The 56,729-nt window shown below is 62.3% G+C and carries 54 protein-coding genes (2 of these 54 running past the window's edge); 11 read left to right on the top strand and 43 right to left on the bottom strand.

Going from position 1 to position 56,729, the window contains the following annotated elements; genetic code table 11:
* A protein-coding gene (locus tag HV823_RS07135; protein WP_176949029.1) for a helix-turn-helix domain-containing protein crosses the window boundary here: on the bottom strand, positions 1-220 show its beginning. 1,196 nt of this gene lie to the left of the window's left edge; the window shows 220 of its 1,416 coding nt (coding positions 1-220); its start codon is at positions 218-220; its stop codon lies off the left edge, out of view.
* Positions 221-460: 240 nt separating this feature from the next.
* Between HV823_RS07135 and aceA the strand changes: the two genes are divergently transcribed.
* From aceA to HV823_RS07120, 3 genes are all read left to right on the top strand, one after another.
* The gene (gene aceA, locus HV823_RS07130) at positions 461-1,750 is read left to right on the top strand and encodes an isocitrate lyase (RefSeq protein WP_176949028.1); all 1,290 of its coding nucleotides are present in this window, start codon (positions 461-463) and stop codon (positions 1,748-1,750) included.
* Between the two features lie 132 nt (positions 1,751-1,882).
* Positions 1,883-2,122 (top strand): SMc00767 family acetate metabolism repressor, encoded by a 240-nt coding sequence (locus tag HV823_RS07125; protein WP_176949027.1) that lies wholly within the window; start codon positions 1,883-1,885, stop codon positions 2,120-2,122.
* A 178-nt stretch (positions 2,123-2,300) separates the two neighbouring features.
* Positions 2,301-3,392: a helix-turn-helix transcriptional regulator gene (locus tag HV823_RS07120; protein ID WP_176949026.1), complete on the top strand. Its 1,092-nt coding sequence runs from the start codon at positions 2,301-2,303 to the stop codon at positions 3,390-3,392.
* A gap of 62 nt (positions 3,393-3,454) precedes the next feature.
* Here HV823_RS07120 and HV823_RS07115 read toward each other — a convergent pair whose 3' ends face one another.
* The 4 genes from HV823_RS07115 to HV823_RS07100 form a co-directional block, all read right to left on the bottom strand.
* On the bottom strand, positions 3,455-5,293 hold the full coding sequence (locus HV823_RS07115; protein WP_176949025.1) for a methyl-accepting chemotaxis protein: 1,839 nt from the start codon (positions 5,291-5,293) through the stop codon (positions 3,455-3,457).
* 181 nt (positions 5,294-5,474) lie between these two features.
* Positions 5,475-8,006, bottom strand: a complete 2,532-nt coding sequence (locus HV823_RS07110; RefSeq protein WP_176949024.1) for a methyl-accepting chemotaxis protein — start codon at positions 8,004-8,006, stop codon at positions 5,475-5,477.
* 272 nt (positions 8,007-8,278) lie between these two features.
* Positions 8,279-8,428: a hypothetical protein gene (locus HV823_RS07105; RefSeq protein ID WP_176949023.1), complete on the bottom strand. Its 150-nt coding sequence runs from the start codon at positions 8,426-8,428 to the stop codon at positions 8,279-8,281.
* A 226-nt stretch (positions 8,429-8,654) separates the two neighbouring features.
* Positions 8,655-9,836, bottom strand: coding sequence for an aminoacetone oxidase family FAD-binding enzyme (locus HV823_RS07100; protein ID WP_176949022.1), 1,182 nt, complete (start codon positions 9,834-9,836; stop codon positions 8,655-8,657).
* Between the two features lie 175 nt (positions 9,837-10,011).
* On the opposite strand from HV823_RS07100, the gene HV823_RS07095 reads away from it, so the two are divergent.
* The 5 genes from HV823_RS07095 (at position 10,012) to edd (ending at position 17,047) form a co-directional block, all read left to right on the top strand.
* Entirely contained in the window at positions 10,012-11,448 is a 1,437-nt protein-coding gene (locus HV823_RS07095) for a glutamine synthetase family protein (RefSeq protein ID WP_176949021.1), read from the top strand.
* Positions 11,449-11,550: 102 nt separating this feature from the next.
* Complete coding sequence (locus HV823_RS07090) at positions 11,551-12,837, top strand: NAD(P)/FAD-dependent oxidoreductase (protein WP_176949020.1); 1,287 nt, start codon at positions 11,551-11,553, stop codon at positions 12,835-12,837.
* A gap of 92 nt (positions 12,838-12,929) precedes the next feature.
* The gene (zwf, locus tag HV823_RS07085) at positions 12,930-14,402 is read left to right on the top strand and encodes a glucose-6-phosphate dehydrogenase (protein ID WP_176949019.1); all 1,473 of its coding nucleotides are present in this window, start codon (positions 12,930-12,932) and stop codon (positions 14,400-14,402) included.
* A 10-nt stretch (positions 14,403-14,412) separates the two neighbouring features.
* Complete coding sequence (gene pgl, locus HV823_RS07080; RefSeq protein ID WP_176949018.1) at positions 14,413-15,111, top strand: 6-phosphogluconolactonase; 699 nt, start codon at positions 14,413-14,415, stop codon at positions 15,109-15,111.
* Positions 15,112-15,226: 115 nt separating this feature from the next.
* The gene (gene edd, locus HV823_RS07075) at positions 15,227-17,047 is read left to right on the top strand and encodes a phosphogluconate dehydratase (protein WP_176949017.1); all 1,821 of its coding nucleotides are present in this window, start codon (positions 15,227-15,229) and stop codon (positions 17,045-17,047) included.
* 44 nt (positions 17,048-17,091) lie between these two features.
* Here edd and HV823_RS07070 read toward each other — a convergent pair whose 3' ends face one another.
* The 6 genes from HV823_RS07070 to HV823_RS07045 all read right to left on the bottom strand — a co-directional run bounded on the left by HV823_RS07070 (position 17,092) and on the right by HV823_RS07045 (position 23,988).
* The gene (locus tag HV823_RS07070) at positions 17,092-17,508 is read right to left on the bottom strand and encodes a hypothetical protein (protein WP_097141975.1); all 417 of its coding nucleotides are present in this window, start codon (positions 17,506-17,508) and stop codon (positions 17,092-17,094) included.
* A gap of 102 nt (positions 17,509-17,610) precedes the next feature.
* Positions 17,611-18,702: an ABC transporter ATP-binding protein gene (locus HV823_RS07065; protein ID WP_176949016.1), complete on the bottom strand. Its 1,092-nt coding sequence runs from the start codon at positions 18,700-18,702 to the stop codon at positions 17,611-17,613.
* Positions 18,703-18,722: 20 nt separating this feature from the next.
* Positions 18,723-20,375, bottom strand: coding sequence for a beta-galactosidase BglA (gene bglA / locus HV823_RS07060; RefSeq protein ID WP_176949015.1), 1,653 nt, complete (start codon positions 20,373-20,375; stop codon positions 18,723-18,725).
* 27 nt (positions 20,376-20,402) lie between these two features.
* The gene (locus HV823_RS07055; RefSeq protein ID WP_176949014.1) at positions 20,403-21,548 is read right to left on the bottom strand and encodes a carbohydrate ABC transporter permease; all 1,146 of its coding nucleotides are present in this window, start codon (positions 21,546-21,548) and stop codon (positions 20,403-20,405) included.
* A gap of 1 nt (position 21,549) precedes the next feature.
* Positions 21,550-22,560 carry a carbohydrate ABC transporter permease gene (locus HV823_RS07050; protein ID WP_176949013.1) on the bottom strand — a complete coding sequence of 337 codons (1,011 nt, stop codon included), beginning with the start codon at positions 22,558-22,560 and terminating at the stop codon, positions 21,550-21,552.
* A gap of 102 nt (positions 22,561-22,662) precedes the next feature.
* Entirely contained in the window at positions 22,663-23,988 is a 1,326-nt protein-coding gene (locus HV823_RS07045; protein ID WP_176949080.1) for an ABC transporter substrate-binding protein, read from the bottom strand.
* Positions 23,989-24,290: 302 nt separating this feature from the next.
* Here HV823_RS07045 and HV823_RS07040 point away from each other — a divergent pair, with 302 nt between their 5' ends.
* A complete protein-coding gene (locus tag HV823_RS07040; protein ID WP_176949012.1) occupies positions 24,291-25,328 on the top strand; it encodes a substrate-binding domain-containing protein in 1,038 nt (345 codons plus the stop codon).
* 122 nt (positions 25,329-25,450) lie between these two features.
* Here the strand turns inward: HV823_RS07040 and folD are convergent, their stop codons facing one another.
* The gene (gene folD, locus HV823_RS07035; protein WP_176949011.1) at positions 25,451-26,350 is read right to left on the bottom strand and encodes a bifunctional methylenetetrahydrofolate dehydrogenase/methenyltetrahydrofolate cyclohydrolase FolD; all 900 of its coding nucleotides are present in this window, start codon (positions 26,348-26,350) and stop codon (positions 25,451-25,453) included.
* 398 nt (positions 26,351-26,748) lie between these two features.
* On the opposite strand from folD, the gene HV823_RS07030 reads away from it, so the two are divergent.
* Entirely contained in the window at positions 26,749-27,543 is a 795-nt protein-coding gene (locus HV823_RS07030; protein ID WP_176949010.1) for a WecB/TagA/CpsF family glycosyltransferase, read from the top strand.
* Between the two features lie 84 nt (positions 27,544-27,627).
* Here the strand turns inward: HV823_RS07030 and HV823_RS07025 are convergent, their stop codons facing one another.
* The 23 genes from HV823_RS07025 to HV823_RS06915 form a co-directional block, all read right to left on the bottom strand.
* Positions 27,628-28,158 (bottom strand): hypothetical protein, encoded by a 531-nt coding sequence (locus HV823_RS07025; protein ID WP_176949009.1) that lies wholly within the window; start codon positions 28,156-28,158, stop codon positions 27,628-27,630.
* Positions 28,155-28,523 carry a hypothetical protein gene (locus tag HV823_RS07020; RefSeq protein ID WP_176949008.1) on the bottom strand — a complete coding sequence of 123 codons (369 nt, stop codon included), beginning with the start codon at positions 28,521-28,523 and terminating at the stop codon, positions 28,155-28,157. Before HV823_RS07020 ends, HV823_RS07025 begins: the two co-directional genes overlap by 4 nt.
* Positions 28,524-28,537: 14 nt before the next feature.
* A complete protein-coding gene (locus HV823_RS07015) occupies positions 28,538-29,107 on the bottom strand; it encodes a rod-binding protein (RefSeq protein WP_176949007.1) in 570 nt (189 codons plus the stop codon).
* A gap of 320 nt (positions 29,108-29,427) precedes the next feature.
* Positions 29,428-29,826: a hypothetical protein gene (locus HV823_RS07010; protein WP_176949006.1), complete on the bottom strand. Its 399-nt coding sequence runs from the start codon at positions 29,824-29,826 to the stop codon at positions 29,428-29,430.
* A gap of 9 nt (positions 29,827-29,835) precedes the next feature.
* On the bottom strand, positions 29,836-30,585 hold the full coding sequence (gene fliR, locus HV823_RS07005; RefSeq protein ID WP_176949005.1) for a flagellar biosynthetic protein FliR: 750 nt from the start codon (positions 30,583-30,585) through the stop codon (positions 29,836-29,838).
* The gene (gene flhA / locus HV823_RS07000) at positions 30,582-32,669 is read right to left on the bottom strand and encodes a flagellar biosynthesis protein FlhA (protein ID WP_176949004.1); all 2,088 of its coding nucleotides are present in this window, start codon (positions 32,667-32,669) and stop codon (positions 30,582-30,584) included. The genes fliR and flhA overlap by 4 nt, the downstream gene beginning before the upstream one ends.
* Before the next feature lie 114 nt (positions 32,670-32,783).
* Positions 32,784-33,050, bottom strand: coding sequence for a flagellar biosynthetic protein FliQ (locus HV823_RS06995; RefSeq protein WP_097141961.1), 267 nt, complete (start codon positions 33,048-33,050; stop codon positions 32,784-32,786).
* A gap of 7 nt (positions 33,051-33,057) precedes the next feature.
* Positions 33,058-33,474, bottom strand: coding sequence for a flagellar hook assembly protein FlgD (gene flgD / locus HV823_RS06990; protein WP_097141960.1), 417 nt, complete (start codon positions 33,472-33,474; stop codon positions 33,058-33,060).
* Positions 33,468-33,914: a flagellar biosynthesis repressor FlbT gene (gene flbT, locus HV823_RS06985; protein ID WP_176949003.1), complete on the bottom strand. Its 447-nt coding sequence runs from the start codon at positions 33,912-33,914 to the stop codon at positions 33,468-33,470. The genes flgD and flbT overlap by 7 nt, the downstream gene beginning before the upstream one ends.
* On the bottom strand, positions 33,911-34,258 hold the full coding sequence (flaF, locus tag HV823_RS06980; protein ID WP_176949002.1) for a flagellar biosynthesis regulator FlaF: 348 nt from the start codon (positions 34,256-34,258) through the stop codon (positions 33,911-33,913). The genes flbT and flaF overlap by 4 nt, the downstream gene beginning before the upstream one ends.
* 38 nt (positions 34,259-34,296) lie before the next feature.
* A complete protein-coding gene (locus HV823_RS06975) occupies positions 34,297-35,358 on the bottom strand; it encodes a flagellar hook-associated family protein (protein ID WP_176949001.1) in 1,062 nt (353 codons plus the stop codon).
* 4 nt (positions 35,359-35,362) lie between these two features.
* Positions 35,363-36,796 carry a flagellar hook-associated protein FlgK gene (gene flgK, locus HV823_RS06970; RefSeq protein WP_176949000.1) on the bottom strand — a complete coding sequence of 478 codons (1,434 nt, stop codon included), beginning with the start codon at positions 36,794-36,796 and terminating at the stop codon, positions 35,363-35,365.
* 39 nt (positions 36,797-36,835) lie between these two features.
* Positions 36,836-38,062, bottom strand: a complete 1,227-nt coding sequence (locus HV823_RS06965; RefSeq protein WP_176948999.1) for a flagellar hook protein FlgE — start codon at positions 38,060-38,062, stop codon at positions 36,836-36,838.
* Between the two features lie 125 nt (positions 38,063-38,187).
* Positions 38,188-38,859 carry a transcriptional activator Rem gene (gene rem / locus HV823_RS06960; protein ID WP_176948998.1) on the bottom strand — a complete coding sequence of 224 codons (672 nt, stop codon included), beginning with the start codon at positions 38,857-38,859 and terminating at the stop codon, positions 38,188-38,190.
* A gap of 270 nt (positions 38,860-39,129) precedes the next feature.
* Complete coding sequence (locus HV823_RS06955) at positions 39,130-39,702, bottom strand: transglycosylase SLT domain-containing protein (RefSeq protein WP_176948997.1); 573 nt, start codon at positions 39,700-39,702, stop codon at positions 39,130-39,132.
* Positions 39,632-41,131 carry a flagellar hook-length control protein FliK gene (gene fliK / locus HV823_RS06950; protein ID WP_176948996.1) on the bottom strand — a complete coding sequence of 500 codons (1,500 nt, stop codon included), beginning with the start codon at positions 41,129-41,131 and terminating at the stop codon, positions 39,632-39,634. The genes HV823_RS06955 and fliK overlap by 71 nt, the downstream gene beginning before the upstream one ends.
* Positions 41,128-42,411, bottom strand: a complete 1,284-nt coding sequence (gene motC, locus HV823_RS06945) for a chemotaxis protein MotC (RefSeq protein WP_246300952.1) — start codon at positions 42,409-42,411, stop codon at positions 41,128-41,130. The genes fliK and motC overlap by 4 nt, the downstream gene beginning before the upstream one ends.
* Positions 42,412-42,448: 37 nt before the next feature.
* Positions 42,449-43,603, bottom strand: coding sequence for a flagellar motor protein MotB (locus HV823_RS06940; RefSeq protein ID WP_176948994.1), 1,155 nt, complete (start codon positions 43,601-43,603; stop codon positions 42,449-42,451).
* Positions 43,600-44,169, bottom strand: a complete 570-nt coding sequence (locus HV823_RS06935; RefSeq protein WP_246300951.1) for a hypothetical protein — start codon at positions 44,167-44,169, stop codon at positions 43,600-43,602. Before HV823_RS06935 ends, HV823_RS06940 begins: the two co-directional genes overlap by 4 nt.
* Before the next feature lie 422 nt (positions 44,170-44,591).
* On the bottom strand, positions 44,592-45,563 hold the full coding sequence (locus HV823_RS06930; RefSeq protein WP_176948992.1) for a flagellin N-terminal helical domain-containing protein: 972 nt from the start codon (positions 45,561-45,563) through the stop codon (positions 44,592-44,594).
* A gap of 345 nt (positions 45,564-45,908) precedes the next feature.
* Complete coding sequence (locus HV823_RS06925; RefSeq protein ID WP_176948991.1) at positions 45,909-46,844, bottom strand: flagellin N-terminal helical domain-containing protein; 936 nt, start codon at positions 46,842-46,844, stop codon at positions 45,909-45,911.
* 246 nt (positions 46,845-47,090) lie between these two features.
* Complete coding sequence (locus tag HV823_RS06920) at positions 47,091-48,065, bottom strand: flagellin N-terminal helical domain-containing protein (RefSeq protein ID WP_176948990.1); 975 nt, start codon at positions 48,063-48,065, stop codon at positions 47,091-47,093.
* A 250-nt stretch (positions 48,066-48,315) separates the two neighbouring features.
* On the bottom strand, positions 48,316-49,182 hold the full coding sequence (locus HV823_RS06915) for a flagellin N-terminal helical domain-containing protein (protein ID WP_176948989.1): 867 nt from the start codon (positions 49,180-49,182) through the stop codon (positions 48,316-48,318).
* A 389-nt stretch (positions 49,183-49,571) separates the two neighbouring features.
* Between HV823_RS06915 and HV823_RS06910 the strand changes: the two genes are divergently transcribed.
* Complete coding sequence (locus HV823_RS06910; protein ID WP_176948988.1) at positions 49,572-51,497, top strand: O-linked N-acetylglucosamine transferase, SPINDLY family protein; 1,926 nt, start codon at positions 49,572-49,574, stop codon at positions 51,495-51,497.
* Between the two features lie 221 nt (positions 51,498-51,718).
* Here HV823_RS06910 and fliP read toward each other — a convergent pair whose 3' ends face one another.
* The 8 genes in view from fliP to fliE are tightly spaced (at most 35 nt apart) and all read right to left on the bottom strand, a layout consistent with a single transcriptional unit that may run on beyond the window.
* The gene (fliP, locus tag HV823_RS06905) at positions 51,719-52,459 is read right to left on the bottom strand and encodes a flagellar type III secretion system pore protein FliP (protein ID WP_176948987.1); all 741 of its coding nucleotides are present in this window, start codon (positions 52,457-52,459) and stop codon (positions 51,719-51,721) included.
* The gene (locus tag HV823_RS06900) at positions 52,456-52,962 is read right to left on the bottom strand and encodes a flagellar basal body-associated FliL family protein (protein WP_176948986.1); all 507 of its coding nucleotides are present in this window, start codon (positions 52,960-52,962) and stop codon (positions 52,456-52,458) included. The genes fliP and HV823_RS06900 overlap by 4 nt, the downstream gene beginning before the upstream one ends.
* Positions 52,963-52,997: 35 nt before the next feature.
* Entirely contained in the window at positions 52,998-53,708 is a 711-nt protein-coding gene (flgH, locus tag HV823_RS06895) for a flagellar basal body L-ring protein FlgH (RefSeq protein WP_176948985.1), read from the bottom strand.
* A complete protein-coding gene (locus tag HV823_RS06890) occupies positions 53,705-54,247 on the bottom strand; it encodes a MotE family protein (protein WP_176948984.1) in 543 nt (180 codons plus the stop codon). The genes flgH and HV823_RS06890 overlap by 4 nt, the downstream gene beginning before the upstream one ends.
* Entirely contained in the window at positions 54,244-55,359 is a 1,116-nt protein-coding gene (locus HV823_RS06885; RefSeq protein ID WP_176948983.1) for a flagellar basal body P-ring protein FlgI, read from the bottom strand. The genes HV823_RS06890 and HV823_RS06885 overlap by 4 nt, the downstream gene beginning before the upstream one ends.
* Complete coding sequence (gene flgA, locus HV823_RS06880) at positions 55,356-55,874, bottom strand: flagellar basal body P-ring formation chaperone FlgA (protein WP_097141938.1); 519 nt, start codon at positions 55,872-55,874, stop codon at positions 55,356-55,358. The genes HV823_RS06885 and flgA overlap by 4 nt, the downstream gene beginning before the upstream one ends.
* Positions 55,875-55,894: 20 nt before the next feature.
* Positions 55,895-56,677: a flagellar basal-body rod protein FlgG gene (gene flgG, locus HV823_RS06875; protein ID WP_176948982.1), complete on the bottom strand. Its 783-nt coding sequence runs from the start codon at positions 56,675-56,677 to the stop codon at positions 55,895-55,897.
* 11 nt (positions 56,678-56,688) lie between these two features.
* A protein-coding gene (fliE, locus tag HV823_RS06870; RefSeq protein WP_176948981.1) for a flagellar hook-basal body complex protein FliE crosses the window boundary here: on the bottom strand, positions 56,689-56,729 show its final stretch. Its footprint extends 310 nt past the window's final position; only the last 41 of its 351 coding nucleotides appear in the window; the start codon falls outside the window, past its right edge; it ends in the stop codon at positions 56,689-56,691.

Genomic DNA, 56,729 nt, shown 5'->3' with positions numbered 1-56,729 from the left:
TGCTGCCGCTCGCCTCGCCCTGGAGATCCTCGATGTCGACCTTGTAGACGGATGCGAGCCGCAACAGCAGCTGCACCGTCAGCGGCCGCTGGTTGCGTTCGATCAGGTTGAGATAGGAGGGCGAGATCGACAGCGCTTCCGCCATGGCCGTCTGCGTCAGCCCGAGCGTGTTGCGGATCCGGCGGACCTTCGGGCCTGCAAAGATCTTGTTCTCGGCCATTGTCAATCCTTTGACACTTCGGAGCATCGTTTGCGTCGCGCGACGCTTTTACATTATTTACAATTTTACAGCGGCAGCTTGTCAAGCCGGACACATGTTAACCCGTTTCTACAGCTCGATTATTCATTTCTCCTCGAAGAATTTTGCGCTGCGATGTAAATAAATTCACATCAGCCTTGCGCAATTCGCAAGTCGGCACTCAGCGCAGGCAACAAAAGTTCGACATGGAGGATGGATTATATGACTGATTTTTACAATCTCGTTCCGAGTGCTCCGAAGGGCCGCTTCGACGGCATCACGCGCCCCTATTCGGCAGAAGACGTGAAGCGCCTGCGCGGCTCGGTCGAAATCCGTCACTCGCTCGCCGAAATGGGTGCAAACCGCCTCTGGCAGCTGATCCACCAAGAGGATTTCGTCAATGCGCTCGGCGCGCTTTCCGGCAACCAGGCCATGCAGATGGTCCGCGCCGGCCTGAAGGCGATCTATCTCTCGGGCTGGCAGGTCGCAGCCGACGCCAACACTGCCTCGGCCATGTATCCCGACCAGTCGCTCTATCCCGCCAATGCGGCGCCGGAACTTGCCAAGCGCATCAACCGGACCCTGCAGCGCGCCGACCAGATCGAGACTTCCGAGGGCAAGGGCCTCTCGGTCGACACCTGGTTCGCGCCGATCGTCGCCGACGCGGAGGCCGGTTTCGGCGGCCCACTCAACGCTTTCGAGATCATGAAGGCCTTCATCGAGGCAGGTGCTGCCGGCGTCCACTACGAAGACCAGCTGGCGTCTGAGAAGAAGTGCGGCCATCTCGGCGGCAAGGTGCTGATCCCGACGGCCGCCCATATCCGCAACCTCAATGCGGCCCGGCTTGCCGCCGACGTCATGGGAACCCCGACGCTAGTGATCGCCCGCACCGATGCGGAAGCAGCAAAACTCCTGACCTCCGATATCGACGAACGCGACCAGCCTTTCGTCGACTACGATGCCGGGCGCACGGTGGAAGGCTTTTATCAGGTCAGGAACGGGCTGGAGCCCTGCATCGCGCGCGCCGTCGCCTATGCGCCGCACTGCGACCTGATCTGGTGCGAAACCTCCAAGCCGGATCTCGAGCAGGCGCGCAAGTTCGCCGAAGGCGTCCACAAGGCGCATCCGGGCAAGCTGCTGGCCTACAACTGCTCGCCTTCGTTCAACTGGAAGAAGAACCTGGACGACGCGACGATCGCCAGGTTCCAGCGCGAGCTGGGCGCGATGGGCTACAAGTTCCAGTTCATCACGCTCGCCGGCTTCCACCAGCTCAACTTCGGCATGTTCGAGCTGGCGCGCGGCTACAAGGATCGGCAGATGGCCGCCTATTCGGAGTTGCAGGAGGCGGAGTTCGCCGCCGAGGTCAACGGCTATACGGCGACCAAGCATCAGCGCGAAGTCGGCACCGGCTATTTCGACGCCGTCTCGATGGCGATCACCGGCGGGCAGTCGTCCACGACGGCGATGAAGGAATCGACGGAGCACGATCAGTTCCGGCCAGCGGCGGAGTAACCGGCATCTCAGGCGGCGAGATTGCGCCCTTGCCACGATCCTCTCCCCGCTTTCGGGGAGAGGCAGACAGACACATAAAGCACACCCCCAGGACCAGACTTCAAGAACCCCGATCATAAGAGGAGAAATGCCATGACCGTCCAGACCCGTGTGAAGGAAAGAGCAGAGGAACAATCCTCGACCATGACACCGGACCAGCAGGTCCTGATCCGCATGGTCGCGAACGACCTTCACCGCCTGAACCATGCCGTGATGAAGGCCGTCGAGGCCGGGGTCTCGGTCGAGCTGGTGCGTTCGGCTCGCCACCACGGCGGCGACGGCAATTGGGGCGACCTTCTCATCCCCGTGATCGTCACCCAGGGCCGGGCGTGACAACTGCCGACGGATGATCTCAAACTGCGCGGCGGGCCGGCATCTTTGCCGGCCCGCCTTCACAAGCATCGCCGTCCACGGTCCCCGCGGATCGCGCGCCCGTCTTTTCGATTGCACAACCGGCCGGATACCCCTTAAATCTACCTCCGTATCAAGGCGGAGGAAGCTCGGGTCGCGGATGGCGGTGACGAATTCGGCGGAACTGACGGATCTGATCTACGGCAGTGTGTTCGGCGAATGCAGCTGGCAGGACTTTCTTGATCGGCTTGCGGCGACCCTGCCAAACGGCAAGTCCGCCTTCCACTACCAGGACATCGGTTCGCCGGTCGCCCATGTCGGCTATGTATCCGGCTTCAGCAGCCACGAGCTCGACCTGTTCCACCGGCATTTCGCCGCCATCAATCCCTGGGTGCCCAGAACGCTTTCGGTGCCGGTCGGCCAGGGGTTGACCGGCGAGAGCATCGTCCCGCGCGCGGAGCTGGCCAAGACGGAGTTCTACAACGACTGGCTGAAGAACCAGACCGGCTGCGAAACAAGCATCGGCGTCACCATCGTTCGGGATTCGACCCGCACCTTCATCCTCTCCACCTGCACCTCCTCCGTCGACAGCGATTTCAATCACGAAGCAGCCGGGCTCTACACCGAGCTTGCCCCGCATCTCAGGCGCGCGGTCGATTTCGCCCGGCGGGGCGATCTGACTTCGGGAGAACGGCACGCCGGGCACGCGCTTTTCGAAGCGATCGGCGCGGGCCTCATTTACGTCTCCGAAACGGGAAGTATCCGTTCGCTGAACGACCGGGCGCAGAGCATGATCGCAGACGGGGAGACAGCGACGGTAACGGCAGGCGGCAAGCTTGCGCTGAAAAGCGAGCGAGCCGCGGAGACATTGAGATTTCTGCTGTCCCGGCAGGGATTGCAGCTCAAGCCCTATGTGGCGGTCGAAAAATCCGCCACCGGAACGCGCTACAAGCTGACGCTCTTACGTCTGAAGTCCGATCCCTTCACCGAACTCCTCAACGGCCCGACGGTCGCCGTCATCATCGAGCCGAGCGCTGCCGCGCACCAGAAAAGCGAGCACATCCAGGTCCGCTACCGGCTGACGCCGAAGGAGGCCGAGATTTCCTCGGCGATCGCCGCAGGCCTGTCACTGAGAGAGATCGCCCTTGGGGGCGGCCTCAGCTACGAGACCGTGCGCTCGCATGTGAAGAACATCTTCAAGAAGCTCGAGGTCAATTCCCAGGCCTCGCTCGTGGCGCGGCTGCTGGAGTAGCGCCGCCGGAGCGGTCAGTTCCTGCTGCACGCCTGTATTCAGACTATCGGCTGCCCCTCACCTCAGGCGGCGTATTGCCGCGCCGGGCTGCCTTGTTCCGCCAGGCGGAACTGCGCGACCAGCGCCATCAGCGCGTCGGCTTCATCCGCCAGCTTGCGGCTGGAGGCACTCGTGGTCTCCACCATGGAGGCGTTCTGCTGGGTCATCTGGTCCATCTGGTTGACGGACGTATTGACTTCCTGCAGCGCTGCGGACTGATCACGGCTGGCCGTGGCAATGGTCTCGACGTGCTGGCTGACGGCAGCCACCTGCGTACTGATCGTGGAAAGCACGGCACCGGTATCCTGAACGAGACGGGAGCCGGCCTCCACCTCCTGCGTCGATCTCTCGATCAGGGACTTGATCTCGCGCGCCGCCTCGGCCGAGCGCTGGGCGAGTTCGCGCACCTCCTGGGCAACGACCGCAAAACCCTTGCCGGCATCGCCGGCGCGCGCCGCCTCTATGCCTGCGTTCAATGCCAGAAGGTTGGTCTGGAAGGCGATATCGTCGATCACCTCGATGATCTGCTCGATCTTTCGCGAAGCCTCTTCGATGCGGCCCATCGCGGCGATCGCGCTGGAGACGACTAGGCCGGATTCGTCCGCGGTCCGGCGCGTCTCCGTAACCCGGATGTTTGCTTCCTGCGCCCGCTCGGCGGAAGCGCGAACGGTTACGGTGATCTCCTCGACTGCGGCAGCGGTCTCCTCCAGCGAGGCGGCCTGGGATTCCGTCCGCCGCGAGAGGGCGTCGGCGGACTGCCGCATCTCGCCACCGCTATGCTGGATCGACGCCGCATTGGCGCGGATCTGCAACAGCGTGTCCTGAAGCCGTACGAGCGAAGCATTGAAATCGCGGCGCAGATCGTCGAGCCGCCCGGCAAACGGGCTGTCGATGCGACGGGAGACGTCTCCCTGTGCCAACCGGCCAAGGCCGGCAGCAAGCTCGTCGACCGCAAAGGAGATCTGGCGATCGGTCTCCTGCTTTTCGCCATCCGCACGCGTCCGCTCGCTAGCCGCTTCCTCCTGCCGGGCAGCGGCCTCGCGCTCGGCCGAGATCTTGCGCGCGGCATTGTCGCGGAAGACCTCGAGGGCGCGTGCGATCTGACCGAACTCGTTGGCCTTATCAAGACAGGGGACTTCGGCCTCAAGCCGTCCATCGGCAATGTCGCGGACGGCGGCGATGAGCGAGCGCAACGGCCGCACCGAACGCCTTACCGCGGCGTAGGCGAGTGCGCCGAAGACGAACAATGCGAACAGCCCGGCAGCCACCGCCATGACCTGCAGCGTGTGGATCTTGGCAAAATAGACTTCCATAGGGATGCCGATGAACATCATCCCGACGTTGGCGCCGCCTTGCGCCTTGATCGGGAAATACCCGGTCATGAACTGCCTGCCGAAAAGCTCGGCGGGACCATAATAGGCCTCGCCTCTGGCAAGTGCTGCCTGGGCGGGATGATCGGCTGCGAGCCTGGTGCCGACCGCGCGGCTGCCGTCTTCCTTTTTCACGTTGGTCGAGACGCGAAGGTAGTCCGTGCCATCCCTGCGGAAGATGGTGGCAACGCCGGCGATCGATTGCGCCGTCCGGTCGACGAGACTGTGGTCGGCAAAGTCCGGTACCGATTCGGCCGTCACCGAGGCCAGCGTTCCGTTCTCGATGTCGATCTTCGCACCATCGATATCGCCCGCCAGCAGCACCGCCATGTTGCGGCTCGCATCCCGCGCATCGGTGGCCGCCTCCTGCAGGACGTATTGGCGCAGGTTGTAGTGCATGACGCCGACGATGACCGCACCGGTGAGAAAGATGAGACCGATCGTCATGGCAACATACTGAGCAGCGATCGAGGTCTTGACCATTCGAAACATACGACACTCCTGAATATCGAGCGTGTAGCTTAGGCTGCACTTGATAAGAAAAACTGAAGGTTGCGCCTTAAGTCTGACAATTGACAATTTTGCTTCTCTGACGATCGACGGCAAGCAACAACGCAAAACGCCGTCCCACATGGCTGCGGGACGGCGTTTCCAGAAACCGGAGGCGCGACGATCAGGCCGCTTCGTAGGTCGTGTAAGTGCGCGCTTCGGCAGCTTCCAACCGGAACTGCTCGACGAGCATCATCAAGGTGTCGGCCTCGCTCGAAAGCTGGCGGCAGGCGACCGTGGTCGTCTCCACCATGGCTGCGTTCTGCTGGGTCATCTGGTCCATCTGGTTGACCGAACCGTTGACCTCGTTCAGCGCCACGGCCTGGTCGCGGCTGGCGGTCGCCATCATGTCGACGTGCTGGCTGACGGAAACGATCTGCTGGCTGATCGAAGCCAGAACGGAGCCCGTCTCCTGCACCAGCCGTGCGCCGGCGTTGACCTCTTGCGTGGACTTTTCGATCAAGACCTTGATCTCGCGGGCGGCTTCCGCCGAACGCTGCGCCAGTTCCCGGACCTCCTGTGCGACGACGGCGAAGCCCTTGCCGGCCTCGCCCGCACGCGCCGCCTCGATCCCGGCATTCAGCGCCAGAAGGTTGGTCTGGAAGGCGATGTCGTCGATCACCTCGATGATCTGCTCGATCTTGCGCGACGCGTCCTCGATGCGGCCCATGGCCGAGATCGCGTTGCCGACGACGGCGGCCGAGCTGTCGGCATTGCGCTTGGTCTCGACGACGACGGTGTTGGCCTCGTGCGCCCGCTCTGCCGAAGCCCTGACCGTCACCGTGATCTGGTCGACGGCTGCGGCCGTTTCCTCAAGCGAGGCGGCCTGCGCTTCCGTGCGCTTGGAGAGCTGGTCGGAAGAGCCGCGCAGTTCGGCGCCGCTCTGCTGGATCGACAGCGCGTTATTGCGGATCTGGCCGAGCGTATCCTGCAGGCGGGTCAGCGACACGTTGAAGTCCTGACGAAGCTGTTCCAGGCGACCGGTGAACGGCGTATCGATCTGGCGGGAAAGATCTCCCTGCGCCAGCCTGCCGAGCCCCGCGGCAAGCGCGTTCACGGCAAAGTCGATCTGGTGATCCAGTTCGCGCTTCTCCGCATCGTTCCGCGCCCGTTCCGCATCGGCCGCCGTACGCTGCTCCTCGCTCTCGGCCTCGATGCGGATCTTCGACAGGGCGTTTTCCTTGAACACACCGAGTGCACGGGCCATGTCGCCGATTTCATCGCGGCGCGCGCCGCCGTCGATGGCGGTATCGAGCACGCCGTCGGCCAGCCGGCGCATCGCCGCCGTGATCTGGCCGATCGGCCCCTTCAGCGTCAACACCAGGGCGCCGCCGGCGAGCAGGGCGATCACGATGCCCGAAACCGTGGCCAACACCGACACCTGGTTTGCCTTCTCGCTCTCGACGGAGGCATTGTTCTTCTGGCCTTCCGCGAAGGCAGTCATCTGCCCCCAGATCCGGTCGATGTCGCCAGCCGCGGCTGTGAACTCGGCCTCGCGCTTGTAGCTGATCTCGACCAGGGCGGCGCTGTCCTCGTTCATCTGCCGGATCATCGGCGCCAGCGAGCCGATCAGCTTCTCGAAGAAGGGAAGCTCGGCTGCGGTGTTGGACAGGCTCTGGATATCGGCCTCCATCACCTTGAACTCGCGCACGAGCCTGTCGCGTCCCGCCTGGTCGGGCCGCTGCAGGAAGCCCGCGGCGGCGATGCGGATCGAGTAGGCCGAATTCACGAGCTTGCGCGTGACGGCCAGCAGCGCGCCAGCCTTGACCAGCGGCGCATCAAGCTTTGAAAAGGTGATCGTCGCGTCGCGCATCTTCAGGGCGGCAGCACTCTGCAGCTGGATCCCTGTCTGGCGGAAGCGTGCGATGAGGCGGCCGATCGCTGCTGCATTTTCCTCGCTCTTGTCGCCGCTGGTGGAAAGCTTGCCGATCTCGTCCACCGTCTTCTCGAACGTCTCGTGGACAGCCTTCTGGTTGGCAGGAAGGCCGGTGCGGACACGGCGCGTCAGCTTGACCAGCTCTGCCTGCGCGTCGGCGGCAACCTTGATCTTCTGTTCGGCGTCGGGTGCCCGGGAAAAGCTTGCCGAAAACGCGTTCAGCGCGTCGCTTGCGGATTTCAGACGCTCCGCCTCACGCAGCAGGGTCTTTGCCGCCTCTTCGTCCTTGCGTACGCCCCGCTCGATGCGGGTCGCCTCCTCCAGCACCTTCATCTGTTCGCCGAGCAGGCTGGCGAGGCTCATTTCCATCGACCGGCGCAAGGCGAGTTCGTTTTCGTACAGCGTCCAAAGCTGGCCGACGCGCTGCCCGATCATGGTGCTGCCGTCGACGGCCTCCTGCAGTTGCCGCCGTCCGGCCTCGTCCTCGACCTGGGCAAATGTATCCGCCAGCAACTCCTGCTGCGCGTCGATCGTCCTGGTTACGGCGTCGCGCGTCTCCTCAGACGTCTGCTGCAGGAACGCGTTCATTCCCGCATAGACGTCCTTGAAGCCGCTCAGCGACTGCAGCACGCTGTTTGAGATTTCCATGCGTCCCTGCAGCATGCCCGAAGCATAGAGGCCGGTGAGGCCGACGGCGCTGATGCTGACGACGAAAGGAAGAATGAAGAGAACGACCTTGGTCTGAATCTTGAAGCGGGCAAGCACCCTGTCGATGAACATCGGGCATCACTCCCTGCGGCCGACCGCCTCCCCCCACCCGCATCGTCACGGGTCTCCCAGGGGTCGGTCATGCGAAATTGATCTGATAAAAATACGGATTTTCGCCGTTTGACCCGGGCGCAATCATTGCAGGACCGCTGCGCAGTCGGCGCGGTTCGGGTCAGTTTCCGGCAATCATGGGGGTGAAGTTTTAAGAAACTTCAAACGATTAAAGCGATTGATCATACTTTTGCCGCCAACCGACCGGCCTGGACGACCCATTTGCAGACCGGTCAGTGGAACCAGGCGATCGATGCGGCAACGAGCGCCAGAAGCAGCGCAGCCACGGTGCAATTGAAGGCGATGCCCAACGCGGCACGGCGCTTTTCTTCGGCGGCGATGGCGAGAGCGCGGGCGACGGGACGGCGGTGTGCTGCGGTCATGGCAAGACTCCGGTTACGAGCTACGGGCATCCCGGTTGATCCGGCCAGCCGGCCCACGTCATGTCATTTCGGCCGCTCTTCCGTTTCCCCGGATATCCTGAAAAACGGGCGGCGAAACGCCGGCTTTCGGCAGGATCGGCCCGCACCTCTTAATGAACCGTAAATCGGCCCTCGCCTGTTTGCGACCCCTACTTTCGCAGGGGCATGCACGCGCCTGTGCAGGCCTTCAAACCTCCTGCCCGGCGGCATGACCGGAGGCCCAGGCCCACTGGAAATTGTAGCCGCCGAGCCAGCCGGTGACGTCCACCGCCTCGCCGATGAAATGCAGTCCCGGGACCAATTTCGCCGCCATCGTACGCGAGTCCAGTTCGTCGGTGTCCACGCCGCCCAGCGTCACCTCGGCGGTGCGGTAGCCTTCCGATCCCGCCGGGCGGATCCGCCAGCGGCGGACATGCTCCGCAAGCATTTCGATCTTTCGCCCCGCGACTTCCGCCAGCGGCCCGTCGACGCCCGACTGGCCGACAAGGAGCTGCGCGAGCTTTCGGGGCATGTGCTCCGACAAAACCGTCTGGACCGCCTGCTTGCCGTTTTCCTTTCGCGCCGCCGCGAGAAGGACTGCAAGATCGACGTCCGGCTGCAGGTGCAGCGTGATTTCGTCGCCTTCACGCCAGAAGGAAGATATCTGCAGGATGGCCGGGCCACTCAAGCCGCGATGGGTAAAGAGCATCGCCTCGCGAAACTCGGTCTTTCCGTGACGGGCGACCACCTCCACTGCGACACCCGGCATGCCCTCGTGCGCGGCGAGTGACTGGGGATCAAGCGTCAGCGGCACCAGACCGGGGCGGGTCTCCACCACGCGCAGGCCGAAGAGCTCGGCGATCCGATAGGCAAAGCCCGTCGCGCCCATCTTCGGGATCGATTTTCCCCCGGTTGCGATGACGAGCGAGGCGGTGTCGACCGTGCCGCCGCTCGTGGAAACACGGAAGCCGGTTGCTGTCTTCTCGACGGACGAGACGTCCGTCATCAGGCGCAGTTCGGCACCGGCGTCGCGCATCTCCTTGAGGAGCATGGCGATGATGTCCTTGGCGGAATGGTCGCAGAAGAGCTGCCCCAGCGTCTTTTCATGCCAGGCAATACCGTGCTTCTCGACGAGGCCGAGAAAATTGCGCGGCGTGTAGCGTGCGAGGGCGGATTTGCAGAAATGCGGGTTCTGCGACAGGAAGTTCCTGGGCTCCGCATGGATGTTGGTGAAGTTGCAGCGGCCGCCGCCGGAGATGCGGATCTTCTCGCCAGGCGCACGGGCATGGTCGATCACGAGCACGCGCCGTCCGCGCTTGCCCGCCTCGATCGCACACATCATGCCGGCTGCCCCGGCACCGATGATGACTACGTCCGTCTTTTCCGCCACGCCGCATCGTCCCCGTTTCGGCCTCTCCCTTTTCCTTTCGCTTGCCGAAAGTCAACCTGTGCCGGTGCCACCTGCCGCATCCGCCCGGGAAAGCTCGCCTTTCGCCATTCTGCCCCCCTAGCCAATGCCCAAACTCGGGATATGATGGCCTATCCGAAACCAACCCCGGTGTGTCATGCCCTCAAAAAAGACCGTTGCCTCCACCGTCCAGAAAGCCAGCCGCTCCTCCAAGATCCCTCCCGCCCTGAACTCGCTTCGCGGCGTCAGCAACTGGAAAGAGGCGTCCGACTGGCTCAAGCTACGAGGCATCGAAGACGTGGAGTGCATCACCCCGGACCTTGCGGGCGTGCCGCGCGGCAAGATGATGCCGTCGTCCAAATTCACCTCCAACACCTCGCTGGCGCTTCCCTCAGCACTCTATCGCCACACGATTTCCGGCGAGTACCCGGAAGAGACCGGCAACTTCCGCTATGAGCCGCGCGACAGCGACCTCAAGCTCGTTCCCGACCTTTCGACGCTCTCGATCGTGCCCTGGGAGAGCGACCCGACCGCGCAGGTGATCTGCGACATCGTCGGCTCGAATGGCAACGATGTCGCCTATACGCCGCGCAACGTGCTCAAGAATGTCGTGCGGCTCTATCACGAGCGCGGCTGGCGGCCGGTCGTCGCACCGGAAATCGAATTCTATCTCGTCGCCCTCAATGACGACCCGGACTATCCGCTGCACCCGCCCAAGGGGCGCTCGGGACGCTCGATCCTGGGCGGACAGGGCTATTCCATCGCCGGCATCAACGAGTTCGACGAGCTGATCGACGACATCTACCATTTCTCCGAAAAGCAAGGCCTGGAGATCGACACCCTCATTCACGAGGAGGGGCCGGCGCAGCTGGAAATCAACCTTCGCCACGGCGATCCGATCGAGCTTGCCGACCAGGTCTTCATGTTCAAGCGCACGATCCGCGAAGCGGCGCTGAAGCACGGCATCTACGCGACCTTCATGGCCAAGCCGATGCAGGGCCAGCCGGGCTCGGCCATGCACATCCACCAGTCGGTGGTCGACATCAAGACCGGCAAGAACGTCTTTTCCAATCCCGACGGCTCAGCATCGAAAGAGTTCTTCCACTTCATCGGCGGCATGCAGCGCTATGTGCCGGGCACGCTGGCGATGATGGCACCCTATGTGAATTCCTATCGCCGGCTGACGCCCGACATGTCGGCACCGGTGAACGTCGCCTGGGGATACGACAACCGGACAACCGCATTCCGCATTCCGGTGTCGGACGCCGCCGCACGCCGCGTCGAAAACCGCCTGCCCGGTTCCGACGCCAACCCCTATCTGGCGCTTGCCGCCTCGCTCGGCTGCGGCCTGCTCGGCATCATGAACGAGGTGGAGCCGTCGGCGCCGACGGAGGACACTGCCAACGAAGGCTCGATCGACCTGCCGCGCAGCCTTCTGGAAGCGGTTTCGCTGCTGGAATCCGATCCGGCGCTCAACGACGCCTTCAGCCCGGAGTTCATCGGGCTCTATGCCGGCGTCAAGCGCGGCGAGTTCGAGACGTTCATGCAGGTGATCAGCCCCTGGGAACGCGAATTCCTGCTGCTCAACGTCTGAGCCTGTGCCGAGCCGTCCGGCGGTCGCCCAAATGTTACAGGGCGCCGTCGGCGTCGGCTGATGCGCCCCCCTTGAACAACGATTCTGACCGAAAGCATTCCCATGTCCTGGCAAAGCCCGATCTCCCCCGGCATCTCCTGGTACGAAAAGACGGTCGGCGATCGCCCGGAATATCCGCAGATGTCCGGCTCATGCGAAGCCGACGTCGCCATCGTCGGCGGCGGCTTCACCGGCCTGCAGGCGGCCTACAATCTCGCGCGCAAAGGCGTGCGCGTCGTCCTGATCGACGCCAACCGCTTCGGCGACGGCGCGTCCGGGCGCAATGGCGGCCAGCTCGGCACCGGCCAGCGCTCCTGGCCGGAGGAGCTGGAGGAGGAACTTGGCTACGAGCGTTCCAAGGGTCTCTTCGACCTTGCCGAGCACGCCAAGCAGCACCTTCTTGACTTCGCTGCAGCGCAGGATCTCGATATCGAGTTCATGCCCGGGCAGCTGAACGTCTCGCACAAGAAGGCGCTCGAGGCGGACTACCGCGCCAATCCGGAAATCGCGGCCAGCCGCTACGGCTATACGCAGTCCACCTTCATGGACAGGGAAGAGACCCAGGAGCGGCTCGGCTCGAAATTCTATCTCTTCGGCGTGCGCGACACCGGCACCGGCCATATTCACCCGATGAAGCTTCTCGTCGGCATCGCAAAGGCGGCGAAGGCGGCTGGCGCGATCCTGCACGAGCAGACGCCGGCGCTCAAGATCGAGCGGGCAGGCGGCAAGGCCGTCATTTCGACCGCGAGGGGCACGATTACCGCCGACAAGGCCCTGGTCGCCTGCAACGCCTATATCGGCAAGCTGGAGCCGACGACGGCCGCCCATGTCATGCCGATCCGCTCCTTCATCGGCGCCACGCCGGTGCTCGACGCCTTCCCGAAGATCATTCCCGGAGGGGAGTCCATCGCCGATTCGCGCTTCGTCGTGCGCTACTTCCGCAAGAGCCGCGACGGGCGGCTGCTGTTCGGCGGGCGGGAAGCTTACACGGCAGACAATCCCAGCGACATGTCGGTGCATATCCGCCGGCAGATCGCAGAAATCTATCCCGATCTCGCCGACATCGCCATCGAGCATGCCTGGGGCGGATCGGTCGGCATCACCATGCCGCGCAAACCCTATGTGCGCGAAGTCATGCCCGGGATTACCTCGATCGGCGGCTATTCCGGCCATGGGGTTATGCTGTCCAACTATTGCGGCAAGCTCTATGCGGACGCGCTGACCGGCGGAAGCGCCGAACTCGACATGCTCGGTTCGTTGAAGATTCCGGCATTTCCCGGCGGCACCAGCCTGAGAACGCCGCTCCTCTTCCTGGCCATGACGTGGTATGCCATGCGCGACAGGCTCTGACGCATTCCCGGCTATTTTGTCGCGCTGCACTCTGGCCTTTTTAAATCGATTAGATTATAACGCCACCAACGCGAACCAGATAGAGAATTGCAATGAGCAGCCAAATCATCCCCGTGGAGCCGTTCGACTACGTCGTCTTCGGCGGCACCGGTGACCTCGCCGAACGCAAGCTCCTGCCGGCGCTGTATCACCGGCAGATTGCGGGCCAGTTCACCGATCCGACGCGCATCATCGGCGCGTCGCGCGCGGCCATGACGCACGAAGCCTATCGCGAGTTCGCCACCAAGGCATTGAAGGAATTCCTCAAACCCGGCGAATTCGACGACAAGGAAGTGAAGACCTTCACCGACCGGCTGTTCTACGTCTCGGTCGACGCCAAGTCCGAGCAGGGCTGGGACGAACTGAAGAAGATCCTCGACGATGGCAAGGAGCGCGTGCGCGCGTTCTATCTGGCCGTCGCACCCGCAATCTTCGGCGAGATCGCCGAGAAGATCCGCGACCACAAGCTGATCACCAAGCAGACCCGCATCGTCGTCGAGAAGCCGATCGGCCGCGACCTGGCATCGGCCACCGAGCTGAACAATACGATCGGCAGGGTCTTCCGCGAAGACCAGATCTATCGAATCGACCACTATCTCGGCAAGGAGACGGTGCAGAACCTGATGGCGCTGCGGTTTGCCAACGCCCTCTACGAGCCGCTCTGGAACTCCGCCCATATCGACCACGTGCAGATCACCGTGGCGGAATCGGTCGGGCTGGAAAGCCGCGCGGGCTACTACGACAAGGCCGGCGCGCTGCGCGACATGGTGCAGAACCACATTCTCCAGCTTCTCTGCCTCGTGGCCATGGAAGTGCCGTCGTCGATGGACGCCGAAGCCGTGCGCGACGAGAAGCTGAAGGTGCTGCGCGCGCTGAAGCCGATCGACGAATACAATGTCGAGCGGCTGACGGTTCGCGGACAGTACCGCGCCGGCGCCTCTGCCGGCGGACCGGTCAAGGGCTATCTCGAAGAGCTCGAGGGCGGCGTCTCCAACACCGAGACGTTCGTTGCCATCAAGGCCGAGATCGGCAACTGGCGCTGGGCGGGCGTGCCCTTCTACATCCGTACCGGCAAGCGCATGGCCAACCGCGTCTCCGAGATCGTGATCACCTTCAAGCCGATCCCGCATTCGATCTTCGAACCGGCCGCAGGGCGTATCGAGGCCAACCAGCTGATCATCCGGCTCCAGCCGGACGAGGGCGTCAAGCAATGGCTGATGATCAAGGATCCGGGCCCGGGCGGCATGCGGCTGCGCAACGTCTCGCTCGACATGACCTTCGCCGAGGCCTTCGAAACGCGCAACGCGGATGCCTATGAGCGCCTGCTGCTCGACGTCGTCCGTTCGAATCAGACGCTGTTCATGCGCCGCGACGAGGTGGAGGCGGCCTGGCGCTGGGTCGATCCGATCCTCAAGGCGTGGGACGCCACCGGACAGACGCCGCAGGGCTACACCGCCGGCACCTGGGGCCCGAGCCAGGCCATCGCGCTGATCGAACGCGACGGCCGCACGTGGCACGAAAGCTGAGGCGAACGGCATGGCTACGAAAACCCACGAATTCGCCGATGCCGCCTCGCTGGCGCAAAATCTGGCCGACGCCGTCGCCTCGGTGCTGAAGGTCGCGATCGCCGAACGCGGCACCGCGACCATCGCCGTTTCCGGCGGCTCGACGCCGAAACGGTTCTTCCAGTCGCTGTCGGCTCACAAGCTCGACTGGTCGAAGGTCACCGTGACGCTGGTCGACGAGCGGTTCGTGCCGGCGGACAATCCGCGCTCGAACCACCTGCTGGTCGCCGAGAACCTGCTGCAGGGCGAGGCGGCCATCGCTCGGTTCCTGCCGCTCTACCACAAGGCCGCCAACGCGGACGAGGCGGCAAAGCTTGCAAGCCACGGCATCGCAAGCCTGCCCGCCCCTTTCGACGTGGTCATCCTCGGCATGGGCAATGACGGCCACACAGCATCCTTCTTCCCCGGCGGCGACCGCCTGGAAGAGGCGCTTTCGAGCGACACGCCGCGCGGCGTGATCACCATGGAAGCCGAAGGTGCCGGCGAGACCCGGCTGACGCTGACCTTCTCCAGCCTGCAGGACGCCCATTTCCTCGTGCTGCATATCGAGGGCCAGGCGAAGAAGGACACGCTGGAAAACGCACTTGCCGATGGCGACGAGAAAGACATGCCGGTGCGGGCGGTCCTGCGCCGGGCTGCCACGCCCGTCGACATCTACTGGGCGCCATAGCGCCCACCACTGCCTTCCGGGCCGCTTGCGCCCGCAGGCCTTACGCATCGGACCGCCCAAATGGGCGCTTCGATGGCGCGTGACCATTGCAAACGAGCGAAATCAGGATAATCCCATGTCCGCCGATGCCCGTATTGAAGCCATTACCGCCAGAATCGTCGAGCGCTCGAAGCCTTTTCGTGAGCCTTATCTGGATCGTGTTCGCGCCGCCGTTTCCAAGGGCGTACACCGCTCCGTCCTCGGTTGCGGCAACCTCGCGCACGGCTTTGCGGTCTGTTCCCCCGCCGAGAAGACGGCGCTGGCAGGCGACCGCGTCCCCAATCTCGGCATCATCACCTCCTACAACGACATGCTTTCCGCGCATCAGCCGTTCGAAACCTATCCGGCTCTGATCCGACAGGCGGCTCACGAGGCCGGCGGCGTGGCCCAGGTCGCAGGCGGCGTGCCGGCCATGTGCGACGGCGTCACCCAGGGCCAGCCCGGCATGGAGCTGTCGCTTTTCTCGCGCGACCTGATCGCAATGGCGGCCGGCGTCGGGCTGTCGCACAACATGTTCGACGCGATCGTCTACCTCGGCGTCTGCGACAAGATCGTTCCGGGCCTGACGATCGCCGCACTGACGTTCGGGCACCTGCCCGCCGTGTTCATTCCCGCCGGCCCCATGACCTCCGGCCTGCCCAACGACGAGAAGGCGCGGGTACGCCAGTTGTTCGCCGAGGGCAAGGTCGGTCGCGACGAACTTCTGGATGCCGAGTCCAAGTCCTATCATGGGCCTGGTACCTGTACGTTCTACGGCACGGCGAATTCGAACCAGATGCTGATGGAAATCATGGGCTTCCATATGCCCGGCGCCTCCTTCGTCAATCCGGGCACGCCGCTACGCGACGCGCTGACCAAGGAAGCGTCCAAGCGCGCGCTCGCGATCACCGCACAGGGCAACGAGTTCACGCCGGCGGGGGAAATGATCGACGAGCGTTCGATCGTCAACGGCGTCGTCGGACTGCACGCGACCGGCGGCTCGACCAACCACACCATGCACCTGATCGCGATGGCGCGCGCGGCGGGCATTGTTCTGACCTGGCAGGATATTTCCGAGCTCTCCGACATCGTGCCGCTGCTGGCCCGCGTCTATCCGAACGGGCTTGCCGACGTGAACCATTTCCACGCGGCTGGCGGCATGGGCTTCCTCATCAAGGAACTGCTCAAGGCGGGCTACCTGCATGACGACGTGCGCACCGTCTACGGCCAGGGCCTCCATGCCTACACGATCGAGCCACGGCTTGGCGGGGACGGCAACGTGCACCGAGAGCCGGCGCCGCATGTCAGCCACGATCCGAAGGTACTCGCCAGCATCGAGCACCCGTTCCAGCATACCGGAGGGTTGAAGATGCTGTCCGGCAATCTTGGCAAGGCGGTCATCAAGACCTCGGCAGTCAAGCCGGAACGCCACGTCATCGAGGCGCCGGCCAAGGTCTTCCACGACCAGGCGGAGCTGAACGCGGCCTTCAAGGCCGGCGAGCTGGAGGGCGACTTCATCGCCGTCGTCCGCTTCCAGGGTCCGAAAGCGAACGGCATGCCGGAACTGCACAAGCTGACGACCGTTCTCGGCATCCTGCAGGACCGCGGTCAGACGGTGGCGCTTCTGACCGACGGGCGCATGTCCGGCGCATCCGGCAAGGTGCCGGCGGCGATCCACGTCACGCCCGAGGCGATCGACGGCGGCCCGATCGCCCGCATCCGCGACGGAGACCTGATCCGGCTGGATGCCGTCGGAGGGACGATCGATGTTCTGGTGGAGGCGGCAGCCTTCGCGGCCCGGACACCGGCGACGGCGGATCTTTCGGCTAACGAATTCGGAATGGGGCGTGAGCTGTTTGCCTCGTTCCGTGCCATTGCCGGCCCGGCGGACCAGGGCGCGAGCGTCCTGTTCGCCTGACGGCGCGCCTGGCTCATTCCAGCATGTAAATGCGGGACTGCGCGTCAGCCGCCGTAGATGTCCAGCGTGCGGTTGCGATGGTTCGGATGGGTCGAATAGACGAAGGCACGGTTCAGGTCCTTATCGGCCAGCAGCCGAAGGAACCGCGCCTCGACGATATCGTTGGCGTGAACGCGCTGTGCGAGGCAGCCGATCATCGGGATGCGGGCACTGACAATGTCGAGATAGAAGTTTTTCGGCAAGTTGAACTTGGTCGTCATCTTCAGGATCGCACCGCTGCGCGAGAGCTTGATGATCTGGCAGCGCCGGGAAACAAGATTGACGATGCCGCCATTTTCCGTGAACTCGAGGCGAGCCTCGTTACAGGTATCCTCCATCGGGAAAGTCTTTTCCCGGTCGTACATGAAGGATTCTTCCTTGTTCAGGTAGTTCGTACGCTGCTGCAAGAACTGCATGCTCATTTCGGTATTCCCAAGCCTTCCCTGTGCCTCGGAAGCTAGGAGAAAAACCCTTAAGATGGGGTTGAATGCGGATCACCAGAATCCACCCCCTGTTTCGGATCGCTACAGCGCACGATAGCTGCGCCCTTCCTTGTCGAAGAGGTGAAGCTTGCTGCGCTCGGCGGAAAAGCGCACCCTGTCGCCACGCTTAACGTCACGGATACCGGGGATCTTCGCGATGATCGGTTCGCCTTCGACCAGACCCTCGATGTAGAGCAGCGTCACCTCGCCCAAGGCCTCGACGATCGCCACCGTTCCCTCGAACAGGAAGTCATCGCCGGTGGTGATCTGCAGGTCTTCCGGACGGACGCCGAAGCTCGCATCCCTGCCCCGCTCGATATCTTGCGTGCGGACGTCCAGCGTCGTCTTCATGCCACCCTTCAGCTCCACGCTCGTCGCCTCGCCGGTCGCGACGATCTTCGCCGGAATGACGTTCATCGCCGGCGAGCCGATGAAGCGGGCGACGAAGAGGTTGGCGGGGCGCTCGTAGAGTTCCAGCGGCGCGCCCACCTGTTCGATATGCCCCGCCGAGAGCACGACGATCCGGTCCGCCAGCGTCATCGCCTCGACCTGATCGTGCGTGACGTAGATCATCGTCGTGCCGGCCATGCGTTCGGACAGCTTTGCGATCTCGATACGGGTGGCGACGCGCAGCGCCGCGTCGAGATTGGACAACGGCTCGTCGAACAGGAACACCTTCGGGTTGCGGCAGATGGCGCGACCGATCGCCACGCGCTGGCGCTGTCCGCCGGAAAGCGCCTTCGGCAGCCGGTCGAGATACTTGGTCAGTTGCAGGGTCTCAGCTGCGGACCGGACGCGGCGGTCGATCTCTTCCTTGCTTTCCTTGGCGATCCGCATGCCGAACGCCATGTTGTCGTAAACGGTCATGTGCGGGTAGAGCGCATAGGACTGAAACACCATGGCGATGCCGCGCTTGGAGGGCGGCACGTCGTTCACCCGCTCCCCATCGATCATCATGTCGCCGCCGGTGATGTCCTCCAGACCGGCGATCATCCGCAGAAGCGTCGATTTCCCGCAGCCGGACGGGCCGACGAAAACGATGAACTCGCCCTCCTTGATGTCGAGGTCGATCCCGTGGATCACGTCGACCGCGCCATAGGACTTGCGGATGTCCTTGAGTACCAGTCCGGTCATGCTGCTCCCCTTTCTTCTGATTATGCGAACCGGGCGAAGAACGCGCCCCATGCGTCCAGCGCGATCGCGGTGTCCTTCAGTCTGCCGTCAAAGCCGTGGCCTTCCAAGATCTCGATGGGTGCGGCCGGACGGTCCACTTCGCACGCTTCGCCGCCCATGTTGAACAGGCAGAGGATGCGCTCGTTGCCGTGACTGCGGACAAAGGAAACCACGGAGCCTTTTGCGGGTGCGAACTCGATCTCGCCCTTGGAAAGGGCGGGGTGCAGCCTGCGGAAGGCGAGGAAGCGGCGGTAGTGGTTGAGCACAGAAGCCGGGTCCTTCTCCTGTTCGGAAACCGCTGCACTCAGATGCGCCGAAGGGACCGGAAGCCAGGGCTTCCCGGTGGTGAAGCCGCCATTGATGGCGGCGCCGTCCCAGGGCATCGGCGTGCGGCAGCCATCACGCCCCTTGAAGTCCGGCCAGAACTGGATGCCATAGGGATCCTGCAGATCCTCATAGGCGAGCTCCGCCTCCGGCAACGCCAGTTCCTCGCCCTGGTAGATGCAGACCGAGCCGCGCAGCGACATCAGCAGCGACGCCAGGTGCTTGGCGTGCGCCGCGTGATCGGCCACGCCTGTGCCCCAGCGGCTAACATGGCGCACGACGTCGTGGTTGGAGAAGGCCCAGCAGACCCAGCCGTCGGGAGCCGACCGTTCCAGCGCATGCTGCACGTCGGCAATCGTCTCGGGCGTGGGGGCATCCGGCGCCAGGAACTCGAAGGCGTAGCACATCTGCATCTTGTCGCCGCCGGAGGTATATTCGCCGGCGATCTCTAGGCCGCGCTGGCTGTCGCCCACCTCGCCGACGGCGGCGATCGCCGGAAACTCGTCCATCAGCGCGCGGAAACGCTTCAGGAATTCAAGATTCTCCGGCCGGTTCTTGTCGTAGAGATGTTCCTGGTAATTGTAGGGGTTCACCGCGGGCGCCGTCTGGGCGTTGCGCCGTTCGGGCGCAAGCGAAGGATTGTCGCGCAATTCCCTGTCGTGGAAGTAGAAGTTGATCGTATCCAGCCGGAAGCCGTCGACCCCGCGCGTCAGCCAGAAGCGGGCGACAGACAGCAATGCGTCCTGCACTTCCGGATTGTGCAGGTTCAGATCCGGCTGCGACGTCAGGAAATTGTGCATGTAGTACTGCAGCCGGGTCGGGTCCCATTGCCAGGCCGAACCGCCGAAGATCGACAGCCAGTTGTTCGGCGGCGTGCCGTCCGGCCTGGAATCGGCCCACACGTACCACTCCGCCTTCGCGTTCGTCCGGCTCGACCGGCTTTCCGCAAACCAAGGGTGCTTGTCGGAGGTGTGCGACAGGACGAGATCGATCATCACGCGGATGCCGAGCCGGTGTGCCTCGGCAACCACGGCATCGAAATCCTCGAGCGTTCCGAAGATCGGATCGACGTCCTCGTAGTTGGAGACGTCGTAGCCGAAATCCTTCATCGGCGAGGTGAAGAACGGCGAAATCCAGATCGCGTCCACACCCAGCGACGCAATGTGAGGCAAGCGCTCGGCAATGCCCTTCATGTCGCCGATGCCGTCGCCGTTGGTGTCCTGGTAGGATCGCGGATAGATCTGGTAGATCACCGCGCCGCGCCACCAGTCCTTGTCGACCGCGGGCAGGGATGTATTCGTCGTCGTCATCTGTAGGTCCTGTGTTTGCATTGTGCGTCAGCCACCCTTGACCGACCCGGCCAGCAGGCCGCGCACGAGGTAGCGCTGCAGGGCGAAGAAGACGATCAGGGGAACGATGATGGTGATGAAGGCCGAAGCCGTCAGGATTTCCCAATTGCCGCCGCGCGAGCCGAGCAGGTTGACGAGGCGGCCGGTGAGTACCAGTTCCTCGTTGCCGGTACCGAGGAAGACGATCGCGACCAGAAGGTCGTTCCAGGTCCAGAGGAACTGGAAGATGGCGAAGGACGCCAAGGCCGGGAAGGAGAGCGGTAGGATGATCTTGACGAAGATATCGAAATCGCTGGCCCCGTCGACCCTTGCGGATTCCATGATCTCCTTGGGCAGGCCGGCCATGTAGTTTCTCAGCAGATAGATGGCGAGCGGCAGGCCGAAGCCCATATGCGCCAGCCAGATGCCGACGTAGGTCTTTGCCGGGACGCCGAGGAAGGCGCCGACGCCGTTGTAGAGTTTCAGAAGCGGGATCAGCGACATCTGCAGCGGCACGACGAGCAGCCCCACGACGACCGCGATCAGGATCGCGCGCCCGGGAAACCGCATCCAGGCCAGCGCGTAGGCGCAGAAGGCCGCAACCAGGATAGGAATGATCGTCGCCGGGATCGCGACCGTCAGCGAATTGATGAAGGACTGGCCGATCCCCTCCGCGCTTAGCACCTCGCGATAGTTGTCGAGCGTGAACCGTGGCGGTACGGCGGCCGTGAAGAAGATGCGTTGGCCGCGCGTGCCTTCCATGCGGGTGTCCGAGACGATCTCGAAAGCACCGTCCGCCTGCACGGTCAGCCGCTCGCCGTCGTTCAATTCCGCGGTCTCTCCAGGCTGGAAGGCGGCAGGCTCGCGGCTGTTGAAGCCGAAGGCGGACACCTCGGCCTGCTGCCCCTCCATCAGATTGCCGGCCACGACGAACTTGCCGTCGCGTTCGACCTGGGTCTCCGGCGACGGGGCGCGGTAGACGAGGTTCTGGGTCGACGTGGAAAGGGCGGTCCACCACCCGGAGACGGCGAGTTGGTCCTTGTCGCGAAGGGAGGAGATCAACAGGCCCGCGGTCGGCAGCGTCCAGAGCGCGACAAGCAGCAGGACAGACAGGTGAACGACGATGGTGAGCGGTGATCTGGTGGTTCCGGACATCTCAGTGACCTCCCGTCTCGCGCATGGCGTTGCGGATGTTCCAGATCATGATCGGCACGACGAGGACCATGATGACGACCGCGATTGCCGCCCCCCGGCCGAAATCGCCGCCGCCGCGGAACATCCAGTCGAACATGAGGTTGGCGAGCACCTGCGTCTGCCACTGACCGTTGGTCATGGCGAGTACGATGTCGAAGACCTTGAGCACGAGAATGGTGATCGTCGTCCAGACGACGGCGATCGTGCCCCAGATCTGCGGGATCATGATCTTGAAGAAGATCTGCAGCCCGTTGGCACCATCGATGACGGCCGCCTCCAGCGTTTCCTCCGGAATCCCGCGCAGGGCCGCCGAGAGGATCACCATCGCAAAGCCGGTCTGGATCCAGATCAGGATGACCATGAGAAAGAAGTTGTTCCAGAAGGGCAGCGTGATCCAGGCCTCCGGGGAGCCGCCGAAATAGGTGACGATCGCGTTTAGGATGCCGATCTGCTCGCTGCCTTCGGCACGATAGTCGTAGACGAACTTCCAGATGACGGCGGCGCCGACAAACGAGATTGCCATGGGCATGAAAATCAACGTCTTGGCGATATTGCCCCACCAGATCCGGTCCGTCAGCGCGGCGATGACCAGGCCGAAGAAGGTCGAAAGCGCCGGCACCACCAGCAGCCAGAGGAAATTGTTGAAGATCGACTGGCGGAACTCGCCGTCACCGAGCATCCAGAAGAAATTCGAAAGGCCGACGACGTTCTCCCCCGAACGGTCATGGAAGCTGAGACGGACGGACTCGAAGACCGGATAGACCAGGTAGATCGCCAGCGCCAGCAGCGCCGGCAGCATGAACAGCCACGGGCGGATCGCGTTGGTGGTTCTCAGGTTCTGCGAGGCCTTCGCACCGGACAGGCCCTTGGACGGGAAGATGGCGTCCAGGATCCAGTTGGTCGCGAAGAAGTAGAAGGCGCAGGCAAGCACGCCCGCAAGCATCGTGACGATGGCAAATACCAGCTGATTCAAGTTCCCCTCCTCCGGAGCGCAAGGCCTGTCTCGGGTGATCGGGCCCGACCGCAACGCCGGGCCACGACTGCGGCCGGCGCCTTGCGGCGCCGGCGGCCTCGACTACTTGATGGCGTCCCACGCCTTCTGGATGCCGTCGGCGACATCCGCGGACGACTTGCCACCGACGAAATCGACCATGCCGGTCCAGAATGCGCCGGCACCGATCTTTCCGGGCATCAGGTCGGAACCGTCGAAGCGGAAGGTCGTCGAGTTCAGGAGGATCTCGCCCTGCTTCTTCATCGGCGCGTTGGCGTAGGCTTCCTGGTTGGCGCTCTTGAAGGGCGTCAGGAAGCTGGACTGCGCCATCCAGACCTCATGGGCGATCGGAGTCTTGAGGAAGTCGAGGAAGGCGCGCGCGGCAGGCGTGTCCTTGGTGATCATCGCCAGCGTTCCGGCGCCCAGCACCGGATTGCCGAGATCCGACTTGGAGGCATAGGGGGGCATGTAGAAGAAGTCCGCATCCTGCCCGACGACCGTTCCTTCCGGGAAGAAAGAGGGAACGAACGAAGCCTGGTGGTGCAGGTAGCACTTGGGCGGAGAGGAGAAGAGGCCCTTGGGGCTGTCGCGGAAGTCGGTCGAGGCGACGGCGGCGGCACCGCCGGCCACGAACTTGTCGTTCTTGGCAAACCAGCCGAATTCGTCGATCGCGCCGGTGACAGCCGGATCCGAGAAGGGAATCGCATTGGTCACCCACTTGTCGTAGGTCTCCGGCGTCTGGGTGCGCAGCATAAGGTCCTCCACCCAGTCGGTCGCCGGCCAGCCGGTCGCCCCGCCCGAGCCGAGACCGATGCACCACGGCGTGCCGCCATCGGCGACGATCTGTTCCGTCAGCGCCTTCAGCTCCTCCATGGTCTTGGGAACCTCGTAGCCGGCGTCCTCAAAATTCTCGGGGACATACCAGACGAGCGACTTCACATCGATCTTGTAGGGGAAGGCGAAGAGATGGGCGTTGCCGTCCTTGTCCTGGTAGGTCGACAGGTCGACCCAGGACTGGCCGGCGGCATAGTTTTCCATCAGCCACGCCTTGGTATCGTCGCCCAGCGGGGTCAGATAGCCCTTGGAGGCGAGGTCGGCGATCAGGCCGGGCTGCGGAAGGATGGCGACATCCGGCGGGCTGCCGGCCTGGGTGTCGATGACGATCTGCTGCTCGTAGTTCTCGGAGGAGGAATACTTCACCTCGACGCCTGTGGCTTCGGTGAAGTAGGCAAAGACGCTGCGAAACAGCGCCTCGTCCTCGCCGCGCCAGGGACCGAATATGGTGAGCGTCTGGCCCTTCAGGTCGTGGCCGGCCTTGAACTCCTCGAAGCTCGACCAGTTGAACCTGGAATCCTCGCCCGGCTTGAACTTCAGATCGGCCGAACCGGCACTCCCTGCAAATAGCGCCATCAGCGCTGCCGTTGTCAGCAGTGTCTTTCTCACGTGATTTCCTCCCTTGTTGGCCCGCCCGCGTCTGCGAGCTCCTCCGGTTCGCAAACTTCCGCGCTCTCAAAGCGCTTTGGACGGCAAGAATTCCCTATCGGCGGCTTTTCGTCAAGCCACTTCCGTCAGAGTTGGGCGCGCGTCGCCGCTTTACGCGTTGCAGCAAGGCTTTTGCGACGCAAACACTCAATTTCCCTTTCACAGAAAGAACGGCTGATGCTAGATGGTTTCCGCGCTTGGAACGGGAGGCTTCCAAAGCGCTTGGAATCATGAAGGCTAGGGATGTGAACCTCAAGCAATTGTCGGAGTTGCTCGGCCTGTCGCAGACGACGGTGAGCAGGGCTCTCAACGGTTATCCGGAGGTGAACGCCGAGACACGCCAGCGTGTCCTCGATGCGGTGCGCAAGACCGGATACAGACCGAACCGCGCAGCACAGCGGCTGGCGACGGGCCGTGCCGGTTCGATCGGGCTGGTGATGCCGACCGCGGACGGCCATGATTCCGACGTCCACTTCGGCGAGTTTCTCGCCGGCCTTGGAGACGAGGCCGTCCGGCACGACTTCCATTTCGTCATCAATCCGAGCCATCCCGACGACGAGGAAGCCACCTGCAAGCGGCTTGTGGCGAGCGGCAACGTCGATGCGCTCTTCATCGCCTACATGCGCGTGAACGATCCGCGCATCGCCCTTCTCAAATCGTTGTCGATTCCATTTCTCGTGCACGGGCGCTCGATCGGCACGCCGCTGGACTATCCGTTCCTCGACATCGACAATACCGGCGCCTTCCACGACGCGACGAAGCTGCTGGTGCAACTGGGGCACCGGCGCATTGCGCTTCTGAACGGCCCGGAACACCTGGCCTTCGCGATCCGCCGGAAGAAGGGCGTGGAACGCGCGCTGGCAGAGGCCGACCTGGCATTGAGCGAGACCTGCGTGCAGCACTCGGCGATGGCGGACGAGCACGGCTATCGCGGCATGCAGCGCTTCCTCGCCCTTGCCGATCGGCCTACCGCGGTCCTGTGCTCGAGTACCGTGCTCGCGCTCGGCGCCGTGCGGGCGCTCAATCAGGCCGGGCTGAAGATCGGCTCGGACGTCTCCCTCATCGCCCATGACGACGTCCTGCCGATGCTGAAACCGGAGAATTTCAGCGTACCGCTGACGACGACGCGCTCGTCGCTGCGGACCGCGGGTTCGCGGATCGCCAAGCGACTGATATCACGCATCCTCAATCTGGAAACCCTGCCCGAACAGGAATTGTGGAAGGCGGAACTGATCGTTCGCGCTTCGACGGGACCTGCCCCGCGGTAGCGGGCGACCGCAGGAGCGCCAGCGTTGCACGCCGACCGCCAAAGCCGGAAAAAATGGGTGCGGCGCCTTCCGGTCCTGCATCCGACGCGGGGCGGCCCCCTCCCCGCACGCCCCTGCTTGGCTTAGAACCGCGGTGCCTTCAGCCCGGCCTTGCGGTAGGCGGCGATCACCGTATTGGCCATCAGCATCGCGATCGTCATCGGGCCAACGCCGCCGGGCACCGGCGTGATCGCGCCGGCGACCTTCGCGCATTCGTCGAAGGCGACGTCGCCGACGAGCCGGGACTTGCCCTCGCCCTTTTCCGGTGCCGGAATGCGGTTGATGCCGACGTCGATCACAGTCGCACCGGGCTTCACCCAATCCGCCTTCACCATCTGCGGCCGTCCGACGGCGGCGACCAGAATGTCGGCATTGCGGCAGGTGGCAGCAAGGTCCTTCGTCCGCGAATGGGCCGAGGTCACGGTGGCGTTGGCATTCAGGAGAAGGGCAGCCATCGGTTTGCCGAACAGGTTCGAGCGGCCGATGACCACCGCGTTCAGGCCGGACAGGTCATCGCCGCGGATGCCGCGAACCAGCACCATGGCACCGGCCGGCGTGCAGGAAATGAGACCGCCTTCGAGATCGCCGGTCGCGACCTTGCCGGCGTTGACCACGTGCAGCCCGTCGACGTCCTTCTCGGGCAGGATCGACTGGATGATCGGTTCGGAATTCAGATGCTTCGGTAGCGGCAACTGCACGAGGATACCGTGGATCGTTTCGTCGGCGTTCAGTTTTTCGACGAGCGCCGCCAACTCCTCCTGCGTCGTCTCCTCCGGCAGCGTGTGCTGGATGGAGGTGAAACCGCATTCCTTGGCCATGCGGCTCTTGGATGAGACGTAGGCATGACTTGCCGGATCGTCGCCGACGATTACGACCGCCAGACCCGTTTTGACGCCGGCCTCCTGCTCGAGCTTCCCGGCGGCGGCCTTCACCGCGTCAATCACGGAAGCGGCAACCTGCTTCCCATCGATAATGGTGGTCACGTTCTTCTCCTCGCGGGCTTCGCGAAAAACTAATGTCCAGACGGCGCCAGCATTGGCCTCAAAGCGTCCTATGCTGTCCCGAATCGAACTTTGCAAGCACGAGTGCAGCCGGTCGGCGCTGACCGCGGCACAAAGCCGCTCCCTCTTATACCAAGTCTCGATGATAGTGACCCTTTGCGAAGGCGTTCAGGTCCGTGTCGCAGAGGTTGCAGATTAACGAAGCGTGAAAGTGTGCGTTCGATCTTTAGCGATCAACTTAAAGCACCCTTCAGCCGGAGTTGATACACGCATTGCGATGCATGAAGGATCATCGCCGCAATGCCTGAATTCCTCGTCTCCGGTCGGAAAACACGCCTCGCAATAGCTTTCGCAGGACAAGCCTGGCGGAGGGACGTGCGATGAACGTCCAGTCCCGTTCCACCGTCATCAAGGCTTCGCAGCGCGACATCCTGGGTCTTCCGGTCTGCGATCTCGACTGGGCCGGCGCGTTCGATTTCGTTTCCGGCCTCGCCGAGATGCCGATCGGACAGACGACGATCGCGTTCCTGAACGCCAACAATGCCAACCTGATGCTGCGCGACGACGAATATCGAAGCGCACTCGAGCGTCAGATCGTTCTGCCCGACGGGCATGGGGTCGACATCGCCTCGCAGGTCTTTCACGGTAGCTCCTTTCCGGCCAATCTCAACGGCACCGATTTCGTACCGGCGCTGCTCACCTACATAGCCAAACCGAAGCGCGTCGCGCTGATCGGTGCCGAACAGGAAGTGCTGCAGCTCGCTGCACAGAAATTCCGCGAACACACGCCCTGGCACGAATTCCACGCCATTTCCGACGGATTCTTCGACAAGAAGGATTCCGATGCCGTGGTCGAGAGAGTCCGGCGGCTTGCGCCCGATATCCTGCTCGTGGCGATGGGCACGCCCGTCCAGGAAAAATGGATCGACCGCCATGTCTCTCCCGGCCATGCGCGGCTGGTGATCAGCGTGGGCGCCCTGTTCGATTTCGTCGCCGGCCGCGTGCCGCGGGCACCCAACCGAATGCGCCAGCTGCGCCTGGAATGGCTTTTCCGACTGGCACAGGAGCCGAAGCGGCTGTGGTACCGCTATGTCGTGGGCAATCCCGTCTTCCTCTATCACGTCGCGCGCTACAAATTCGGCACGCTACTGGGCCGCAACGACAACCGCGCCTGACGGCTTTTCCTGATAGAAAAGAAGAAGACGCCGCGTGGCCCCTGTTCACGCGGCGTCTTTTTGTCCGGCAGAGGGCCTTAGGCGTCAATGCCCGGGTGTTTCGGAGGACGCCGCCTCGCCGGCAGCTTCGTTTCGAACGATGGCCGTTCCTTGGCGCGTCGGTTTCACGCCGACCTCGACCTTGGCGATGTAGTCGATCTGCTCCACCAGTACCTCGTCGATCACCTCGTCGCCGAAGCGTTTGTTCAGCCCTTCCCTGACACGGGTCCGGAAGGCATCGACGTCGAAACGGTCGAGCTTGCTGACGTCGATCAGGCGCTCGCCGACCAGCAGCGAATAGAGCTCGTCGGTGAGCGCTTCGTTGATCGGCAGCACCTGCTTGGCGGCCAGTTCCTTGTTCGCGGTATAGGACAGCCGCGTCAGGAAATACCCCTTCACCGCACCGTCCGATATGACCGGAATCGTCGCCTGCCCGCCCTTGAGGAGCTCCATCGCCGCCGCGCGGGCGGCGGCCTCATCATCGACCCTCGGCGCGGCCGCCATCTGCATGGAGAAGTACACCGAACCCAGCGTAAGAACGCAGATCCAGACGCCGGTGAGGATCAATTTGATCACGGCTGGTACCCCAGGCGGAACTGTTCCTGCGAATAGGTGCCGTCGGCTTCCTGCTCACGCACCGCGTCCTTGAGGAGCTGGACGACCGCGCGGGCGGCTTCGAGATGTGCGGCGATCCGCTGCGCGTTCACAGTGAGCTTCTCACGCAGGTTCTGCATCTGCGGCCCGAACGAGCGCGGCATCATTTCCGCCGCGACGTCGCGCGAAAGCATCGACAGCTCATAGAGGCAGCGGCTCTTGTGCGCGTTGGAAGTCTGCAGATCGAACTTGGGATCGACGCCAATGCCGGCGTTCTCCGCGTCAACGATGTTCTCAAGCCGGTTCAGTACCGTGCGGATGCGGAGATCGTTCGTTGCCATGTCCATTTTATATCCTCCGATCAAGCTGTCTTGTTGTCGTTGTTGTTGTCGCCGCGCTCAACGCCGGCGAATGTGTTGCGCTGAAGCTCCTGCACCATTGCGGTCGAGACGCGCTGCGCGTTCGGGTCGATCACTGCAATGTCGGCGCCGGAAGCGCTTTTCTTCTGGTTGTCCTTGGTCAGGCTGGCGGCAATGCCGATGCCGCCGCTTTTCGAGATGACGTCGCCGATCTGCTCGGCCATCATGCCCCGCCAGATCTCACCTGCTGTTCCCTTGCCGTAGACATCTTCGCTGTCGGCGGGCAGCATCGACTTCACGAAGTTCTGCAGAACCATCGCCTCGAACTTGCGATAGGTCTCCGGGATCGCCTTGTTGGCGGAAACGCCGCTCGCGCCCGTCGCTGCCGACGCCGTCGAATCGCGGTTCAGGATGCTGACGGCCGCGCCGAATCCGGCGCCTGCGTCGGCAAGGCTGTTCGCCTCGAAGCTCGCGCGGTTGGATTTGAGCTTGGCCTGCGCCTCCTGCACGGATGCAGGATCGGCCGCCCGCACGACATCAAGCACCAGATCACTGGGGGGTGAAATTGCCACGGTTCTTTGCCTCTCGGGTATCTCGGAGACTGCCCGCCATCATGGCAGACCGCCTACAGTTCATCGCGAAGATCCCGAACCGCCGGCTCGATAGGCGTTGGCACGCCGACCGGAGCACGGCCCAGATGGTGGGCTTTCATCCTTCGTCTCGGCTGCGACTATCGCTTCTCAACCTTACGGGAGGCTGATCTCGTGAAATGCATCCCCAGGATCGGCGCCAGGCGGGACGCTGGCCGACACAAATCCGCCCGAAGGCACGCGTCAGCACCTCCGGGTGGCCTGTACTGCTTGAAGCGATCGGGAATTTTTTCGAAACGGAATCAGCGATCGGGGCCGTCGCCATGGGCGATGAACTGGTCGATGAGGTCGTAGACGGCATTGTCGGCCGCTTCGCGATCCTCGGCGCTACGCGCGTCGCGCATCTGCTCTTCAAGGCGATCGCCCTTCGTGCGTTCGCGCATGATTCGCATTTCGTGCATCTGCTGGACACCGGCCAGCATCACGTCCTTGTGGCGCAGCTTGCCGATCTGGGCGGCGTAGATGCCGGAAAAATTGCGGTGAACGGGGTTGAGCGAGCTGATGGCGCCAGCGACGGCGTCCATGGTCTCCGTTACCTCCTGGCGCTGCTGGGTGGTCGCCGCCAGGTCCATCTCCGCCATCTGCTCGAGGTGGCGCTGGACAGACACCAGACGCTTGAGCTTGTCGGATCGCTTGGTCATGGTCGTTTCTCAGCGTCCTTCGAAGACCGGCACGAAGCCGTTGACGAAAATCTCCAGCAGCGAGGAAATACCGAAATAGACGAGGAACAGGCCGCCGAAGATGATGTAGGGCAGCGAGATGAAATAGATCGGCATCTGCGGCGCCAGCTTGTTGATCAAGCCCACGGAAACATTGAACAGCAAGCCGTAGATGATGAAGGGGCTCGCCAAGCGCAGCATGATGATGAAGGTCTCGACCAGGGTATCGGTCAGCGTTATCAGCGCGCTCTGCGGATTGAAGCCGCCCATCGGGATCGCCGTATAGGAATCGACCAACGCCCGGAAGACGATGTGATGGAAATTCAGCATGAACAGCGCCATCAGACCGGCAAAGCTGATCAGGTTCGTCAGCTGGTTTTCCTGGGCGTCCTCGAGCACGTCTTGCGAGGGCGGCGCGTTGAAGCCGATCATCATCGTCAGCACCGTGCCGGCGAACTGCAGACCCAGCACGTAGTAGCGGGTGATCAGGCCGATGACGGCACCGGTCAGCGTCTCGAAGCCGATCAGCTGGATGTAGCCCATCGTGGTGCCCTGCGTCTTGGGATAGATCGTGTCCCAGAGGATCGGCAGGATGCCCATCGACACCGCGACGGCAACGAACAGACGGATCTGCATGGGCAGGCGCGCGGAGGCGAAGCCCGGCAGCAGCATGAAGCATCCGCCGACACGGCAGAAGGCGGCGAACAAGGCCAGTACCGTGCCCTGCGGATCGGTGATCATGAGATCGAGCCGAGGATCTTTATCTCGATGCCCTTGGCGAGTTCGACGTGAGAGAGGACCGGCAGGGTGGCGAAGAGGCGTTCGATGATCATGCGCACATAAGTACGGGATTCGGGCGACGTGACCAGCACGAAAGGCGTTCCCCGGTCGAGGAATTCACGGATAACTTTCGTTGCCTGCTCGCTGAACTCCTCAAGCTGCCGCGGATCGATGTCGAATTCGACGACTTCGCCCTTGGCATCGCGCTTGAGCGCCTGGTGGAAGACCATGTCCCAGCGGTTGCCGAGGCGCAGCACGGGCAGCACGCCGTTCTCTGCAAGGTCGCCGCAGATCTGCTGCGCCATGCGGATGCGGACGTGCTCGACGATCTGCTCGGTCTTGCGAACATGCGGGGCGAGTTCGGCGACCGCTTCGAGGATGAGGTGCAGGTTGCGGATCGAGACGCGCTCGGCCAGAAGCAGCTTCAGCACCGCCTGCAGCCCGGAATAGGACATGTGCGAGGAGCAGATCTCGTCGGCAAGCTTGCGGTACTCGGGATCCAGCCGCTCGATGAGGATCTTCACGTCCTTGTAGGACAGAAGCTGCGGCAGGTTGTTGCGGATGACCTCCGACAGGTGCGTCAGCACGACGGAAACGTTGTCGATCGGATGGAAACCTTCACGACGGACGTCTTCGGCGAAGGTTTCGAGGATCGACACGGCCGGCATGCCGAATGCGGGCTCCCGGATTTCGTCGCCGGGAGCGCTCGGCTTGCGGCCGCCGCCTGTGACCACGAGAACCTCGCCGACGCGCACGACATTCGAAGCCACCGTCGTGCCGTGAATGCGAATGTGGTAGGCCTTGTCGGCGACCGAGATATCGTCGGAGACCTTGATCTCCGGAACGACGAAGCCGTACTGGGTGGCGAACTTCTTGCGCATCTTGCCGACCCGGAAGGCGAGTTCCTGATGGGCGCCGAGAAGACGTGTCGAGACCTGCTTGCCGAGCAGAAGTTCGATCTCGGCCGTCCTGAGCGCCGATTTGACCGAATCCTTGTCGGCCTCCTTCGTCTGCATCGCGTTCTTGGCTTCCTGCTCGCGGCGCAGTTTGTTTTCTTCCTCCAGGCGGCGCGGGATGGCCCAGGCGCCAAAGCCCATGATGCCGCCCAGGACGATGAAGGGCAGGAACGGCAGGCCGGGCATGACCGCCAAAAGTACCATCAGGCCCGCGGCGACCATAAGGGCGCGCGGATAGCCGCTCAGCTGGTTGACGACCGCCTGGTCGGTGGAGCCGGGGGCGCTGCCGCGCGATACGAGGAGACCTGCCGCCAAAGAGACGATGAGTGCCGGGATCTGAGAGACGACGCCGTCGCCGACCGACAGCTTGACGAAGACGTCGGCCGCCTCGCCGATCTCCATGCCATGGCGGAAATAACCGATGATGATGCCGCCGAAGACATTGATCGCGGTAATGATCAGGCCTGCGATGGCGTCACCGCGGACGAATTTCGATGCACCGTCCATCGAACCGAAGAAAGAGCTTTCGTCCTCCAGTTCGCGCCGGCGGCGCTGGGCTTCCTTCTCGTCGATCAAGCCGGCGGACAGGTCCGCGTCGATCGACATCTGCTTGCCGGGGATGGCGTCGAGGGTGAAGCGGGCGCCGACTTCGGCGATACGCGTCGCACCCTTGGTGATGACGATGAAGTTCACCGTGATCAGGATGAGGAAGACGATCAGACCGATGACGAAATCGCCGGACATGACGAGGTTGGCAAAGCCTGCGATGACGCTGCCGGCCGCATCATGCCCCTGGTGGCCGTGCGACAGGATCACGCGCGTGGTGGCAATGTTCAGCGCCAGCCGGATCATCGTCGCGATCAGGAGGATCGTCGGAAAGGACGAGAAATCGAGCGGCCGCTGGATCCACAGCGACACCATCAGGATCAGCACGGAGAAGGCGATGGAAAACGCCAGCCCCATGTCGATCAGGAACGGCGGGATCGGCAGGAACAGGATCGAGAGAATGGCGATGATGCCCATCGCAAAGGCGATGTCACGTCCGCTCGGATTGACCTTGGGGATGGAGAGTGAAGGTACCTGTGCCATTATCGTCCCGTCTCGTCATGAGAGGAGCGGTCCGCAAGGACCGCGATGCTGCCCCGACCTCTATCCCGCGAAACTTGCGCGAGGGTGGCAGCGTCGACGAAAGACTGACGGACTCTAGAAGCCGGTCTCGATGCGCGAGAAGATAATGCCGCTGAAAATAGAAATCTGCGCCCCGATGAAAGGCGCAGAAATGGCGACGGTAACCAGAACCGCCAGGATCTTCGGAACGAAAGTGAGCGTGACTTCCTGGACCTGGGTCAACGCCTGGATGAAGGCTATGACGACGCCGACGATCATCGCCGCAAGGACGGCCGGTCCTGCCGCAACGATCACGGTCCAGATCGCCGCCTGCGCGATATCGAGGGCGTCAGCCTCATTCATAGTGGATTTACTTCACCTTTACGCCCGGACCGACGACCAGCTTTTCGCCCGAATCAAGCGTTGCCACGATGCCATCCGTATACAACGTGACTTCCTTGACGACACCTGAAATCTTGCCATCCTCGCTCGTTATCGTCCGGCCGATCACGGAATTGGCTTCCTGGAGCGACGTGCGCTGCAGGAGGCTTTCCAGGTTCGTGTTGGTCTTGATGGTCTGCTCCACCTGCGAGAAGGTCGCAAGCTGCGCCATCTGCTGGGTTGGGTCCATTGGCTCCGTGGGATCCTGGTTCTTCAACTGCGCCACGAGCAGCTTGAGAAAGCTCTCGTAGTTCAAGGTCGCGGTCTTGGCGTCGCTGCCAGATTCCGTCGCCGAAGCGCCCGGGGTATATCCGGAGTATGTGGTCGCGCCGACTGCGTCTACCATATCGCGATCTCCTTGCGGATGTGCTCCACCGTCGCCGGTGTGATCTCATGATTGTTGAGGATCCGGTCCTCGATCGGATACAGCCCGCGGATCGCCTTGAGCGCTTCGAAGGCGCGTCCCTGCGTGACGAGGCCGTCGATGCGCTTCAGCTCGGCCAGCACCTGATCGTCGCGGAAGCAGTTGAGGAGCATGATGACCGACTTGCGGAAGATCGCCGTCGATTGCTCCGCGCCGTCCGGATTGATCAGGATCATCTGTGCGATGAAATAGAGCTGGCGCAGCGGCGTCGTCGCCTGTTCGGGCTGAAGGACGTGGTTCTCCAGCAGGAAGGTGACATCGTTCAGGAATTCCAGCGCGACCTTCCGATCGACCCGCAGGACCGCCCCGTTGACGAAAATGCGCTCACCCGACTTCAGTGAGATACGCAGAGTGCTCTTCATTTTATTCCATCCCTGATGATGGTGGTTATATCGATGATGCCCTGGATATTCGTCGACTCGCGCTTGCGGATGCGGTCGAGTTCCCCCAAGATCCAGATAGCAATTGAAATGAGATTGGCGCGCAACTCCTGGTCGAGCATGTTCTCCGGATTGCCGAGATCCTCGACGAAGCGGATCCAGACGCGCCGCGTGAAGTAGACGGCTTCGATCGTGTCCCTGCCGTAACCGTCCGCCTGCGCGGCCTTCCGGAGAAGGTCGAGGGAACGGTCGAGAACCTGACGCTCCCGGCTTCGGGCGGTTTCGACACCGTCCTCCATGATCTCGACATACGAGAACTGGTACATTTAGACACCCTTCATGTTTGTCATCGCATCTCTGATCATCAGAGATAGTTGACCAGGCTCATGTTCTGCAGGCGGCCCGTCAGCGTGTAGGCGAGTTCGAGCTGCGTCTCGAGGGTCGTGATCCGCGTCGCGGTCTCGTTGGTATCGACCTTTTCGAGATTGTTGATGCTGTTGCTCAGGATAGAGGACTGCGCCTCGAGCGAGGTCGTCGCCTGCTTTACCCGGGCCTGCGACACGCCGAGCGTGGAGCGCTCGCCGTCAATTCCCGTGATGGCCGAACCGATGTAGGCGAGCGACGTGTCGCTCACAGCCTTGCGGGTATCGGCGCTGAGGCCAAGGTTCAGAAGTTCGTAGCCGATGACCGTGCCGAGTGCGAACATGCGCATGCCGTCGGTATTGGCATTGGTCGAGCTCTGGATGACTTCAGAGTTGCTGATCCGGCTCGTCATGTTCTGGTCGGATGCGTTGGACCAGTCGGTGGCCCAGGTTCCGGTCGGGCTGGTATCCATGAACATCGTTTCGAGTTCCGACATGAAGTCGTTCATGTCGTCGGCGGAAATCGATGCCACCTGGGCGTCGGACTGGTCGAAGCCGAAGAAATCGAAGAAGGCCTGATCGAAGGTCGCCTTCGCCGTCGAGCCCGAATCCAGGTAGTTGTTCACCGGCATGACGTCGGTGTTGATGCCCGACAGGAGATACTCGCCGCTGAAGGAGGTATTCGCCGCATTGGTGAACAGCGAAATCGCGCTGGCAAACGTCTCCTTGGTGCGATCCAGCTGATCCTGGGCTTCGGTGCCGGAGAAGCCGACCAGATTCTCCATCACCGAGTTTGCGGCTTCCGAAATCTGCCCCAACGCTTCCTGCGAGGCTGCGAGGCGCTGCGTGGTCAGCGAGTTGGTGCTGAGCAGCGATTCGAGGCGCTGCAGATCGCGATGCATATTGAGCGTACGCGCCGTCTTCGCGCCGAGCACCGCACCGATATCGGCGTGGCGGCCGGTGACGGTCTCCTTCTGCTTCGCCATGAGCTCCTTCTGCGCTTCGGCGATTGTCCGAAGCATGGTGCTCTGCATGGTCATATTGGATACGAAAGACGTCTTCATGAAATCAGCCTGCTGCCTGGAGGAGAGCGGTCATCATCTCGTCAACCGCAGCCACGAGTTTCGCCGAAGCCTTGTAGGATTGTTCGAGGTCGAGAAGCAGCGCCAGTTCCTCGTCGAGACTGACCGCCGTCACGTTCTGCAAAGCCGATTGCGTCCGCGACAGGAGAGCGCTCTTGTCGTCACCGGCGGTCACGGCGGCGCTGCGCAACTGCTCCACCCAGCCGATCGAGGACGTGGCAAAATTGAGCAGGTTCGCCGAGGTATCGACCCCGGCGGCGACGTCGAAGGACATCGTTGTCGTGAAGGCGGCCGCATACTTGTCGAGGAGCGTCGAGTAGCTGGCGTCGTTGCCCGTATTCTGATCGAGATTGACGCCATCGCGCAGCTTCATCGGATCGCCGCCGCTGGCAGTAATGAGCGCCGGATTGACGACAAGCGAACCAGCGAGCCCCGACGTCAGCGTTCCGGGAACAACCGTCGACTGGGTAGAGCCGTCGATCCAGGTGAAGAGACCGGGCTGACCGTTGTCCTGGAACATCGAGATGACGGCGCGCGCCATTTCGTCGAGCTGCGTCTGGAAGGTGGGCGCGATGTCGTCGCGCACCTGCAGCAGCGCCGAAAGCGTGCCCTGGCCGCTGGTATTGCCGCCAGTGCCCGGATTGAGTGCAACACCATCGACGTAGATCTTGTTGCCCGTCGTCGTGGCCGAGTAGGTGGCCGTCGGCGTGAAGGTGACGGTTCGCGGGACGGTTTCGAACAAGGTGGTGCCGTCGCTCGTATAGAGCACCATGTCGTTGTTGCTGCGAACGTTGGCGGTAACACCAACGATTTCCGATATCTGGCTCAGCAGCTTGTCGCGCTGGTCGAGCGCATCGTTGACATCCTGCCCTGCCGCCGTTCCCGCCTTGATCTTGTCGTTGGCGGTCTTGAACTCGGAGAGCAGACGGTTGAGCTCGGTGACCGCAGTGGCGATGTCGGCATCGGCTTCCGCGCGCAGCTGCTGCACGGCTGTGGTGGCCGAATTCAGCGAATTCGCCACGTCGACGGCGTTGGCGACGACCGTCTCGGCGAGTGACTGCTCGCTCGGCTTGTCGGCAAAGGTCTGGAGATTGTCGCGCAAGGTCGCGAGGTAGCTGGCCGTCGACAGCTCATAGTCGTCGCCGCCCAGGATTCCCTTCAGGCGCTCCAGCCCCGCCAGGGTCGTATCCTGGGCGTAGGATTTGGAAATGCTGAGCAGGTTCTGCTTCTGCAGGGCGTCGTTCTGGGCGCGGATGGTGTGGACGACAGTGGCGCCATTGCCCGAGGAGGCCAGAACCGCGGAACGGCGGCTGTATGCGGTGTTGCTTGCGTTGGCAATGTTGTTCGAGGCCACGGCGGTTTGAAGCGCCGTGTTCGAAAAGCTGGACTGGGCAATCTTGATTGCCGTAGAAAGCGACATCGTATTCAACCTACCGTTCTATTGAAATTGCGGTTCCCGTCAGCGTACCAGGTTGACGAGAACTTCCATCAGTTCGGAACCGGTCTGGAAGACCTTCGAGTTGGCCGTGTAGTTGCGCTGCGATTCGATCATGCTGGTGAGCTCCTCGGCGATATCGACGTTGGAGTCTTCCAGTGCGCCCGAAAGGATCGAGCCGTAACCGCTGTTGCCGGCGTACCCCATGACGATGACGCCCGAGTCGTTGCTCTGCGAATAGACGTTGCCTGCGAGCGGCGTCAGGTTGTCCGGGCTCTGGACGTTGGCCATCGCAATACGGAACTTCGGAATCAGGTCGCCGTTGTCGTACTTCAGGGAGACGATGCCGTCGGAGCTGATCTCGTATCCGGAAATCTCGCTCGGACCACTGCCGTCGATGTCGCCGTCGGCGGAGAAGTCCGCCGCGAGCTGCGTGGTGGCGCCGATCGAGATGTCCAGCCCGCTCAGCACGGAAGCGCCGGTGCCGGTGCCGAAGGTGAGGCTGCTCGTCGAGATAACGCCACTTGCCGGCGTCACAAGTTCGCCCGCCGAGTTGAAGTTCAGCGTCTGTGCCGCAAGCGTCTGAGGCGTTCCGGTGTCCGGGTCGGTATAGGTGACCGTGAGGTTCCACTCGCCGGCAGTAGCGGTGGTCGAATATGTGAAGTCCAGCTTACGAGAGTTTCCAAGGCTGTCATAGGCGACCAGCGAGGTGGCCTTGGTGTAGGGATGCTCCTCGTTGGAGGGCAGGTTGACGTCCAGCGAGCCGGAGGTGGAGGGCGTCGCGGTCAGCGAACCCGATTTCAGGTTGATCTCGGAAAGACCGTCATAGCCGTTGATGACGATCGTCGGATCGGCCGTGGACGAGTATTCGTAGCCCATCAGTGTGTAGCCTGCGGTGTTTCGCAGAGTACCGTCATCCATGGGAGTGAATGCGCCGGCGCGCGTCAGGTATTCGGCACCGTCGGAGCCCTTCACGATGAAGAAGCCGCTGCCGTTGATCGCGAGATCGGTGGCCGAGGTCGTGTAGGTGAAGGTGCCCTGCGCGGAGATCGAGTAGCGCACGTCGGTGGTGACGCCACCGGAATTGTACGCACCGCCCGTGGTCGGCAGGATGAGCGAGGAAAACTGGGTTGAGGCTTTCTTGTAGCCGGTCGTGTTGGCGTTGGCGATGTTGTCGGCAACCGTGCTCAGGCGATTTGCCTGGGCGTTCATGCCGGAGACGCCGGTTCTCATAGTACCGTAGAGGCTCATGCTGATTCCTCGCTATTCGAATTTCGGGCTGAGAGTAGGAGGCGGGCCTTGCGTGAGGCTGTCTGCGGCTTGTTTCACCGCCGATCCCGCCGGTTGCTGCGGGCCGCGAGCGGCCCGCGCTGAATTCAGTTCCAATCGATGCAGTAGCCGAGGAAACGCTTCGAATCGATCGGATCGAAACCGAGCTTCTTGCGCAGCTTCTTGCGCAATTTGCTGATGTGGCTCTCGACGACGTTCTCTTCGACGTCCTCGTCGAAAATGCCGTAGATGGCGTTGAAGATCTGGGTCTTGGACAGACGCCGGCCGCGATTAGCGACCAAATATTCCAGGATGCGGCGCTCGCGACGCGGCAGGGGAAACACACTCCCCTCGATCTCGGGATCGCGACCGTCGGAGAAGACACGTATCGGACCGATGTCGGTGTGATTGGCAAGAGCCTTCAGGCGTCGCCGGATGGCGGCAGCCCGTGCCAGGATTTCCCGCGGGTGGACCGGCTTGCGGACGACATCATCGACGCCGCAATCGAAAAAGGCCAGCGTGGTTTCCAGTGAAGGGCTGTCGCTCACGGCGATAACCGGTGCCTGGGACCGGTCGCGGATCGCCCGTGGCAGTTCCAGCGACTGCTGTCCCTGCCCGATCAGGAACGCCTCGACGGCCTCCAGATCGCTGTCGGCCGCCGAGTTGACCCATTCTCCGAATTCCTTCGGATCAAAGCCCGTCGAGGGTACGCCCTCGCGTCCAAAAAGTGATGTGTAACCGTCCTTAACGAGCTCGCGCTCATCAACCACTACGATCATTCGTCCGCCTCCGAATCAGTGTGGTGCTTCGTTAATAAAGTGGTACGAATCGTGGGATTCAGCGGCAATTACATAAAATCATCCGGATTATTTAATAATTGATTAACCATAGGGGGGCGATTTGCACTAGATGTAGTAGGCACTCGCGAGGATTCGACTATTTTCTGGTGGAAAAGTTAACGCGCGACCGCGATCCGGACTTGCCAGCCACAAAGCGCGCGCATTGCCGCCACATTTGTTAAACGACACCATTATCAATCAACGATTGTATTATCGGCAGAAGGCGCGAGCGTTATTCGTCCAGCTTCCGTAGCCGGTCGCGACGAGGTTCGCGATCACCCGGCAGACGTAACGCTTCTGTGCCGGATCATTGTTCGGACCAGCGTGATAGCGTGCCACCGCCATCGTCCAAGTCTCGTGACGGTCCCTCAGCTCCGACAGAAAGCGTGCAGCATACTCGACGTTGCGGCGGGGATTGAGCATCTCCGTGGGCGAGGAAAACTCGGCCCCATGGAAATGATAATTGATCTGCATGCAGCCGAGGTCGATCAGCTTGGCACCGCTCGCGCGCGCCTGCTGGAAGCGCTGCAAGGCCTCGCGCTCGCTGCTTGCGAAATAGGCCTTGCCCTCGATGTTCAGTGCGTAAGGCTGCAGCGACCCTTTACGGCCGGTCTCCGTGAGACCGACCGAATAGAGGATGCCGGCGGGAATGTCGTATTTCGAAGCTGCCGCGAGGATCTCTTTTTCACAGCTACCGACCGCCGCCTGAGCGCTACAGATAGACGCCGCCAGAGCCGCGAGACTGGTTAGCGCCAGAAGAGCCGTCCGTCTGGCCGTAATCATGCGACGTTCCCTCGTTGAATGCCTTGGTATCCGCCTGACGGGCATTGCCGCCCTGCTGCTGGCTGCCGCCCTCGCGCGCCTGCTGTTGGCCGGAGAACTGTGCCTGCGGATCGCCCTGCCCCGTGCTGCCGCTGCGATCGGAGGAAGAGGTCATCTGGACGCTGATTTGGTCCACCGCAAAGCCATGGCCGCGCAGCGCCTTGATGATGGCATCCTGATCGTCGCTGAGATTGCGGTAGGCCTTGCCGGTCTCGACCTTCAGGTCGACCGTCAGCGCCTCGCCCTGAAGCCGCAGCGTCGCGGTGACCGTACCGAGGTCGATCGGGCTCAACTGGATCTTCAGCGTATTGACGACCTTGCCGGTCTTGTCGTCCTGCGCCGCCGTCAGAGCGGAGGCCAGCGTCGGATCGTGCGCGATGGCCGACGTTACCGCAGACGCATTGCCGCTCGGCGCGAGTCCGAGATAACGGCGCGACTCGAGGACCGTGACGGCCTCGATCTTAGCAGCCGGCGTACCCTGCTCCTTCACCGCCACGTCCCCGTTTCCGCCGATGGCGATCTCGACCGGCCGAGCCCTTCCATCGGAACGAACCAGCCGAAAGACTTGATCTGCATCGGAGCCTGCAGCATCGTCGACCGCCATGGCAGCGTCGGCGCTTGCGACATCATCGGCCGCCATGGCTGACGCTGTCGCAGCCTGCGGCGCGCCGGCGAGATGGGTCGATTGCGCGCGGGCGCGGCTGGAAGCTGCATCGCCAGTTTCGCCGCCCTTGATCGCTCTGGCCGGTAGATTGGCAAGCATCAGCTCTGTGACGCCGGCCTCAACGGAATTCACTGTTGCTGCGCTATTGTCGCCAACCTGCTGCTGTGCGCCCTGGACAACGACTGAAGCGGCAGCCTGCGCGAGTTCCGCACTCTGTGCCTGTTCGGCTATCGCCGGGGTGCCGGCCAGAATATCCAGAAGACCGTCATAACCGCCATCGATATCGGACCTGACGGGCTCATCCGAGGGCGTCTTGCGGTCGTCTGCGGGGCGGGAGACCGTTCCTTTGGTCTCCGCCGCCAATGCAAGGATATCGGCATCAGGAAGATTGCTTGCCGCTGCCTGGGCTGGAACCGTATCGACGATGTCGGAGGCGTCGGAGACGGTGCCGGGCAACTGCGCCTGCACCTCCTCCTTGCCGGCATCTGCCGCAAAGCGGCCCTGGATCGGGGTCGACGCGAGCGAAGGCAGCACGTCCCCGCCTGCCTTCGCGACGCCTTCCAGAATAGCCTCGCGCGTGATGGAGTTCTTGGCTCCGCCTTTGCCGGCGAGATTGTCGAAGGCTTCGGAAAATTTGCCGTCACCGCCGTCCGACCTGGATTTGGCTGCTCCATAGGAGCGCTTGCCATCGAGCTGGCTCACTAAATTGGTGTCGATGCTGCTCAACTGCCCTCTCCCTTCAGGAGTTTGTCGATCTCGTCCAGTTTCGACCGGCTCGTCGATACGAAGCTGTCGATTGCGGAATCGCCCTTCTGTTCCTGACCCTGTGTTTCACCGCCGACTGCAGCCGACTGCAGCCCTGCCGCGGGCGCTGCGGGCTCCGCCGCGACCGCCGTCGGGCTCATTCGTTCGTCTTCGCTTACGCTGTCAGTGCCGACGCTCGCCACGCCGCTTTCGGCAGGTGCCACCACCGGCACCTCATCGATCAGCACGGGCGGGCGCAAGACTTCCTCGGCCACCCTGCGGGCGGCTTCCTTCAGGGCACGGTCCTTGGCCGACAGGTCATCGTCAGGGATGGCGACAAGCTTCTCCATTACCGCGCCCACATCGGAGGAGGAGACGGAGACAAGCCCGGAATAAAGGTCTGCCAGCGTTCGCGGCACCTCTTCGCCTTCCGCAGTCAGATCCTGGGCGCGCTCCGACGCCATCGCGGCGAGCCGATCCTTGCCGGATATGGCCGACAGGCGCGCCATGCGCAGGTAAACCTCGCGCTGTCGCGGCGCGTCCATGAAGGACAGGATTTCCTGGATCTTATCCTCGCCGATCTCTTCGAAGTGCTCGGTGGCGAGCTTCACGAACAGATCCGCAAACTGGCTCGCATAGGGCGAACGCAGGAAGCGTCGCGCGTAGCGGCTGGAATAGAGAACGCCCTTCTCCACCATGCCGTTCTGCTCAGCCACGTAAATCGAACGGCGCAGTGCGGCTTCCTCGACAAGTGTACCCGGTGCAATCAGGCGCGCCCAGTCGAAATAGCTGAGCGCCAGCGTCGGATCCTTGCGCAGGACGGAATTGGCCGAAACCAGCGCCAGATAGGGGGCGATCTCGAGGTTCTTGTACTCGGGAAAGATCTCCGCCAGCGACTTCGTATTGGTGGCGCCGCGGCCGGTCACGTAGTTGCGCACCGCGGCGGTGATGCGCGGATCGAAGTGGCCGGAAACGTCCTTCTTCACGAGAAGTTCGAGCGTTTGCGGATTGCCCCCGCTCATCGCATAGACAAGCGCCGCGTCGACGTTGCGCGGATCGGCAAAGATCTTGGTGTCGGCCGTGCGCAGCCGCTCGTCGATCGTCGAAAGCAGGAAGCGCTGCATTTCCATCGCCGAGTGATCGCCGAGAACAACGGTGTCCTGCACATATTGCAGCGAACGGATCATCTTGTAGGGGGCAAGGTCATCCGGGGTCTGCGCATGTGCCGAAGCTGCGAGGCCAAGCCCCGCAGCAACTGTCATTCCATATATCTGGAGCCTTCGCCTCCACCGCATCGCGCTAACTCTCATTCGCCTGGACAAGGATCTCAATGCGGCGATTGGCATCGGCCATGGGATCTTCTGGAACCTTCAGCCGGCGATCGGCAAAACCGCTGACCTGGCTGACCCGCTTCTCGTCAAGACCGCCACGCACCAGCATGTAGTAGGCGCTTTGCGCTCGCGCGGCGGAAAGCTGCCAGTTGTCGCCATTGCCGCGGAAGGGCCGCGCGTCGGTATGGCCGCGAATGGCGATCGCACCGCCGCGTTCAGCAAGGATCTTGCCGATCTTCTCCATCGCGACGACCATTTCCTTCTTCGGCAACGCCGAACCAACGTTGAACATGGCCGAGTTCATCTGATCGGTCAGGCTGACCAGTAGACCGCCTTCGGCCGGCGTCACCGTCAGGCCCTCGGCGAGCTTGCCGAGCGTTCCGATGTTCTGGACGATTTCCTGCTGCAGTTTCTCGGCGTCGTCCGATGCCTTGCGCTCGGCCTCGCTCTGTTCCTTCGCAGCGTCCTCCGGATTTGCTTCCGCGGTCTCGGCAGCCTTGTCCTGATCAGGCTTGGAGATGCCTTCGCTGCCGGCGCTGGTTGCCTGGCTGATCTCCACCTGCTGGGTCCAGAAATCCGGATCGAAGGGGTCGCGATAGGCCTCGCCGCCGGCAGCACCCGTGGCCGGACCTGAATCGGCTGCGCCGCCATCGCCCTTGGCGCTGACATTGGCCTGCTGCCCGACTTCCTGCGCGATCTCCGAGAGAACGGAATACGGGTTCTCGAAGAAATCGGCCTGCGAATACTGCACTTCTTCGCCTGCGGTGGTGCTCTGGTCCTTGCCCTTCTCCGCACCCTCCGACTGCGCCTCCTTCTGGCCGTCGCTGTTGGATTTCTCCTGGGTGTCCTCGCCCTGCGCCTGCTTGCCGGGCTTCTTGAGCGACTTGTCGGCCGGCTTGTCGTCGGTGAGCTTGATGGGATTGAAGTAGGAGGCGACCGAGGCCTTCGTTTCCTCGTTCGCGGCATTGACGAGCCACATGACGAGGAAGAAGGCCATCATCGCCGTCATGAAGTCGGCATAGGCGATCTTCCAGGCGGAGGCGTGGTGTTCGCCCTCGTGGTCGCCATGGCGCTTGACGATGATGATCTCGTTCTTGCCGTTGTGGTGATTTTCTTCGCTCATGCCAGTACCCTGCGGACCGTGTCAGCCCAGGCCGCCATGCGCGTGACCAGGACCGTATCCCCGAATTCTGCCGAAAGATCGAGATCTGCCGCTTCCAGGTGGCGAAACAGCGGGGCATGCCCCTCGAAGTGCGACAGCAACATTTCATAGAGGTACGACGGTCCCTTCACCGTCACCACCAGACCTTCACCTTCCTGGCAGCCGCTGCGGATCATGGTGGCCAGATCGGCAACCGCTTTGCGGGTCAGGACCTCGTCCAGAACCGGCGCCAGCACGTTGGCCGCCTGGCTTGCCAGAAGGTCGGCCATCGTGTCCGACATCGCCGAAAATCGCTCGGCGATCATCGCTGCGGCCTGCTTTTCGTAGCTGTCGCGGAGTTGGGCGAGGCTCGCTGCATGCGCGGCCTGCATCGCCTCCATCTCCTCGCGGTGCGTGCGAGAGAGATCAGCTTCCGCCTCCGCCCTGCCCTCGGCGAACGCTTTGGCGCGCTCCGCCTCGACATCCACCTGCGGTTCCGGATCGGACAGATCGAACAGCGCTTCCGGTGCTGCGGCAGGTCTTCCCAAGGCTCCATCTCGCAAGAAAGGTGATTGCGTCTGACGCGGCGGGCTGAAATCCTTCAGATATCTTGCAAGCTGCAGGCTCATCGAACGCCTCCGCGATGCGCGTCTGCGACCGATGTGTACTGAACGCGAACAAACCGCCCGCGTCCCTGCCCTGTTTGCTGCCTCGACACTTTCATACTCTTCCACACCGCTGTCATGTCTCCTGGGACTTCGCGCCGATGGCGTCCCGTCGGCGCACAATCTTCCTGACTGCAGGTTGCGAAGCTAGAAGGTCAAACTTGTGCGAGGATGAATGTCTTGGGCCGCGCCAGGGCAAATCGCGCGGCCCAAGCGTCCGGAGTGCCGATGACCATGGCACACCGGGAGCTGATGCGGCCGATCGAAGGCAATGCGCCTTCGCTGCGACCGCGCGGATTGCAGCCTTACTGCCTGAAGAGCTGCAGGATGTTTTCGGAATTGGTGTTGGCAATCGAAAGCGACTGGATGCCGAGTTGTTGCTGGGTCTGCAACGCCTTCAGACGGGTCGATTCCTCGTTCATGTCTGCATCGACCAGACGCCCGACACCCTGTTTGATCGTATCGATCAAGGTGGCGACGAAGTTCTCCTGCATCTCGATTCGCTTCTGGATAGAACCAAGGCTGGAAGCGGCACTCGTCATTGCCTCCAACTGGCCGTCGATGAACTTGATCATCGCGTCCAGGGCATCTTCCTCGGTGGCGCCGGCGCCGAGCGCTGTCTGCACGCTGGCAAGATCGGTGATGTCGAGCGTTGAGACAGAGAAACCGAGAGCGGTGGTTCCGTCCATCGCTTCCTTGTCGAGAATGCCGAGATTGCCGCCGCCGAGGTCGAAGAGCACCGTCGAATCGTTCAGCGGGTAGTCGACCGTCGTCACGGCGACGGTGCCCGAGGAGTTGCGGATGAAGGATGCGACCACCTGCTTGGTAACGGTCGTCGCGACGGTGGCCGAGGCGCTGGTGCTGATCTTTTCCTGCAGCCAGTTCTCGCCGGAGAAGGAGGCCGATTCGGCAACGCTCTTGAGCTGCGCCTGCAACTGTTCGATCTCTTCCTGGATCTTTTCGCGGTCGTTACCGACGCCATAGGCGGCGACCAGCTTCGCCTTGATCTCCTGCACCGTCTCGATGGCGCTTTCCATCGCCGCATAGGCGGTATCGACTTTCGCAGCACCCAGTCCCAATGCGTCCTGAACGGTGGATAGTGCGCGGTTGTCGGACCGCATGGTGGTGGCAATCGACCAGTAGGCCGCGTTATCCGCCGCCGTTTCGACGCGCTGGCCGGAAGAAACGCGCGCCTGGGTTGTCTCGAGGCTTCTGTCAATCGTACGCAGGGTCTGCAGCGCTGCCATGGCGGCGGCGTTGGTCAAAATGCTGGCCATCGTCAATACCTTGTATGGGGGATGTTTTGCAGGCCGGAGTGAAAAACCGGCAACGGAGGAACCGCGTCATGCGCGCTGTCACCAACCGTTTTGCCCTGGGCGACAGTCCATCATTCTTAACAAAGGGTTAATCGGCAAATAGTTAACAAATGGTTAACGCCGTTAGGGATTTCTTAAGATCCTGCGAGCCGCGGATCCAAATCGCAAAATGCGCAAGCTTCACGCAAGCCGTCAGCAGGGCGCTCCACTGCCCGGCGACGGGAAACGAAAAATCCGCGGCTCCTTGCGGAACCGCGGATTTTTCCAGTCAGAGCGGGACGAAGTCGCCCCTAGCCAGGGCGCCGCTTACTGACGGAAGAGCTGGAGAATGTTCTCGGAATTGGTGTTGGCGATCGACAGCGACTGGATGCCGAGCTGTTGCTGCGTCTGCAGCGCCTTCAACCTGGTCGATTCCTCGTTCATGTCCGCATCGACAAGTCTGCCGATACCGGAATCGATCGAGTCGCTAAGCTTCGAGGCGAAGTCGGCCTGTAGACCGATGCGCATGGAAATGGAGCCGAGTTCGGCTGCAGCACTGGTGATCGCCTGGAAGGAGTCCTCGACCAGTTTTAGCGCTTCGGCCATGTTGACGGCAACGTAGGTGCCGGTGAATGCGGTGATGTCCAGCGTGTAGACGGAAAAGGTCGAACCGCCGGAGAAGGCCGTGGTCGTCCCGACGATGCCACTCGTCGCATCGATGCCACCGCTGCCATCGCCACCAAATAGCAGATTGCCGGTCGCCGCATCGTTGAGTGTGTAGCCGGTCGTCGTGACGGAGACGGTGCCCCCCGACGAACGAACGAAGCCCGAAACCACGCTCTTGTCGGCGGCGTCGCCGGCGATCCAGTTCTCGCCGCTGAAGGATGCCGATTCAGCAATCGACATCAACTGCTTCTGCAACTGGCCAATTTCTTCCTGAACCTTGGCCTTGTCGACGCCCTGCTCAGTGGCCGCGACGACCTTGGCCTTGATTTCCTCGACCACGTCCTTGGCGCTTTCCATCGCCGCATAGGCAGTGTCCACCTTGGCGGCGCCGAGACCGAGAGCATCCTCGACTGCCGAGAGCGCCTTGTTGTCCGAGCGCATCGTCGTCGCGATCGACCAGTAGGCGGCGTTGTCGGCTGCGGAGCCGACGCGCAGACCGGAAGAGACACGCGCCTGCGTTTCTTCCATGCTGTCGTTGATGGTGCGCAGCGTCTGCAGAGCAGCCATTGCGGCATTGTTGGTCAGAATACTGGTCATTGGAAAGGGCCCCTTCAACGGCTAGGTCTTTAAAAAGGGACATCCCGGTATCGCCGGGAACGATGGAGCGGCCTGATGCCTGTTAACCGAATCTTCGCCTTGGTTAACCCATCGTTTCGATGGCTCCAGATAATGCAATCATGGTTAACAAACCTTAAACGGAATTCTTCAGCAGGAAAAATAGCGAAGGCCGCGCTCCTTGCGGGGCGCGGCCTGCCAGTTCGAAATACCTGATGCTGTTTCCGATTAACGGAAGAGCGAGAGGATGTTTTCCGGGTTGGAGTTGGCGATCGACAGCGACTGGATGCCGAGCTGTTGCTGGGTCTGCAGCGCCTTCAGCCTTGTCGATTCCTCGTTCATGTCTGCGTCGACCAGTCGGCCGACACCGGAGTCGATTGCATCGCTCAGCTTGTTTGCAAACTCTTCCTGCAGATCGATGCGCATGGAGATCGAGCCGAGCTGCGAAGCAGCGCTCTGCATCAGCTTCAGACCGGCTTCGACCAGCGAGAGGGCAAGGCTCATGTCACCGTCGGTGTAGTCGGTGATGTCCATGCTCTGGATCGAGGTGCTTGCGGAGAAGTTCGCAGCCGTGCCGGTCACGCCGAGGTCTTCTGCACCCGTACCCAGGATACCGCCGCCGACGGTGCCGTCCGTGGTCTGGAAAAGGACGTTCATCGACGGGCCGCCGGTGGCGACGACGTCCGTCAGCGCGTATTCGGTCGAGCTGGTGAGAACCGTGCCGTCGGCGTTGCGGATGAAGCCGGAAACGACCGTCTTGGTGGCAGGGTTGTCGGCTGCAGTGTTGTTGCTGTCGTATACCAGCCAGTTCTGGCCGTTGAAGGAAGCGCCGTTGGCGATCGAAACGAGCTGGTCCTGCAGCTGCTTGATTTCTTCCTGAACCTTGGCCTTGTCAACGCCCTGCTCGGTGGCGGCGACGACCTTGGCCTTGATCTCGGAAACGACGTCGATGGCGCTTTCCATACCGGCATAGGCGGTATCGATCTTGGCGGCGCCGAGGCCGAGGGCGTCCTGAACGGCGGAAATTGCCTTGTTGTCCGAACGCATGGTGGTGGCGATCGACCAGTAGGCGGCGTTGTCGGCAGCTTCACCTACGCGCTGGCCCGAGGATACGCGACCCTGGGTTTCTTCCATGCTGGAGTTGATCGAACGCAGCGTCTGGAGTGCCGACATGGCTGCGATGTTGGTCAGAATGCTCGTCATAATTGGTGCCCCTAAAAGCGAAACGAAAAGAAAGGGACATTCCGGGTTTCACCGGGAAACGGCGGTCAGCGTTCATGCCTGCTAACTGGTTAATTTTCTTAGTTAACCCGCCGTTTCGATGGGCTAAGGAAACACCAATAAAGTTAACCAAGATTGAACGGGAAAAATAAAAATGAAAAAAGCCGCGCCCCTGATCGGAACGCGGCCTTCGATGTTTCCTGCGATGCGGGAGAACCCGCGCTCAATCCGATTAACGGAAGAGCGACAGGATGTTCTGCGAGTTGGAGTTGGCGATCGACAGGGCCTGAATGCCGAGCTGCTGCTGCGTCTGCAGAGCCTTAAGCCTCGTCGATTCCTCGTTCATATCCGCATCAACGAGGCGGCCAACACCCTTCTCGAGCGCGTCGCTCAGCTTGGATGCGAAATCGCCTTGCAGTTCGACGCGCTTGGACAGCGAACCCAGGGCCGAGCCGGCCGTCTGGAGTGAGTCGAGAGCCGTCTGGACGTCGGTCAGCATCTGTTCGAGGTCGGCGCCGGTGGAGTCAACGGTCCAGCTGTCAGCATAGATGTCGCCCAGGATACCGCCGGTGCCGGTGGTGTCGGTGAACAGCGCATTGGTAGAGGCGTCGTAGCTTTCGGTGGTGACCTTGACGCCACCGTCGGCGTCACGGACGAAGCCGGTGACGACGGTCTTGGCAGCGGTGCCATCCGGAACCAGCCAGTTTTCGCCGTTGAAGGAAGCGCCCGTCGCAACCGACAGCAGCTGCTTCTTCAGCTGGTTGATTTCTTCCTGGACCTTGGACTTGTCGATGCCTTCTTCGTTGGCCGCGGTGACCTTCGACTTGATTTCCGAGACGATGTCGATTGCAGCTTCGATACCGGCGTAAGCTACGTCGACCTTGGCGGCGCCCATGCCGAGTGCGTCTTCAACCGACGAGATCGCCTGGTTGTCCGAACGCATGGTGGTGGCGATCGACCAGTAAGCGGCGTTGTCCTTGGCAGCGCCAACGCGGTAGCCGGTCGAAATACGATCCTGGGTGGTCTCCATGTCGTTGTTGATCGAACGCAGCGTGGCGAGAGCCGAGAGAGCCGAAGAGTTCGTCATGATGCTAGACATTAGATTTGTCCCTTTTACGAAATACTATTGCTGGGGACATACCGGACTTAAATTTACTACCGGCTACTACAGATCGGCTTCATGCCACTTGGTCTCTATATTCATCCCGAGAAACCAAACCTGTCGTGTGAGGACGAATATCGGGCCCAATCCTTTCCCGCTCCTTAATTTCGACAGTAGGATTTTGCGGTCTTTCCCGCATAGTTAATAGATGTGAAGTTTATATGGTTAAGAGCGAAAGCTTATCTTGAATATAATTTTAACCATATTTTTGCCCCCCGGAATCGCCGGGCGACTGACCCGCGCAAGGTTCACCGGGTACGGTTCCCCGACCCATGTGCGGCGAGGCGCGATCGATCGCGAATCGCTGCAAACAGCCACCAGTTCGAATGGAGCACCCGCAGTTGAACCCGAAAGTCTCGTTTTCGATCGCTTCGCTGGAATACCAGAAGGGCGAATACCGACAGGCCCTGCATACGCTGAACAAGCTGCTCGACATCCAGAAGGACGGAAAGACCTATGCGCTGCTGGCGAAGACTTTCGCCAAGATCGGCCTGCGGTCCGATGCAGCCTCCATCTTCGAAGTCGCCGCGAGCTATGACGACGCCCACTCCACGGAGTACCGCAAGCAGGCGATGACCCTTCATCTCGAATGCGGCAACGAGGACGAAGCACTCGTCTCCGGCAAGCGGCTCTTCGAGAAGGATCCGAACGATCCGGACGTAGCTTTTGTCCTGGCGACAATCTTCCTGAAGCGCGGCGAACGCGACATCCTCGAAGGACTGAGAAAGCCGCTGATCACCAGTGGCAAGCCGGAGCACATAGCCCTGGCCGGTCAGCTGCTGACCGAGCACCTCGCCGACGAGAACAATTACCTGACGACCCAGAAGGTTCTGCAAGGCGCGCCCGGCAACACAGGCATCCGCAGCGTCTATCTCACGCAGGCGCGGGAGCTGAACGACTACGTTGCAATCGAAAAGCACCAGCCGCTGCTCGACAAGGCCTATGCCAAGGGCGATCTCGCAGATCTCTCCCGTGAACACCCCTGGTTCAACCTGAACTGGTGCGGCGACGAGAAGATCAACAGTCTGTCGCAGTACACGATCCGGGCCGCGGCGCCGGAAACGACCGCGCTCCGCCGGCAGATGCCGCATACATGGTCCGACAAGATCAGGATCGGCTACCTGTCCTCGGACTTCTGGGACCTGCACGCGACGATGAAGCTGCTGCGCAACGTGCTGGAGCGCCATGATCGCGAGCGCTTCGAGATCACGCTGTTCTGCTACACCCCTGCAAGGCTGCTGGAACGGAACACGGCGGATCGCAGCACATGGGGCAACGTCGTCTCCATCCTCGACATGTCCGACGAAGAGGCTGCGGCGACCATCCGGGCGCACGGGATCGACATCCTCGTCGAGATGAAGGGCCATACGAAAGACGCGCGGCCCGGCATCCTCAGCTATCCGACCGCACCGGTCCAGGTCGCCTGGCTCGGCTTTCCCGGATCGACGCTCAACGTCGATCTCGATTACGTCATCGGCGACCATTACGTGCTGCAGGACACCTCCAAGCCGTACTATCACGAGAAGTTCTGCCGCCTGCCGGACACCTACCAGCCGAACGATCCGGTCAACCGGTCACCGCTGACGCCGCACAGCCGCGCGGAACTCGGCCTGCCGGAAGACACCTTCCTCTTCGCCTCGTTCAACAACAATCGCAAGATCTCCCTCGAGGTCATCAATCTCTGGGTCAAGATCCTCAAGCGAGCGAAGAACAGCAGCCTGCTTCTCTTGACGACGTCCGAACGCTCGCGGATCAACATCGAGAACAAGTTCGAATCCGAAGGCATCTCGCCAAGGCGAATCATCTTCACCCCGAAGGTGAGCTACGAGCAGCACCTCAACCGGCTGCAGGCCGCCGACGTCGGCCTCGATACCTTCCCCTACAACGGCCACACCACGACGTCGGAGCAGCTTTGGGGCGGTCTCCCCGTCATTGCCATGAAGGGCACGAACTTCGCTTCGCGCGTCAGCGAAAGCCTCTTGAATGCCATCGGACTGCCGGAGCTGGTGACGGCCGACCCGTCGGCCTATGTCAAGGAGGCGATCGCCTGCTACGAAAATCCTGATCGGGTCGCCGGCTACAAATCGAAGCTGGCGGAAAACCTGTTGATCGCACCGCTGTTCGATTCCGAGCGGTTCTGCCGCCATCTGGAGACGGCCTACGAGACGATGGCCGATCGCGCCCGCAACGGGCTGGAACCGGATCACTTCGACGTACCCGCGCTGCCGCCCCGGACGACGCGCTTCCAGTAAGCGGCATATAGACAAGAACCAGAGAAAGCCCCGTATCGGTCAATACGGGGCTTTTCTCATGTCGAACTAGGAAACGTTACCGACACCTCGGCGTCGCGAACATTTAGGTCAGCCCCGACGCTTCTGGCCAAAAAATCTGACGCAGGTCGTTTGTCGCGCAACCGCCGCGCTCTTTTTAGCGGCGCGCAAGAACCATCACACTCGCAACGCCCCGGCAAGGCTTATTGGAACGAGCGGACGAGGCTGCCGACCAGGAGGTTCCAGCCGTCGATGAGGACGAAGAAGAGGATCTTGAAGGGCAAGGAGATCGAGGTTGGCGGCAGCATCATCATGCCCATCGCCATGGTGATCGTGGCAACGATCAGGTCGATCACCAGGAAAGGCAGAACAACGAGGAAGCCGATCTCGAAGCCGCGCCGGATTTCGGAGATCATGAAGGCCGGGATGACGGCGCGGAGATCGACCTTGCCGTCGACGACCACCGTCTGGCCCCGCTCCTCGGCAAGCGAGACGAAGAGCTGCAGATCCTTCTCACGGGTGTTCGCCGTCATGAACTCGCGGAACGGCTCGGCGACGCGCTTTGCCGCTTCCGTCTCGTCGATCTGGTTTGCAATCAGCGGCTCTATGCCGCTCTGCCAGGCTCGATCGAAGGTGGGCGCCATGACGTAGAAGGTCATGAACAGCGCCAGGCTGACTAGGATCATGTTCGACGGCGTCGTCGCAAGCCCCATGCCGGAGCGAAGGATCGCAAAGGCGATGACGAAACGCGGAAAGCTCGTCACCATGATCAGGATACCGGGAGCGACCGAAAGCACGGTCAGAAGACCGAATGTGCGGATGATCCAGGACGCCACCGAACCGTCGATGGGCGTATTGAGCAGTTGGGCCGGCGTCTGCTGGGCGTACGCAAGGCTGGTCATCGCCACAAGGGCGACGAAGGTCGTCGAAAAAAATCGAATCATTCGATCACAAAGGTTCGGAACATGATGTTCGTTACGCGCCCTTCCGATCGAAGGTCAACCCGCTCCTTCAGGTCGTCCCGTAGATATTGAAAGCCGCGCGGCCCCTGGATCTGCTGCAGCGACACTGTGCGCATATAGGCCATGATGTCCTGGTGGATCGCTTCGGCCAGAACCGGGTCAGGCTGCCCCTTGAAGACAAGGGCAACTTCCATGCGAACAAGGTTGTCGGCGGGATAGGCGAGGTTGCTGGTGAAGGGCTCCAGCGCGACGATGCCGTTTGCTTCCGTTGCGACGCGGACGATCTCGCCCTCGTCGCCCGTCTTCTGTTCGCCTTCGGCGGCCGCCTTCTCTACCGGCGCCGTCTCGGATGGTGGCGGCGCCAGCATGTTCCCGACCAGCCAGCCGCCACCACCGGCAACGACGCTCAGACCGGCGATGATTGCGATCGTTATGACCAGCGATGGCTTCTTCTTGCTTTCGCCGCCCTGTTCCAGGTCCGCCATATGCGCATTCCGTCTTCGTGTTCCGGGTATGCCGATCAGATCGGCGAGAAGAGATCGACGAGCTGCTGTCCCCATGGCGGCTGCTGGACTTCCGTCAGGCGACCACGGCCACCGTAGGAGATGCGTGCCTCGGCAATCTTTTCGTAGGAGATTCGGTTGTTGGAATCGACGTCCTGCGGACGCACGATGCCCCCGACGTTGAGGATGCGCAACTCGTGGTTCACGCGGACCTCCTGGGATCCGCTGATCAGGAGATTGCCGTTCTCCAGCACGCCGGTCACGACCGCTGCGACAAGAAGGTTGAGCCGCTCGGAACGCTCGGTCTTGCCGTCGCCCTTGGTGCTCGTCGAAGAGCCATAGGTCAGATCGCCGTCCGTACTCAGGCTGAAATTGTCGCCCTCGCCAGCCACCGAGAAGTTCATGCCGCTCTTGTTCGTGCGGCTGCGGTCGGTCTTGTTGTCGAAGGTCGCCTCATCGTTGAGGCGGATCGTCACCGTCAGGAGGTCGCCGACATTGATCGCGCGCGAATCCTTGAACAGGTTCGACTGATTGTCGCTCCAGGTGGAATAGCCTGCCATCCGCGTCTGCGGCTGCTTGGGATAGAGCGCCATCTGCGGCGTCTGTGCATATTGCAGACCGCTGCCGATCGGGCTCATCGACGGAGCGCGGCCGACTTCTCTCAGCGCCTGGTTGGCGCATCCGGACAAGAGCGACGTGGCCATCATCGCGACAACGAGCTTCTTCATGACGGGTCCTTCGAGGTATTCGGATCAGAGGCGCTGGCGATGATGCTGGCGAGCAATGCAGCCGTCTCCGGTTTCATTTCGCTCAGGATCAGGCTCGACAAGCGCGGATTGAGTTTCATCACGATCGCCGAGGCGACCTCGGGCCGGACCTTCTCCAGCTGGACCGCCGCAGCATCAGGCTTCATCTTCTTGTAGATCTCGACCAGACCGGCCTCGGCGGTCTTCAGGAAATCGTTACGCCGCTGCAGCCAATCCTCGTATTCCGCACGGCGCTTCTCCAGCGTCTCGATGCGGCTGTCGACGTCCTGCTGCAGCTTTTCCAGCTCCTGCCGCTGAAGCAGATAGCGCTGGTCGCGCGCCTTGTCGGAGATATTGGTGCAGAATTCGCGGATCTCGTCCGCGCTCGCCTGGCTGGTGACGATGACCGGGCGCTCCTCGGCCTGTGCACCCGGCATGGCGAGCATCAGCACGCCGGCTGCGGGAAGGAGAAGAGCCCGCAGATCGCGAATGATCGGAAGCTTGTCGATGGCTATCGTCATTGCAGCACCAGTTCTGCCTGAAGTGCGCCGGCGGACTTGATGCCCTGCAGGATCGAGATGATCCCGTCAGGCTTCACGCCGATGCTGTTGAGCCCGGAGACGAGCGTGCGAAGGTTGGAGCCGTTGAGAATGGCGACGGTGCCGCCGTCCTGCTGGGCGATGATGTCGGTATTCGGTTCCACCGCCGTCACGCCGTCGGAGAACGGCAGCGGCTGCACGACCTTCGGCATCTCGGTGACCTGTACGGTGAGCGTGCCATAGCTGACGGCCACCTCGGAGATGCGCACGTCCTGACCGATCACGATGGTGCCGGTGCGCTCGTTGATGACGACGCGCGCCGGCACGTCGGTCTCGATGACGAGATTTTCCAACTCCGCCATCAGCCGCGCGAGGTCCGCGTTCTTCGGCTTCTGCACGTAGACGGCCTGGGAATCGCGCGCGTCCGCGATCCGGCCACCGAAGCGCGTGGCGGCGTAGCGGTTGATGGCGTCCGCCATGCCGACTGCGGTGGAGAAGTCGGGATTGCGCAGCTGCAGCGTTAGGTCCGAGCTGTCCTTGAAGCGGGCCGGAAGCTCGCGTTCGATGATCGCGCCGTTCGGAACGCGGCCGGCGGTGGTGACGCCCTGCTGGATTGACGCCGCCTCGCCCTGCGCGTTGAAGCCGGTGACCACGACGGAACCCTGCGCAACGGCATAGATCTGGCCGTCGGCGCCGGTCAATGATGTCATCACGAGCGAGCCGCCGCGCAGCGACGTGGCATCGCCGAGCGAACCGACGGTGACGTCGATGCGGCTGCCGGGGCTGGCGAAGGGGGGCAGCGTCGCGGTGACCAATACTGCTGCGATGTTCTTCGCACGCGAGCGCTCGCCCTGGGTATTGATGCCGAGGTTCTGCAGCATGGACTGCAGCGACTGGTCGGTGAACGGCGAGGAACGCAGGCTGTCGCCGGTGCCCTGCAGGCCGACGACGAGACCGTAGCCGATCAGCTGGTTGTCTCGTCCCGCCTGCAGCGACGCGACATCCTTGATGCGCGCTGCCGAATGCGCCGGTGCCACCGTCAGCGACAGTGCCGCGAAGGCAGCCAGCAATCGGGACAGGAACGGTCTAATCATTTTGCCACCACATGCACTGAATGGTCACCCATCACGGTACCGGATACGATCACGCCGGAATCCATGTTGCGGATCTTGATGAGATCGCCGACCGAGGCGTCCTCGAGCGGCATGCCGGATGCCCGGATCGTCAGCGGTCCGCTCTGGAAGACGAGCTGAACGGACTTGCCACGCGACACCGCATAGGGCTCGCGCAGCGCCGAGGCGAGGATGATCCGTCCGACAAGAAGGGTCTTCTTGGTGACCAGGCCGTCCACCGCCGCGATTTCCTCGACATAGCCGGGCGCGATGTTCGGATTGGTGACCTCGACCTCTTCGAGCTGGCTCGAATCGATCTGCTCGCCGGGATAGATGGTTCGCTTGGGCACGACCGCGAAGCGCGGCTCTGCCAGAGCCGGCGTCGCTTCCAGGACGGCCGCGCATCCGGCGATCGCAAGGATGACGGCTGCAACCAGGCCTGCCGCGCGACGCGCCGCATTCCTGACTGGACGGAGGTGCTTCAGGCGAAACATCATGTTTCCCTCGCTTGTTTCGATTAACGGAGGTTCTTGCTGACCACGGCCGCCATTTCGTCGGCCGCCTGGATGATCTTGGAGTTCATCTCGTAGGCACGCTGCGCCGAGATCAGGTCTGTGATTTCCTTGACCGGATCGACGTTGGAGGCTTCGAGGTAGTTCTGCTGCAGGTAGGCAAGACCGTTTTCGTCCGGCGCGCCGACCGTGGCCGCACCCGATGCTTCGGTCTCGCGGAACAGGTTCTCGCCCATCGGCTCGAGGCCGGCCTCGTTGACGAAGTTCGCAAGCGTCAGCTGGCCGAGTTCCTGATCCTCGCCGTTCACGGTGGCGAAGATCTGGCCCGAACGGTTGATGATGATTTCCGTCGCATCCTGGGGAACGGTGATCCCCGGAGAAACGGTGTAGCCGTCCAGCGTCACAAGCTGGCCGTCGGCGTTGGTGTTGAAGGCGCCGGAGCGCGTATAGAGCATCGTGCCGTCGGGCGCTTCGATCTGGAACCAGCCACGGCCGACGAGGGCGACGTCAAAAGAGTTGCCCGTCTGGGTCAACGAGCCCTGGATGTGCAGGTTGCGCACAGCGGCCGTCTTGACGCCGAGGCCGATGATCGCGCCTTCGGGAACGATTGCCTGGTTGGCGCGGTTCGGAACGCCCTGCGCACGCTCGGTCTGGTAGAGCAGGTCGGAGAATTCCGCCCGGGCGCGCTTGAAGCCGGTCGTGTTGATGTTGGCGATGTTGTTCGCGATGACCTCGAGATTGGTCTGCTGCGCGTTCATGCCGGTTGCGGCGATAGCGAGAGCTTTCATGGCACGTTCCTTCAGATCTGCATGCGTGCGACTTCGAGATAGGCGGTGACGA

Source organism: Mycoplana rhizolycopersici, assembly GCF_013378445.1.
GTDB lineage: Bacteria > Pseudomonadota > Alphaproteobacteria > Rhizobiales > Rhizobiaceae > Mycoplana > Mycoplana rhizolycopersici.
This window is presented reverse-complemented; position numbering and strand designations above follow the sequence as displayed.

What these genes read in the sequence shown, in the direction of transcription:
- aceA (WP_176949028.1), top strand. Translation starts at nt 461, where the DNA reads ATGACTGATTTTTACAATCTCGTTCCGAGTGCTCCGAAGGGCCGCTTC.
- HV823_RS07125 (WP_176949027.1), top strand. Translation starts at nt 1,883, where the DNA reads ATGACCGTCCAGACCCGTGTGAAGGAAAGAGCAGAGGAACAATCCTCG.
- HV823_RS07120 (WP_176949026.1), top strand. Translation starts at nt 2,301, where the DNA reads ATGGCGGTGACGAATTCGGCGGAACTGACGGATCTGATCTACGGCAGT.
- HV823_RS07115 (WP_176949025.1), bottom strand. Translation starts at nt 5,293, where the DNA reads ATGTTTCGAATGGTCAAGACCTCGATCGCTGCTCAGTATGTTGCCATG.
- HV823_RS07110 (WP_176949024.1), bottom strand. Translation starts at nt 8,006, where the DNA reads ATGTTCATCGACAGGGTGCTTGCCCGCTTCAAGATTCAGACCAAGGTC.
- HV823_RS07105 (WP_176949023.1), bottom strand. Translation starts at nt 8,428, where the DNA reads ATGACCGCAGCACACCGCCGTCCCGTCGCCCGCGCTCTCGCCATCGCC.
- HV823_RS07095 (WP_176949021.1), top strand. Translation starts at nt 10,012, where the DNA reads ATGCCCTCAAAAAAGACCGTTGCCTCCACCGTCCAGAAAGCCAGCCGC.
- HV823_RS07090 (WP_176949020.1), top strand. Translation starts at nt 11,551, where the DNA reads ATGTCCTGGCAAAGCCCGATCTCCCCCGGCATCTCCTGGTACGAAAAG.
- zwf (WP_176949019.1), top strand. Translation starts at nt 12,930, where the DNA reads ATGAGCAGCCAAATCATCCCCGTGGAGCCGTTCGACTACGTCGTCTTC.
- pgl (WP_176949018.1), top strand. Translation starts at nt 14,413, where the DNA reads ATGGCTACGAAAACCCACGAATTCGCCGATGCCGCCTCGCTGGCGCAA.
- edd (WP_176949017.1), top strand. Translation starts at nt 15,227, where the DNA reads ATGTCCGCCGATGCCCGTATTGAAGCCATTACCGCCAGAATCGTCGAG.
- HV823_RS07070 (WP_097141975.1), bottom strand. Translation starts at nt 17,508, where the DNA reads ATGAGCATGCAGTTCTTGCAGCAGCGTACGAACTACCTGAACAAGGAA.
- HV823_RS07065 (WP_176949016.1), bottom strand. Translation starts at nt 18,702, where the DNA reads ATGACCGGACTGGTACTCAAGGACATCCGCAAGTCCTATGGCGCGGTC.
- bglA (WP_176949015.1), bottom strand. Translation starts at nt 20,375, where the DNA reads ATGACGACGACGAATACATCCCTGCCCGCGGTCGACAAGGACTGGTGG.
- HV823_RS07055 (WP_176949014.1), bottom strand. Translation starts at nt 21,548, where the DNA reads ATGTCCGGAACCACCAGATCACCGCTCACCATCGTCGTTCACCTGTCT.
- HV823_RS07045 (WP_176949080.1), bottom strand. Translation starts at nt 23,988, where the DNA reads ATGGCGCTATTTGCAGGGAGTGCCGGTTCGGCCGATCTGAAGTTCAAG.
- HV823_RS07040 (WP_176949012.1), top strand. Translation starts at nt 24,291, where the DNA reads ATGAAGGCTAGGGATGTGAACCTCAAGCAATTGTCGGAGTTGCTCGGC.
- HV823_RS07030 (WP_176949010.1), top strand. Translation starts at nt 26,749, where the DNA reads ATGAACGTCCAGTCCCGTTCCACCGTCATCAAGGCTTCGCAGCGCGAC.
- HV823_RS07020 (WP_176949008.1), bottom strand. Translation starts at nt 28,523, where the DNA reads ATGGACATGGCAACGAACGATCTCCGCATCCGCACGGTACTGAACCGG.
- HV823_RS07010 (WP_176949006.1), bottom strand. Translation starts at nt 29,826, where the DNA reads ATGACCAAGCGATCCGACAAGCTCAAGCGTCTGGTGTCTGTCCAGCGC.
- fliR (WP_176949005.1), bottom strand. Translation starts at nt 30,585, where the DNA reads ATGATCACCGATCCGCAGGGCACGGTACTGGCCTTGTTCGCCGCCTTC.
- flhA (WP_176949004.1), bottom strand. Translation starts at nt 32,669, where the DNA reads ATGGCACAGGTACCTTCACTCTCCATCCCCAAGGTCAATCCGAGCGGA.
- HV823_RS06995 (WP_097141961.1), bottom strand. Translation starts at nt 33,050, where the DNA reads ATGAATGAGGCTGACGCCCTCGATATCGCGCAGGCGGCGATCTGGACC.
- flgD (WP_097141960.1), bottom strand. Translation starts at nt 33,474, where the DNA reads ATGGTAGACGCAGTCGGCGCGACCACATACTCCGGATATACCCCGGGC.
- flbT (WP_176949003.1), bottom strand. Translation starts at nt 33,914, where the DNA reads ATGAAGAGCACTCTGCGTATCTCACTGAAGTCGGGTGAGCGCATTTTC.
- flaF (WP_176949002.1), bottom strand. Translation starts at nt 34,258, where the DNA reads ATGTACCAGTTCTCGTATGTCGAGATCATGGAGGACGGTGTCGAAACC.
- HV823_RS06975 (WP_176949001.1), bottom strand. Translation starts at nt 35,358, where the DNA reads ATGAAGACGTCTTTCGTATCCAATATGACCATGCAGAGCACCATGCTT.
- flgK (WP_176949000.1), bottom strand. Translation starts at nt 36,796, where the DNA reads ATGTCGCTTTCTACGGCAATCAAGATTGCCCAGTCCAGCTTTTCGAAC.
- HV823_RS06965 (WP_176948999.1), bottom strand. Translation starts at nt 38,062, where the DNA reads ATGAGCCTCTACGGTACTATGAGAACCGGCGTCTCCGGCATGAACGCC.
- rem (WP_176948998.1), bottom strand. Translation starts at nt 38,859, where the DNA reads ATGATCGTAGTGGTTGATGAGCGCGAGCTCGTTAAGGACGGTTACACA.
- HV823_RS06955 (WP_176948997.1), bottom strand. Translation starts at nt 39,702, where the DNA reads ATGATTACGGCCAGACGGACGGCTCTTCTGGCGCTAACCAGTCTCGCG.
- motC (WP_246300952.1), bottom strand. Translation starts at nt 42,411, where the DNA reads ATGACAGTTGCTGCGGGGCTTGGCCTCGCAGCTTCGGCACATGCGCAG.
- HV823_RS06940 (WP_176948994.1), bottom strand. Translation starts at nt 43,603, where the DNA reads ATGAGCGAAGAAAATCACCACAACGGCAAGAACGAGATCATCATCGTC.
- HV823_RS06930 (WP_176948992.1), bottom strand. Translation starts at nt 45,563, where the DNA reads ATGGCCAGCATTTTGACCAACGCCGCCGCCATGGCAGCGCTGCAGACC.
- HV823_RS06925 (WP_176948991.1), bottom strand. Translation starts at nt 46,844, where the DNA reads ATGACCAGTATTCTGACCAACAATGCCGCAATGGCTGCTCTGCAGACG.
- HV823_RS06920 (WP_176948990.1), bottom strand. Translation starts at nt 48,065, where the DNA reads ATGACGAGCATTCTGACCAACATCGCAGCCATGTCGGCACTCCAGACG.
- HV823_RS06915 (WP_176948989.1), bottom strand. Translation starts at nt 49,182, where the DNA reads ATGTCTAGCATCATGACGAACTCTTCGGCTCTCTCGGCTCTCGCCACG.
- HV823_RS06910 (WP_176948988.1), top strand. Translation starts at nt 49,572, where the DNA reads ATGGAGCACCCGCAGTTGAACCCGAAAGTCTCGTTTTCGATCGCTTCG.
- fliP (WP_176948987.1), bottom strand. Translation starts at nt 52,459, where the DNA reads ATGATTCGATTTTTTTCGACGACCTTCGTCGCCCTTGTGGCGATGACC.
- HV823_RS06900 (WP_176948986.1), bottom strand. Translation starts at nt 52,962, where the DNA reads ATGGCGGACCTGGAACAGGGCGGCGAAAGCAAGAAGAAGCCATCGCTG.
- flgH (WP_176948985.1), bottom strand. Translation starts at nt 53,708, where the DNA reads ATGAAGAAGCTCGTTGTCGCGATGATGGCCACGTCGCTCTTGTCCGGA.
- HV823_RS06890 (WP_176948984.1), bottom strand. Translation starts at nt 54,247, where the DNA reads ATGACGATAGCCATCGACAAGCTTCCGATCATTCGCGATCTGCGGGCT.
- HV823_RS06885 (WP_176948983.1), bottom strand. Translation starts at nt 55,359, where the DNA reads ATGATTAGACCGTTCCTGTCCCGATTGCTGGCTGCCTTCGCGGCACTG.
- flgA (WP_097141938.1), bottom strand. Translation starts at nt 55,874, where the DNA reads ATGATGTTTCGCCTGAAGCACCTCCGTCCAGTCAGGAATGCGGCGCGT.
- flgG (WP_176948982.1), bottom strand. Translation starts at nt 56,677, where the DNA reads ATGAAAGCTCTCGCTATCGCCGCAACCGGCATGAACGCGCAGCAGACC.